This window comes from Burkholderia sp. Bp9099 (assembly GCF_003857805.1).
Classification (GTDB): Bacteria; Pseudomonadota; Gammaproteobacteria; order Burkholderiales; family Burkholderiaceae; genus Burkholderia.
The window spans coordinates 1-56,883 of record NZ_QTPU01000028.1; the positions used below are offsets into that span (position 1 = coordinate 1).

The following is a 56,883-nucleotide window of genomic DNA, read 5'->3' on the forward strand; positions in this document are numbered from 1 at the left end:
CAGGCGCTGTCGCAGCTGTCGGAAGCCGCGCAGCAGACGGCCGAATCGCTGCGCCAGTCGTCGCAGGCGATCGACGACCTCACGCTCGTCGCGAACCAGTTGCGCACCAGCGTGTCGCGCTTCAAGGTCGACGCGTGACGCGCGTCGAGTCGCACGGCGCCGCGCACGCGCTGTTCCTGATGTTCGAGCTCGACGGCGAGCGCTACGCGCTCGACGCGGCCGACATCGACGAGGTGTTGCCGCTCGCGACCGCCAAGGCCGTGCCCGGCGCGCCCGAATGGATCGCCGGGCTGCTGATGCGCGGCGGCCAGCCGGTGCCCGTGATCGACGTGCCGATGCTCGCGCTTGGACGGCGCGCACATGCGTTGCGTTCGACGCGGCTGGTGATGGTCCGCTACCGCGCCGGGCAGCTCGACCGCGAGCGCGTGATCGGCCTGATCATCGAGCGCGCGACGCAGACGCTGCGGATCGACCGCACGGCGTTCCGCGCCAGCGGCGTATCGACCGCGCGCACGCGCTGGCTCGGGCGCGTCGCGAACACGCCCGACGGGATCGTGCAGCAGGTCTCGGTGTCCGACCTGATCGACGACGTTGCGCGCCTGTATCTGTTCGACGGCCTGCCGGGCCACGGAGGGGAATCCGCATGAAAGAATCCGATTCGCGATTTCGCGGCTGGCTGCTGCGCGAGACCGGCATCGACCCCGATTCGCTCGGCAACGATTTTCTGAGCCGCGCGCTGACGGAGCGCGTGCAGGCGCTGCAGGGCGACGGCGAGCGGCTGCCGTCGGCGGCGCGGCCGCCCGTCACGCCGGAAGCGCTCGACGCGTACTGGCAGCACCTCAACGCGTCGGCCGACGAACGGCGCGCACTGATCGAGCTGTTCATCGTGCCGGAGACGTGGTTCTTCCGCGATCGCGAGGCGTTCGCGACGCTCGCGCGGCACGCGGCCGAGCGGCTCGCCGCGACGCCCGGGCGCGTGATCCGCGTGCTGAGCGCGCCGTGCTCGACCGGCGAGGAGCCGTATTCGGCGGCGATGGCGCTGCTCGACGCCGGGCTCGAGCCGGCCAGCTTCACGATCGACGCGCTCGACCTGAGCCCGCGCGCGATCGAACAGGCGCGGCTCGGCTGCTACGGGCGCAATGCGTTTCGCGGCACGGCGACCGAGTTCCGCGGCCGCTACTTCACGCCGGTCGCCGACGGCTGGCTGCTCGACGAGCGCGTGCGCGCGTGCGTGCAGTTTCGCCAGGCGAACCTGGTCGAACCGGGCACCGATACGGGCATCCGCTACGATTTCGTGTTCTGCCGCAACGTGCTGATCTATTTCGACCGCGACGCGCAGGACCGGGTGATCGGTTCGCTCGAAAGCGCGCTCGCCGACGACGGCATGTTGTTCGTCGGGCCGGCCGAAACGGGCGTCGCGATGCGGCACGGGATGCGTTCGGCCCGCGTGCCGCTCGCGTTCGCGTTTCATCGCGGGCGCGATGGCGCCGCGGCGGACGGGTACGCGGCCCGCCATGCGGCGCCGATACCCGCGATTGCGCCGTACCGGCGCGCCGAGCGTTTCGCCGTGGCGCCGCCGGCTGCGACGCGCCCGCTGCTGGCCGTCGTCCCGCCGGCGTGGAGCGATGCCGCGCCGTCGCGCGCTGCCTTTGAACCGGCCGGGCGACCGACGGCGTTCGGGCCGCGGGCCGACGCGCGCGTCGATCCGCTGGGCGATGCGGCGAACGTGGCCGACACGCCCGCGCCCGCGCCGGCGGCCGCCGACGGCGCCGCGCCGACGCTCGAGGAAGCGCAGGCGCTGGCCAATGCGGGCGCATTCGACGAGGCCGAGCGCGTGCTCGCGCAGTTCTCCGCGCACGCCGGGCCGCACGCCGACGCGTTCTACCTGAACGGGCTGATCGCGGATGCGCGCGGGCGGGTCGCGGAAGCGGGCGATTTCTACCGGAAGGCGCTGTATCTGCGGCCGACGCACCACGAAGCGCTGACGCATCTCGCGACCTTGCTGGACGTCGGCGGCGACGGCGCCGGCGCGCAATGGCTGCTCGAGCGTGCGCGGCGCTCGGCCGGATAATGAGAGTACGGGTTGGGAGCCGACATCGGGATGACCGAGGAACGAATGAACCGCGACGCCGTTGCCACTGACGACACGACGATCGGCGTCGACGATTGCTGGAACCGGATCGGCACGCACGGCGACCGCTCGTGCGAGCGGCTGGCCGATTGCCTGCGCTGCCTGAACTGCCCGGTCTACGCGTATCACGCGGCGAAACTGCTCGAACGCCCGCTCGGCGCCACCGAGCTGGCCGACGCGACGCAGCGGATCAGCGCGTTCGACGCGACCCGCGCGCACGGCGACGACGATACGCATCAGGCGGCACTGGCGTTTCGCGTCGCCGACGAATGGCTCGCGCTGCCGATCGGCGTGCTGCGCGAGATCGCCGGCACGCGTCCGATCCATTCGCTGCCGCATCGTCGCCATTCGGCCGTGCGCGGCGTGGTCAACATTCGCGGCACGCTGCGCATCGCGATCTCGATCGGCGCGCTGCTCGGCCTCGACGCGGGCAAGGGCCGCGAGGGTGGCGCGGACGGCCGTTTCACGCGGCTGCTGGTCGCCGCGCACCAGGGCGAGCCGGTGGTGTTCCCGGTCGACGAAGTCGAGGGCGTGCTGCGCTTCGGCGCATCCGAATGGGTGCCCGTGCCGGCGACGGTCGGGCGCGCGAGCGCCGGCCTGTCGCGCGGCGTGCTGTCGTGGCGCGGCAAGTCGATCGGCTTGCTCGACGACGATCGGCTGTTCGACGCCGTGACACGGAGCATGCGATGAGCGGCGATGACGATCTGAGCCAACTGTCGCTGCTCGAGCTGTATCGCGAGGAGACGCGCACGCAGACCCAGGCGCTGTCCGAGCGCCTGCTCGCGCTCGAGTCGGGCGAGCCCGACTCCGTCGCGCTCGAGGCGTGCATGCGCGCCGCACATTCGCTGAAGGGCGCCGCGCGCATCGTCGGCGTGCCGCTCGGCGTCGACATCGCGGGGCGCATGGAAGAATGCTTCGTCGCGGCGCAGGCCGGCACGATCGCGCTGACGGCCACGCATGTCGACGTGCTGCTGGCCGGCGTCGACCTGCTGGTTCGCGTCGCCGATCCGCAGGCGCAGCCCGTGTCGCCGGCGGAGATCGAGGCGTTCGCGCTGGCGCTGACGGGCGCCGACGGCGCGCACGCGATGCCGGCACCGGCTTTCGCGCCGCCGCCGGCGGCCGCGGCGCCGTCCGTCGTGCCGTCTCGCGAGCACGACGGCGCCGCGAACGAGCCCGTGGGGGCCGGCGCCGCGGTGCCGCCGCTCGCGCTGCCGGCGGCCGTGCCCGATCCGGTCCAGGCCGGCCGCGCGGCCGGCGCGGGCGCGATGCGCCGCGTGCGGGCCGATACGCTGAACCGGCTGCTGAGCCTGTCCGGCGAGTCGCTCGTCGAATCGCGCTGGCTCAAGCCGTTCGCGGAGTCGATGCTGCGCGTGAAGCGCGCGCAGCGCGACGCGGCCCGTTCGCTCGATCTGTTGTACGAACAGTTTGCCGACGATCTCGACGCGGGCGTGCTCGCATCGGTGAACGAAGTGCGGCACATGCTCAACGACCTGCAGCGTTCGCTCGCCGAGCGCATGGACGAATTCGACCGCTTCGAGCGGCGCAGCACGCATATCGCCGAACAGCTGTACGACGAGGCGCTGCAGTGCCGGATGCGGCCGTTCGGCGATGCGACGCGCGCGTATCCGCGGATCGTCCGCGATCTCGCGCGCTCGCTCGGCAAGCAGGTGCGCTTCTCGATCGTCGGCGAAGGCACGCAGGTCGACCGCGACATTCTCGACCTGCTCGACGCGCCGCTCGGCCACCTGCTGCGCAACGCGATCGACCACGGTGTCGAAGCGCCCGACGCGCGCCTCGCGCGCGGCAAGCCGGCCGAGGCGAGCGTGACGCTCGAAGCGCGGCATAGCGCCGGCTCGCTGCTCGTCAGCGTGATCGACGACGGGCCGGGCGTCGACATGGATGCGTTGCGCGCGGCGGTGGTGCGCCAGCGCCTGACCGACGACGAGACGGCCGCGCGGCTGTCCGATCCCGAACTGCTCGAATTCCTGCTGCTGCCGGGCTTCTCGATGCGCGATGCGGTGACCGACGTGTCGGGGCGCGGCGTCGGCCTCGACGCGGTGCAGGAGATGGTGCGCGGCGTGCGCGGCGCGGTGCGCATCTTCAACGAGCCCGGCGCGGGCATGCGCTTCGTGCTGCAGTTGCCGCTCACGCTGTCGGTGATCCGCAGCCTGCTGGTCGAGGTCGGCGGCGAGCCGTACGCGTTCCCGCTCGCGCACGTGCGCCGCACGCTCGAACTGTCGCACGACGACATCGACGTGCTCGAAGGCCAGCCGCATTTTCCGTTCGACGGCCGGCGCGCGGGCCTCGTCGCCGCGCACCAGCTGCTCGATGCCGGCGAGCCCGGCGTCGCGCGCGCGAGCACGGCGGTCGTGGTCGTCGGCGGCGAGCCCGAGCTCTACGGTGTCGCCGTAGACCGCTTCCTCGGCGAACGGATGCTCGTCGTGCAGCCGCTCGACAGCCGCCTGCACAAGATCCAGAACATCGCGGCCGGTGCGTTGCTCGAGAACGGCGACCCGGTGCTGATCGTCGATGTCGAGGACCTGATCCGCTCCGTCGACAAGCTCGTGCGCGGCGGACAGCTCGCGAAACTCACGCGCGACCGGCAGCTCGCGCTCGCCGACCGGCGCCGCCGCCTGCTCGTCGTCGACGATTCGCTGACGGTGCGCGAGCTCGAGCGCAAGCTGCTGGAAAAGCGCGGCTACGACGTGACCATCGCGGTCGACGGGATGGACGGCTGGAATGCGGTGCGCAGCGACGCGTTCGACCTGGTCGTCACCGACGTCGACATGCCGCGCATGGACGGGATCGAACTCGTCACGCTGATCAAGGGCGATCCGACGCTCAAGCGCGTGCCGGTGATGATCGTGTCGTACAAGGATCGCGACGAGGATCGCCGGCGCGGGCTCGATGCCGGTGCCGACTACTACCTCGCGAAGAGCAGTTTCCACGACGAGGCGCTGCTCGACGCGGTGCACGACCTGATCGGAGACGCACGCGGATGAACATCGGCATCGTCAACGATCTGCCGCTTGCCGTCGAGGCGCTGCGCCGCGTGATCGCGCTGCGCACGGATCACCGCGTGCTGTGGGTGGCGACCGATGGCGACGAGGCAGTGGATTTCTGCGTCGCGCATCCGCCCGACCTCGTGCTGATGGATCTCGTGATGCCGAAGCTCGACGGCGTGGCCGCGACCCGGCAGATCATGGCGCGCGCGCCGTGCGCGATCCTGATCGTGACCGCGAGCGTCAGCGCGAACACGTCGTCGGTCTACGAGGCGATGGGGGCCGGCGCGCTCGACGCGGTCGACACGCCGACGCTCGCGCTCGGCCTGCCGTCGGATGCGGCGCCGCAGCCGCTGCTCGCGAAGATCGACCAGATCGGCCGGCTGCTCGAAAGCCGGACCACGACGCTCGTGCCGCCCGGGCCGGCACCCGCGCGCGGCCAGCCGACGCTGATCGCGATCGGCGCGTCGGCGGGCGGGCCGACCGCGCTCACCGCACTGTTGCGCGCGCTGCCGGCCGATTTTCCGGCTGCGCTCGTGATCGTCCAGCACGTCGACCAGGCGTTCGCGGTCGGCATGGCGGAGTGGCTCGACGGCTATACGCGGCTGCCCGTGCGCGTCGCGCGGCAGGGCAGCGTGCCGCAGGCGGGCGAGGTGCTGCTCGCGGCGACCAACGATCACCTGTACATCTCGCCGCGCGGCGTGCTCGGCTATACGCGGCATCCGGCCGAGACGCCGTACCGGCCGTCGATCGACGTGTTCTTCAACAGCGTCGCCGACGGCTGGGAGGGCGACGCGCTCGGCGTGCTGCTGACCGGGATGGGGCGCGATGGCGCGCTCGGGCTGAAGGCGATGCGCGCGAAGGGGTGCTACACGATCGCGCAGGACGCGGCGACGAGCGCCGTCTACGGGATGCCGAAGGCGGCCGCGGCGATCGGCGCGGCGTCGGCGATCCTGCCGCTCGACCGGATCGCGCCGCAACTGATTTCACGCGTGACGCGCATGCCGCTCGACTGACGGCGCGCCGCGGCCCCGGCGGGGCCGCATTGCGCGCGCCGTGCGGCGTCGCGTACAATTGCCGCCTGCGGAGATGGCATGCCTCCCTGCGGTCGATCCCGGCGCGTCGCGCGCGGTTCGGCCCTCAACCGCCGGTTTGCCCGGCTGATGATGCCTGCGTGTTCCTGGGTCGTCAGGAGGTCGCAGGCCGTCCATGCGGTATTCTGCCGCCCAGGTTTTGATGTCCCGTCGAATCTGGAAATCATGTTTTTCTCGACTTCTGCCGATTTTTTCGCGACCGTGCGCTACGTGTGCCGCTGGCTCGCGCTCTCTGCGTTGCTCGGCGCGCTGGCCGGCACGGCTTCCGCGTTGTTCCTGATCGCGCTCGACTGGGCGACCGGCACGCGCGTCGCGCATCCCTGGCTGCTGTGGGGGCTGCCGGCCGCCGGTTTGGCGACCGGCTGGGTCTACCACCGGTTCGGCCAGTCGGTCGCGCGCGGCAACAACCTGCTGATCGACGAGATTCACGACCCGAAGGCGCTGGTGCCGAAGCGGATGGCGCCGCTCGTGCTCGTCGCGACCGTCGTCACGCACCTGTTCGGCGGGTCGGCCGGCCGCGAGGGCACGGCCGTGCAGATGGGCGGCGCGCTCGCCGATCGCGTCACGCACCTGTTCCGGCTCGATCGCGAGCATCGGCGCGTGCTGCTGATGGGCGGCATCGCTGCCGGGTTCGCGTCGGTGTTCGGTACGCCGCTCGCGGGCGCCGTGTTCGGGCTCGAGGTGCTCGCGATCGGGCGCGTACGGTACGACGCGCTGCTGACCTGCGTCGCGTCGGCGATCGTCGCGGATGTCGTGTGCCGCGCGTGGGGTGTGCATCACACCGCTTATGCGATTCCGTTCGTGCCGGCCGTGTCGGCGACGAGGCTGGCCGCGACGGTCGTCGCGGGTGTCGCGTTCGGCGTCGTCGGCCGGCTGTTCGCGTTCGCGACGCATGCGCTGACCGCGTGGTTTCGCCGCCTGATCCGCCATGCGCCGCTGCAGCCGGTGCTCGGCGGCCTGCTGGTCGCGGTGGCCGCCACCGTGCTGAACGTGCCGCAGTACCTCGGGCTCGGGATTCCGACGATCGAAGCCGCGTTTCACGGGCCGCTGCCGGCTTACGATTTCGCGGGCAAGTTCGCGTTCACCGTCGTCACGCTCGCGTCGGGGTTCAAGGGCGGCGAAGTGACGCCGCTGTTCTACATCGGCGCGACGCTGGGCAACGCGCTCGGACAGGTGCTGGCGCTGCCGGTGCCCGTGCTGGCGGGGCTCGGTTTCGTCGCGGTGTTCGCGGGCGCGGCCAACACGCCGATCGCGTCGACGATCATGGCGATCGAACTGTTCGGCGCGGATGTCGGCGTGTATGCGATCGTCGCCTGCGTGGTCGCCTATCTGTTTTCCGGACACGCGGGGATTTATCGCGCGCAGCGGGTGGCGGTAGGGAAGGGGGCGCAGGTGGAGGTGGAGTAAGGCGGCGAGCTGGGCGGCCGGCCGCATCGCGACGGAAGCCGACGCCCGGTGATCCCGGGCATCAGCGGGAACGGCGGCGCTCTTCGCCGTTACGCCTTCGGCAGCTTCGCGACGTTCCGCGCGAGCAGTTCCTCGATATCGATGCCCTTCTCCGCGAGCAACGTCGTGACGACGCCGGTCAATTCCCCGAGGGTTTCCTTGACCGATTCGCGGATCGTATCCACGACGACCTGCGTGCTGCGCTCGATCTCGATATTGACCTTGTCGCCGACGCCCTTCGCATCGAAGGTGGTCGCGCGTCGCGTTTCGGGAATCAGCCAGACGTCGAACCAGCCTTCGTCGCGATTGACGTCCGACACGGTGAGGCTGCAGCCGTTGATCGCGATATAGCCTTTCGCAAACACGTAGCGCCTGAAATCGGCCGGCACGCCGATGCGGATCATCCGGTTGTGTTCGGACGACGCGATGTTCGCGATCGTTCCCATGAAGTCGACGTGTCCGGACAGCGGATGTCCGCCGATTTCAGCGCCGTCCTTCGCGGCCCGCTCGACGTTGATCCGGGCGCCGGTCGTGAGGTCGGCGAGCGTGGTGATGCGCAGGCTCGGCAACATCACGTCGAAGTCGATCAGCTCGGGCGAGTGGATGGTCGTCACGGTCAGGCAGACGCCGTCGACCGAGACGCTCGCGCCGATCTCGATGTCGGTGGTGAACCGCTCGGGGAATTCGATGCTGAACGTTCTCAGTTCGCCGTGATCCTTGATGGCCTTGATGACGCCAACACCCTGAACAATGCCTGTAAACATGATCCGCCTTTCGTCGCAAATTGCCTGGCCGGTATGATAAGTGATCCCGGCTCGCCTCGTTCGCAAGGGGTTTGCCGGGCAGCGCACGGCGGCTCGCGTGGCGCCATCGAATGGAATCGACGACGCACGCAACGGCCGCGTGAATTCCTCACGATCGCATCGACGTCCCGCATGACGCAACCGGCCGCGGCGGCGGTGCGCCGCGCATCCGGTTGCAATCGGGGCGCCTTCAGGCTTGCGCCGGCTCCCCAAGCGGCCCGGCATGACCGTCCGCCGTGCGCCGCGGCGGATCGATCAGGCCCTTGGCGAGTTCCAGCGCCTGCCGCTCGAACAGCCGGCGATACGTCCCGCCGTCGATGCGGATCAGCGCGTCGTGGCTGCCTTCCTCGATCACCTTGCCGCGCTCGAGCACGATCAGACGGTCGAGCGCGCGCACCGTCGACAGCCGGTGCGCGACGACGAGCGTCGTGCGCCCGACCATCAGCCGCTCCATCGCCTGCTGGATCAGCACCTCGCTTTCGCTGTCGAGGCTCGACGTCGCTTCGTCGAGGATCAGGATCGGCGCATCGGCGAGGAACGCACGCGCGATCGCGACGCGCTGGCGTTCGCCGCCCGACAGCTTGATCCCGCGCTCGCCGACGAGCGTGTCATAGCCGTCCGGCAGCGCGACGATGAAGTCGTGCGCGCTGGCAAGACGCGCGGCGCGCTCGATCTCCGCACGGCTCGCGTCGGGGCGCGCATACGCGATGTTCTCCGCGAGCGTGCGGTGGAACAGCACGGGTTCCTGCTGGACGATCGCGATCTGGCTGCGCAGCGAATCCTGCCGCACTTGCGCGATGTCCTGGCCGTCGATCGTGATGCGGCCGCCCGACACGTCGTACAGGCGCTGGATCAGCTTGATGAACGTCGTCTTGCCCGACCCGGAATGGCCGACGAGGCCCACGCGTTCGCCGGGCGCGATGCGCATCGAGAAGTCGTCGTACAGCGGCACCGGATGGTTGCCGTAGCGGAACGTCACATGCTCGAAGCGGATCTCGCCTTGCCCGATCCGGATCGCGGGCGCGCCGGGCCGATCGTCGATGCCGAGCGGCTGGCGCTCGAGCGCGACGAGCTCTTCCATGTCGTTGACCGAGCGTTGCAGGTTGCGGATGTGCATGCCGACGTCGCGCAGGTAGCCCTGCAGCATGAAGAACATCGTCAGCGAGAACGCGATGTCGCCGACGCTCGCTTCGTCGTTCGCCCAGAGCCGCAGCGCGACGCCGATCATCGCGGCCTGCATCGCGACGAGCATCGCGCCCTGCAGCCCCCCGTTGAACGTGCCGCGCACCCACGTGCGGCGCGTGCGCTGGCGCCACTTGCCGATCACGCGATCGAGCCGCGCTTCCTCGCGCGTTTCCGCGCCGAACGCCTTGACGACCGCGTTGCAGCTCACGGCGTCGGCGAGCGCGCCGCCCATGCGCGTGTCCCACAGGTTGCCGAGCCGCGCGGCCGGCGCGACGATGCCGAGCGACACCGCGACCGTTACCGAGATGTACAGCAGCGAACCCGCACCGACGACGAGCCCCATCACCGGCCAGTGCGTGCCGAGCAGCACGGTCGCGCCGACGAGCATCGTGACCGACGGCAGCAGCGCGATCAGCACCGTGTCGTTCAGCAGGTCGAGTGCCCAGATCCCGCGCGTGATCTTGCGCACGGTCGACCCCGCGAAGCTGTTCGCGTGCCAGTCGGTCGAGAAACGCTGCACGCGATGGAACGACGCCGCGGCGATCTCGCTCATCATCTTCAGCGTGAGCGTGATGATGTTCAGGTAGACGCCCTGCCGCAGCAGCGTCGCGCCGATGCCGAGCGCGGCCAGCGTGCCGAACGCGGTGACGGCCGCATGCCACGCGGCGGCGCGGTCGGTCGGGCCGCTCGACAGCGCATCGACGAGGCGCCCGGCGAACAGCGGCGTGAGCACGTCGGCAAGCGCGCCGAGCAGCGCCAGCGTCGTGATCGTCGCGATGCGCACCGGCTGCTTGCGCCAGTAGCGGAACGTGAAGCCGAAGACGGCCTGGAATGCCTGGCCGCCCAGATGGGTGGTTTTTCTGGTCATGTATCGTTGCCCGGCGCATCGCGCGACGGGACTTTCCGGTTCGGAGAACGTCGAAAACGCGACAGCCGGACCGCGCGCACGACGCGGGCGAAACGAAACGGGCTGTCGGGAAATTGCGCAGGCGGGCGGGTTAGCGGAGCACCCGGAAGCCGGCGCGGACGACGGGCTGGATCAGCCGCGCCGTGGGACCACGTTCGGGAAGGTTGCTGGCATTCGGAACATCTGCACCTCCCTGAAGTGAACGGTTGAAAGGACGCCGAAAAAGACGTGAAGGAATTTTATCAGCAGAGCCGGACGCGCTGCAACGTCTGACGAATGCGGCGTTGCAGCAGCGATGCGGTTAGTATTCGGGGTTTTGGCCCTCTTTCGTGCGCGTTCCGCGGTGCGGTGCCGCACGGGGCGGCGGGCGGCATCGATTACACTCTGCCGTTGCGCGCCGGCCGCTGCGGCCCCGCCGATTCACCCCGATACACTCCTGAGGAAACGATGAGCGACGTTCAGCAAGGCATCCTGGCTCCGATCGACACGGCGGCCCGATACCTCACTTTCACGATTTCGAACAACGTCAATGTGGCCGCGGCGCTCGCGGCATTGCGCGAGCTCGTCGACGGGCGCGACGCGGTCGCAGGCTTCGGGCAGGCGCTGGCCGCGCATCTCGGCCGCCCGGTTCCGGGGCTCACCGAATACCCGGCGTTCGCGGTGAACGACCGTACGCTGCCGATCACGCCGGCCGACGTCTGGGTCTGGCTGCGCGGCGACGATCGCGGCGCACTCGTGCTGCGCGCGCGGGCGATCGAGCGGGCGCTCGCGCCGGCGTTCGTGCTGCAGGACGCGGTCGACGGGTTCCGCTATTCGACCGATCGCGACCTGTCGGGTTACGAGGACGGCACCGAGAACCCGACCGGCGACGACGCGCTGGCCGCGGCGGTCGTCACGGGGCAGGGCGCGGGGCTCGACGGTTCGAGCTTCGTCGCGGTTCAGCAATGGCTGCACGACTTCGACCAGATGGAGCGCATTGCGTCGGGCGACATGGATCACATCATCGGCCGCCGCCGCTCGGACAACGAGGAACTCGACGACGCGCCCGAGTTCGCGCACGTGAAGCGCACCGCGCAGGAGAGCTTCGAGCCGGAGGCATTCATGCTGCGCCGTTCGTCGCCGTGGTCCGATGCGCGCCGCGCGGGGCTCTACTTCGTCGCGTTCGGCCGTTCGTTCCGCGCGTTCGACGTGCAGATGCGCCGGATGAGCGGCGCGGACGACGGCATCGTCGACGGCCTGTTCCGCTTCACGCGACCGCTGACGGGCGCGTATTTCTGGTGCCCGCCGGTGAAGGACGGCAAGCTGGACCTGTCCGCGCTCGGACTCTGAGCGCCGGACGACATCCGCAAACGGGCGGGCCGCGCATCGCGCGCGGCCCGCCCGTTTTGCTTGTGACGCGGCGATCGCGTGCGGCGCGGTACGCCGCCCGTCAGTTCAGCGTCGTTTCGATGCGCGTGCCGCGCTTGATGAACAGCGTCACCGGCGTCTTCTCGCAGATTTCCGCGAGCCGCTGGCGCTGCGCATCGCCGAGCGGGCCGTCGAGCGTCACGACGCGGCGCACGTATTGCTGCCCTTCACGATCGGCATGCAGTTCGGTGCGCACGTCGATGCGCGCGGCCGGCCACGTCTTGCGCTGCATGTACATGCGCAGCGTCGCGGCCGTGCATTGTGCGAGGCCGGCCAGCACGAACTCGAACGGCGCCGGCCCGAGGCCCTGTCCGCCTTCGCGCGGCGCTTCGTCGCCGGTCAGCGCGTGCGCGCCGGCCTGCAGCTGGACGACGTAGTCGGGCGCGTCGGCGGCGAGGGTGGCGGCAGCGTGGATGAGCGGCATGGCAAGTCTCCGGTAAGCGGGTAAGAGGCGGCCGCGACGATGCGCGGCGTGCGAGCCGTCAGCATACCGTCTCGAGGAAAAACGCGGGCGCCACGCGCGTCGACGGGGCTCGCCGGGATCAGCCGGCGACGCCGGCACTCCGGCGCACGAGCGTGGCGACGCGTTCGCGCACCCACTGGTGCGCGCGGTCGGTCTCGCGCGACTCGTGCCAGTACGCGAGCAGCGGAAACGGCTTGAGCCGCAGCGGCAGCGGCTGCACTGCGATCGGCAGCATCGCCGCCATGCGCAGCGCATACGTGCGCGGCAGCGTCAGCAGCAGGTCGCCCGCCGCGGCGATCTGGCATGCGGCGAAGTAATGCTGGCAGACGAGCTGGATGTGACGGAAGCGCCCGTCGTTGCCGAGCAGCACGTCGAGCGATTGCGGTTCGCCGAGCGACGACACCGCGACATGCCGCGCGGCGAAATAGTCGCCGCGCCGCAGCGGACCGCCGGTCAACGGATGATCGTGCCGCATCGCGACGACGAGCGAATCGTCGAGCAGGTGCTCGGTCACGATGCGCGGGCCGGTCTGCACGCGTCGATCGACAGCCAGATCGAGATTGCCCGACGCGAGTTCGCGTTCGATGTCGTGCACCGCGACGCGGCGGCTCACGAATCGCAGGCCCGGCGCTGCGCCGGCGAATGCGGCGACGATCTGCGGCAGCGCGATCGATTCGAGCACGTCGCGAATGCCGACCGCGATGCTCAGGTCGAGCGTCGCCGGGTCGAATGCCGCCGGGTCGCGCGCGGCGCGCTGCAGGCCGGCGAGGTGAAGCTGCACGTCCGCGATGATCGCGCGCGTGCGCTCGGTCGGCACGACGCGGTTGCCCTGGCGCACGAACAGCGGGTCGTCGAAATGCGCGCGCAGCCGGTTGAGCGCATGCGTGACGGCCGGCTGCGTCAGGTGCAGCGCACGGGCGGCCGCGCCGATGCCGCCGTGCACGTAGACCGCATCGAGCACGCGGAACAGGTTCAGGTCGAGACGATGGTCGGCGGGCACGGACGAAGGCGGCGTGGTGGGCGGTGGGGCGATTCTAATGGATGCGCGAACAACGGAACGCGGGTGCGCGTTGTACAGGCGACCGATGCCGTCCGATGCATGCCGATGACGATCGTCCCGCTACGCGAGCGTGCGTGGAGCCGATGCGCGATACGAGGCAGGCGTCACGATGCGAGTCCGCCCGTCGGCACGCGCATTTCCGCGCGGCCAGATCATCGGTCGGCGACAGCCTGTAGAAATCCGCCATCATGCTGTCCCGGTCGGCCATTTCGTGACAAAGAGACGACCCGTTCGGCTAGTTCGGCTAAGATGCCGTCGCTTCATATTTCGAGATAGCCGTCCCTGTCGCACGTGTTCAAACCAAATATAAGCCTGACAGTTCGACGGCAATTAAAAGAAGTCGAAACAGTCCGGGGGCTTGGCCAGTGGAAGCAGCAGATCAGAGGTGGGTCGTAATCTATTTGAGTACGGGGTTTTCCTTGGCCGAGGCCGCGCGTCTGAGCGAGGCCTTCAACCTGGCGAATCGCCTGAACGCGTTCAATGCGGATTACCAGCTGAAGTACGTATCCGAAAAGGGGGGCTTGCTGCAGTCGTCGTCCGGTGTGCAGATCGCCGCCGATTCGCTCGGCGACGAGCATGGCCATCGTGCACACGCGTTCTTTCATCTTCATGGTGAGCGCGCGTCGATCAACTGGAACGATGCGTTGCGGCGCCGCCTGAGCGACATCCGCCGCCATGCGCGCTGGATCGTCGATGCGATGGGCCTGTCGACGCTCGCCGCGTCGCAGCGGCAGACGGAAGCCGATCGCGCGCGAACCGATCGCGCCCGCGGTGCGGCGGCCACGATCGAACTGCAGGCCGGCGAGGCCGACGTGTTCGCGACCGTGCTCGACATGTTCCGCGCCGATCTCGGCGACAGCGCCGCACAGGAGATCGCCAGCAACCTGATGCAGCCGGTCGAGCAGCGCTATGCGCAGTCGATGTGGGCGTTTCGCGAACTGAGCGCGAGCCCGTCGATCCGGATGTCGGTGCAGCGGCTGCGCGCGCAGAGCGCGAACCGCATTTCGGTTGCGGAAGTCGCGCAGACGGTCGCGATGAGCGAGCGCAATTTCCTGCGGCGCTTCAAGAAGGAAATCGGCGTGACGCCGACCGAGTTCGTGCAGCACGTGCGGCTCGAGCGCGCCTGCCACATGCTGGTCCACACGACGCTGCCGGCCGACAAGGTCGCGCGGCGCACGGGCTTCGGCAGCGGCGAGCGTCTGGCCAAGCTGTTTCGCCAGCGCCTGCTGGTGTCGCCGACCGAATTTCGCGTCGCCGAGCGCGAGCGGATCCTGACGAACGGTGCCGGGACGCCGCACCCGCAGGCCGATCGGCAGCCCGCGCCGCGGCTCGCGACTGCCGACGGCGAGCGGGCGAGCCGGGGTGTGCGCGGCGATGCGCGGGAGAAAGCGGGGCGGATGAACGTAAAATCACCGTGTCGCGATCACGATCCCCGGTTTCCATGCCCCTGCTTCCCACTACCGCCACAGCCCCCTTCTGCCCGTCGGAAGTAAAGGGCAGCATCACGATCGACGCCGGCGCGTCGCGCTGGATGAAGCTCAAGCGCTTCTTCGGCCCGGGCCTGCTGGTCGCGATCGGCTATATGGATCCCGGCAACTGGGCCACCGACATCCAGGCCGGCTCGCAATTCGGCTATTCGCTGCTGTGGGTCGTCGCGTTCTCGAGCCTCGCCGCGATCTTCCTGCAGATGCTCGCCGCGCGGCTCGGCCTCGTCGCGGGCAAGGATCTCGCGCAGGCCAGCTACGACCGCTATGGCACCTTCGGCCGCATCGTGCAGTGGGTGACCGCCGAGGTGTCGATCATCGCGTGCGACATCGCCGAAGTGCTCGGCTGCGCGCTCGCGTTCAAGCTGCTGCTCGGCGTGCCGCTCGCGTGGGGGATCGTGCTGACCGCGCTCGATACGGTGATCGTGCTCGGGTTGCAAGGCAAGGGCGTCCGGCAGATCGAGGCGATCGTGCTCGGATTGATCGCGACGATGGCGTTCTGCTTCGTCGCGCAGGTCGCGATCACGCCGCCCGACTGGCATGCGGTCGCGAAGGGGCTCGTGCCGGGCAATCCGGGCCCTGACCGCAAGGACGCGATCGTGCTCGCGCTCGGCATCGTCGGCGCGACGATCATGCCGCACAACCTGTATCTGCATTCGTCGGTCGTGCAGACGCGCCATGTCGTCGGCGGCGCGCGCGGCCTGATCCGCGACACGCTCGCGCTGGTGCGCATCGACACCTGCGTGTCGCTGTTCGTCGCGATGCTCGTCAATGCGGCGATCCTGGTCGTCGCGGGCGCGGCGTTCCATGCGACCGGCCAGCACGACGTGACCGACATCGAACAGGCGTACCGGCTGATCACGCCGATCGCGGGCGGCGCGGCCGCGCTGCTGTTCGGCATCGCGCTGCTCGCGTCGGGGCAAAGCTCGACGCTGACCGGCACGATCGCCGGCCAGGTGATCATGGACGGCTTCCTGCATACGAAAATCCCGTGCTACCAGCGCCGGCTGATCACGCGCGGGCTCGCACTGGTGCCCGCGCTGATCGGCGTGCTGTGGCTCGGCGAAAACTCGGTCGGGCAACTGCTCGTCTGGAGCCAGGTGCTGCTGAGCCTGCAGCTGCCGTTCGCGATGTGGCCGCTGATCCGGTCGGTCAGCGATCGCAACACGATGGGCGAGCATGCGATCGGTCGCGGGATGCAGGCCGCCGCCTGGGTACTGTTCGCCGTCATAACCGGCACGAACCTGCTGCTGATCACGGGTGTCGCGGGCTGATACAGCTTGTCACAGGCTGAAACAGGCGCGTGGCGCGCCTGCGTTAAACTGCGCCTTTTGCCAGCCGTTCGACGTCCGTCATGTGGAGTGAAATCAGCAACATCGGCGATGCCGCGCTGACCTTGCCGGTCGCGCTGACCTGCGCCGTCTGGCTCGCGCTGTCCAACTGGCGGCTCGCGGTGCGCTGGATCGTGCTGCTCGCGGCCGGCATGAGCCTGGTCGGGGCGACCAAGATTCTCTATGCGGGCTGCGGTGTCGAGATCCCGCAGTTCGATTTTCGCGTGATCAGCGGCCATACGATGCTGTCGACGTCCGTGTGGACCGTCGCGCTGTCGATGCTGTGGCAGGCATTCCGTCCGGGCAAGGAGCCGGGCGTGGCGGCCGGTCTCGTCGTCGGCGCGCTGACGGGCGTCGCGCGCGTGTTCGACCATTCGCACACGGTCCCGGAAGTCGTCGTCGGCTGGCTGCTCGGCGCGCTGGTCGCGCTGGTGTTCCTGCGCGCCTACCGGCGGGCGCACAAGCGCGCGTTCTCGCCGCGCATCGCGGCCGTCTGCCTGCTCCTCGTGTCCGGCATCGCGTACGGGCATCGCGCACCGTTCCAGCAGATGATCGACACGCATTCCCCGCAGTTCTGCGCGTTCATGCGCACGTCCGGCGACGGGTTCTGACGGCTGTTCGTTGCCGCGCGTCGGTGCGCCGGTGCCGGATGCGGTCGTCGCCGCGGCGATGGCCCCCCGAGTCCCGTCCCATTCCTTCTTGGTTATTGTCAAAAGCCGTTTCCCGGTCGTTATCGAGCCGACATCGGCGATGATCGGCCGTGCCGTGCCGTGCCGTGCCCGTCCGTCCGTCCCGTCGCCCGCGGATCCGAAGGTCATGAGTCATGTCTATGACCGGGCATTACGAAGATTCATTTCATCGATTGGCGGCAATCGCGTACGCTGGCGTTCATTCGAGCGGGGCCGGCAGCGGCCGGCCGCCGGATTCGTCCGGCGCGGTGCGGCCGGCTCGCTATACTCGCGCATACCGCGCGGCCGTCGGCCGGCGCACGGCAACCGCCGTCGCGGCACCGGTCCGCCGCGACGACTCATGACAGGAGCAGGTCCCATGACAATCGTTTCCACGCGCCTCGCAGGCAAGTGCGCGTACATCACGGGCGCCGCCGGCGGCCTCGGCCGCGCGATCGCGCGCCGGATGGTCGAGCAGGGCGCGCGCGTGTTTCTGACCGACGTTGCCGACGCGGCGGTGCTCGATGCATTCGCCGACGAACTCAACGCGGGCCACGCGACGCCGGTCGCGTTTGCCGCGACGCAGGACGTCCGCGACGAAGCGCGCTGGCAAGCGCTGCTCGCGCAGGCGGTCGATGCGATGGGCGGGCTGTCGGTGCTCGTCAACAACGCGGGTGTCGGCTCGATCGGCTCGCCCGCGCAGATCGAACTGGACGAATGGCGGCGCGTGATGGCGGTCAACGTCGAGAGCATCGTGCTCGGCTGCAAGCATGCGCTGTCGTATCTGGCCGAGAGCCATCCCGCATCGATCATCAACATCTCGTCGGTGGCCGCGTTCAAGGTCGAGCCGGATTTCACCGCGTACAACGCGTCGAAGGCTGCGGTCGCGTCGCTGACGAAGTCGGTCGCGATCGACTGCGCGCGCCGCGAGCTCGACGTGCGCTGCAACTCGATTCACCCGGCGTTCATTCGCACGGGGATCGTCGAGCCGCTGTTCCAGTCGCTCGGCGAACGCGATGCGACGCGCAAGCTCGCACGCGGCATTCCACTGCGCCGGCTCGGCGAACCGGACGACGTCGCGCATGCGGCCGTCTATCTGGCATCCGACGAAAGCCGCTTCGTGACGGCCGCCGAACTCGTGATCGACGGCGGCATGTGCGCGGTCTGACGCGCATCGATAAACACAACCGGAGGAGCACATCGTGTCGACACCCGTGAACCGCCAGCTGCTGCTGAAGACACGCCCGGAAGGGCGGGTCGGCCGCGAACATTTTTCGCTCGTCGAAACGCCGGTGCCGGCGCTCGCCGACGGCGAAGTGCTCGTGCGCGTGCTGTATCTGTCGATGGATCCGACCAACCGCGTGTGGATGAGCGACGTGCCGCAATACCTGCCGCCCGTCGCGATCGGCGAAGTGATGCGTGCGCTCGGCATCGGGCGCGTGGTCGCGTCGCGCCACGCGGGGTTCGCGCAAGGCGATCTCGTGCAGGGGTTGCTCGGCTGGCAGGACTATGCGCGGGTGCCGGCCGACCAGGCCGCGCAACTCGTGAAGCTGCCCGCGCAGTCGGGCCTGCCGCTGCCGACGCTGCTCGGCGCGTGCGGGATGAGCGGCCTGACCGCGTACTACGGGCTGACCGACATCGCGCCGGTGCAGCCCGGCGAGACGCTCGTCGTGTCGGCGGCGGCCGGATCGGTCGGCTCGATCGCCGGCCAGATCGGCAAGATCCACGGCGCGCGCGTGGTGGGCATCGCGGGTGGCGCGGACAAGTGCCGCTACCTGACCGAGACGCTCGGCTTCGACGCGGCCGTCGACTACAAGGCCGACGATTTCCGTGAGCAGTTGAAGGCGGCGACGCCGGACGGCGTGCACGTGAACTTCGAGAACGTCGGCGGCGAGGTGATGCGCGCGGTGCTGTCGCGGATGGTGATCGGCGGGCGCGTCGCGCTGTGCGGCGTGATCTCGAACTACAACAGCGGCCGCGCGGCGGACGACGTCGGCGTGCTGATCTCGAAGCGGATCACGATGCGCGGCTTCCTGATCCTCGACTACCGCAAGAGCCGCGAAGCGGTGCAGACGCTCGCGGGATGGCTGCGCGACGGCCGGCTCAAGGCCGAGGAAACCGTCGCCGACGGGCTCGAAAACGCCCCCGACGTGCTGAACCGCCTGTTCGACGGCGACCATCGCGGCAAGCTCGTGCTGCGCGTCGATCCGGACGCATGAGCCGTCGCGCTCGCGCGCATTGAGTCCGAATATTCCGGTATCAGTTTAGGACTTGTCTCATTTATTGTTCCGGCCGCTCTCCCTAAAGTAATTGCCGGCAAACGGCGGCGTGACCTGCGCGTCACGCCGCCGTTTTCATTTGCGCGGCGAGAAGCGGGAAGGGAGGCGGAACATGCAGATGAAGACAACATGGGCAGCACCGACGGCGGCGCGCGATCGAACGAAGCGGCGCATCGGTGTCCGGGCGCGGATGGCGGCAGCGGGGATCGGTATCGCGCTCGCAGTGTCGAGCGCCGGTGCGGCCGGGCACGCGGGCGCGGCTGGCATCGTGCACTTCACCGGCGCGCTCGTCGATCGGTACGACGTGACATTCGACACGCCGTCGCTCGGGGCGTCGGGCAGCGCGAGCGCGGCGGCACTCCGCTTCGATGCGCATGGCCGGCGCTTGCCCGGTGCGCATCTGGCGCTCGTGGGGCCGGACGGCCAGCCGCTTTCGCAGCCTGCGGGCGCGGCGGTTCGCGCAACCTGGCGCGATGCGCGCGACGATCGAGCCGTGCCGCTGGAAGCGGGGCGCGCGCATCGTGCCGGGCCGTATGGCGGGGTGCTGACGATCGCGGGGCCGGACATGGAAACGGGCGCCGTGGCGCCCGTCGTGATCAGGATTCGTCATCCGTGACGCGCGGCGTCACTCCCCCTGTTCGGCGCGCGCGTAGATGTCCCAGCTCGCCATGAACAGCGCGGCGACGAGCGGCCCGATCACGAAGCCGTTGATGCCGAACAGCGCCATCCCGCCGAGCGTCGAGATCAGCACGACCCAGTCGGGCATCTTCGTGTCCTTGCCGACGAGGATCGGGCGCAGCAGGTTGTCGACGAGGCCGATCACGCCGACGCAGAACGCGACGAGGATCACGCATTTCCAGATCGCGCCGATCGCGAGGAAGTAGAGCGCGGCGGGCACCCACACGAGGCTCGCGCCGATCGCCGGCAGGAGCGACAGGAACGCCATCAGCGCGCCCCACAGCACGACGCCCTCGATCCCGAGGATCCAGAAGATCAGGCCGCCGAGCGCGCCCTGCACGAGCGCGACCGCGATGTTGCCCTTCACGGTTGCGCGCACAACCGTCGTGAACTTCGCGAGCAGCAGGTTCTTGTGCTCTTCGTCGAGCGGCATCGCGCGGCGCACGCGGCGGCCGATCTCGCCGCCGTCGCGCAGCAGGAAGAACACCATGTACAGCATCACGCCGAAGCTGACGACGAACTGGAACGTGTTCTGGCCGATGCTGAGCGCCTGGGTCGCCGCGAACTGGCTGATCTGCGCGGCGCCGTCGGTCAGCTTCTTCTGGATGCCGGGGATGTTGGTCAGCCCGTATTTCTGCAGCAGGTTCTGGATCGACGTCGGCAGCGCATGAATGATGTCATGGAAGTACTGCGAATAATTCGGCTGCGCGCTCTTCAGTTCCTGGTACACGTACGCGATTTCCTGCACGAGCGTCGCCATGACGAACACGAGCGGCAGGATCACGATCAGGATGATCAGCGACATCGTCACGAGCGCGGCCAGGTTGCGCCGCTTGCCGAAGCGCGCGGCGAGCCAGCGCTGCACTGGCTGGAACAGGATCGCGAGAATGGTGCCCCAGAAGACGGCGCCGGAGAACGGCGCGAGTATCCAGCACAGTCCGACGGTGACCGCGAACAGCAGGAAATAGAAGAATTTTTGGTGATCGTGTCCGCTATCCATGGATGGTTCGCGCAGATTGATGCCTGGTTTGATTGAATTTCGTTGCCTCGGGCGCGATCGGCTCGCGAACGTCACGGATGTCGCGGCGCAGCGCGGCAGGGCGGCCTGATCGGCAGTATGCCCGCAAAGGTGCCGCCATCATACCCGCCGCGCGCGGCGCACGAGAAAACGCCGCGGCCGGGGCCGCGGCGTTGCCGGGAAGCGAACCGGCCCGGGGGCCGTGCCGCATCGTCAGATGTGGAGCCGGGTGACCTTGGTGCCGCTGACCGACAGATCGCCCATCAGGCCCGCGTTGGTCAGCACCAGCACCTCGACCGGTGCGGTGGCCGTGTTGGAGTCGATCGCGCCGTTCGCGCCCATCTTCACGACCGCGACGGAGGCGTCGGCGCCGGCCGACCAGCCTTCGGACTTGCGGAACGAGTCGAGCGCATCCTGCGTCATGAACAGGAACACGATCGCCTTCGATTGCGCACCGGCCTGCAGGCCGACCGACAGCGACGACGTGTTGTAGTAGCCGACGGTGCTGCCGCCGACGCGCAGCGCGCCGTTGCCGGACTGGCCGCCAACGATGAGGCCGGCCTGCAGCACGTTCGGGAACACGAGCACGCCGCGCGATTTCGCGACGAGTTCACGCGAGCCCGGCACCGTCGAATAGAGGCGCGACAACGTCGCGTTCACGCTCGCGTCGATCGACTCGCGTTTCGACGCGCTGGCCGATGCGTTGTCGGGTTTGTTGGGGGTGGTGGTGCAGCCGGCAAGTGCGAGACTGCCGAGCATGACGGCGGCGGCGGCTTTCAGGGCGAGGGACTTCTGCATGGCGTTTCTCCTTCGTTGTCGGGGTGAGGAAGGACGGGGTGATCGCCCCGTTCAACGGCGGGAAAGGAGCAGGCCGGCGACGAACGCGAGGCCCGCGACGACACCTGCGGTCTGCCATGGATTGTCGTGCACGGCTTGCGATACGCGTTCGGCCGAATCGCGCAGCCGCGCGACCGCGGTGCCCGACGCGTAGTCGAGCGTGCTGCGCGCTTCGTCGAGCCGCGCCTGCACGCGCTTGCGCAACGCGGCGATATCGCCGTCGCCGTCGTTCTTCAGCAGGTCTTCCAGTTCATCGACCAGCCCGCGCAGATCGTCGGACACGTCCGCATGCAGGTCGCGAGCCGCCGAGCGCGTCGTGCGTCCCACGCGCCGGCCGGTGCGACGGATGTCGGACAGGCCGCGGTCCAGCTTGTGTTCGATCGAGTCGGTGAGCGCCATGGTGTTTATCCTCCTTCGATTTGATTTGCAGGCTAATTTGAAGATAAGACGAATCCCAGCAACCAATGTGATTCACATCAGCCAATTGAGTTTCGAGACAAATTTTCAATTCGCCGGCAAATTTCCCGGAAAGCCCCGCGCAATGGGGCGGGGCGGCGGTTGAAAAAATTTCGCGCTTTGGGGCGAAGCGACCAGCAAGCCGTTGGCGCGACGTGAAAGTCCGGTAAATATGGCGTCGCCCGATGCGCCAGGTAAATAGTGCCGTTGCACGCATCATGCTGATGCAATTGCACTAATCGCCCGTCTCTTGATGGAGCACGGTTTGTGCCCGCGATGGCTCAGGTGGCGCCTTCGTCCGGCGCGAGGTCGATGACGACGGGGTCGTGATCCGACGCGCGATAGGCATCGGGTGCGTAATAGGCCGCCCGTTGCGCCGCGGTTTTGTAATCGGGCACGGATTGCAGTGCGACCGGTTCGTCGGCATTGATGTGCCACGCATGCACGGCCTTCACGCGCGCGGCGAGCGGCGACGTGGCGAGTGCATGGTCGAGGTTGCCCGCTTCGCCGCGGTATACGTAGCTGTAGCCGGCGTTGCCGGCGAAGCGGGCGACGAGGTTCGTGTAGCCGCGCGATTCGAGCGCACGCAGCGGGTCTTCCTTCGCGTAGCTGTTGAGGTCGCCGATCAGCAGCACGCCGTCGGCCGGGGCGCCGGTCGGCGACGTGGCGAGCCACGCGGCGATGCGTTCGGCCGCACGCGTGCGCGTCGCGTTCCAGCAGCCCTGACCGTCCGACTGGTCGAGATCCGGGCCGCTCGCCCGCGGGCAGTTCTTCGATTTCAGGTGATTGACCGCGACCGTGAATGCGCGGGTGCCGCCGATGCGTCGGAACGTCTGCGCGAACGGCGGGCGATTCCGGCTATCGAGCGCGACGGTCGCGGCGCGCCCGACGGGTTCGATCGTCCGGCTGTCGTACAGCAACGCGACCGCGATCGCATCGCGGCCGAGTCGCGCCGTGCCGGGGTCGACCGCGCGCCAGCCGTCGCCGAGCCGCGCCGCGAGACGCTGCACGGCGCTCGTGGGGCCGTGGCCGTTGTTCGCGATTTCCATCAGGCCGATCACGTCGGCGCGCAGTGCGTGCAGTGCGGCGACGATCTTCGCTTCCTGGCGGGCGAAGACGGCGGGCGTCTTCGCGCCGCGATTGGCCGGATCGTCGAAGCCGCCGCCGCTTCCGTCGCCGTTGAAATAGTTGAAGACGTTGAACGACGCGATCCGCACGCCGGCCTGCGGATGCCGCGGAGGGGCATCGGTCCGCGGATTCGATGCGGCGTCGAAGACCGGCGCCGACGCCGGCACGGGCTGCACTCGCCACGTGCCGTAGCGCTGCTCGAGCACACCTTCGACGCCGCGCACCGTGTAGCCCGCGCGCAGCGTGTTGGCGGCGCCCAGCGCAGGCGGCGGATAGCGGGCGGTCGCGGGGTTCACGCGGCTCGAGCCGTCGTCGAGCACGATGCGGTTGCGGGCATTGGCCGCCGCCTGCGCGGCGGCGTCGGCCGGCGGCACCACGTGCGTCGGCATGTACAGGCGACCGTGGCTGAGCACGATGCTGCCGTAGCGGCCGAGGTCGTAGGTATCGCTGACGGTCAGCGTTTGCGGAAAGCGCACGCGCATGCCTTCATGCGCGGCGAATACTGACTCGCTGTCGACCGGCAGCACGAGCGCGGCCGGCGTGACGGTCTGCCCGCGCGCACAGACGGCCACGCGGCCCGACAGAGCCAGTTGCGTGCGGCCGTACTTCTGCTCGATCCTGCCGGTGACGTGCACGCGTTCGCCCGGGCGGACACGCGCGTGCGGCGCGTAGACGAACAGGCCTTCCGGGACGCCCGGCCGGTGGCGCCGCTGCGCATCCGCCTGCTGGACGAAGAATCCGCCGAAGCCGTCGGCGCCGCCGAATGCCGCGGTGACGATCGCTTCGATCGACGCGGTGCGCCCGGCCAGCGGCGACCGGCCGCCGGAATGCCGGAGGTCGGCGATCGCCGTCGTGGGGCCGCCGCAGCCCGCGCTGACCGGAGGCGCGGTGGCGGCGGCGGTGGCGGCCGGCGCTGAAAGGGCAAATGCGGCAAACGAGGCAAACGAGGCAAACGAGGCAAACGAGGCAAACGAGGCAAACGGGGCGAGCGATGCGGCGAGCGCGAGCGCGAGCGGCGGCGGCAGGCGTGACATGGAGTGCTCCACAGGAAGAAAATTCGAAGGTTCGGGCAAGCATCTTGACGGCAAAATCGCGTGCTGCGATCGAATTGGCCATCAGGCCAGTGTCGAACGGCCAACGATGACGGCAGGGCCGCCCGCGGCTGTTACGCTTCGCATCTGACGTGTCATTCCGGCCTGCGATCCGAACGCTTCTTGCGCACGGCCCCCCACTGGAGAGTTCCATGTCCTACATGCTGTTGATTGTCGAACCGACCGGCCAGCGCGCCGAACGCACGCTCGAGGAGGGGCAGGCGCTGTACGCGCGGATGGTCGATTTCGCTCAGACGCTGAAGGCGCGCGGCGTGCTGCGCGGCGTCGAGTCGCTCGAGCGCTCGGAGCGCGCGACGCGTGTGCAGGTGCGCGACGGCGAGACGCGCCTCGTCGACGGCCCGTTCGCCGAGGCGAAGGAAATGGTCGGCGGGTTCTTCATCGTCGACGTCGACACGCGCGAGGAAGCGATCGCGATCGCGCGCCAGTGCCCGGCCGCGCAATGGTGCACGGTCGAAGTGCGCGCGGTCGGCCCGTGCTTCCTGTGACGGCCACGGCTCGGTGTTAACCCGGATTCGTCGCGCCGTACGTCGATCCGGCAGTCTGCCGCCCGTCGTAGGGATAAGGCGCCGACGAACGGACGCCCCTTTCCACCGATGACAAGGAGTGAACGATGCGATTCATGATCATGATCCGGGCGAACGCCGTCAGCGAATCCGATGCATTGCCGGACAACCGGCTGGTCGAGGCGATGACGGTCTATCACGAGGAGCTGGCCAAGGCCGGCGTGCTGCTCGATGCGAACGGCCTGCGGCCGAGCGCGCGCGGCTGGCGCGTGCGCTACTCAGGTGGCAAGGGCACGGTGGTCGACGGCCCGTTCGCGGAGACGAAGGAACTGATTGCCGGCTATACGCTGATCCAGGTGCGCTCGCGCGACGAGGCGCTCGAATGGACGCGCCGGTTTCCCGCGCCGTTCGGTGCGGAGATGGACTGCGAGATCGAGGTGCGGCCGCTGTTCGAACTCGACGACCTGACGCCCAGCGAGGCGGTCGAGCGGTTCCGCGAACTCAATGTCGGGCACGGCCACGCCTGACTCCACCCCAAGCCAATCTCACCGGAGCACCCGTCATGCACAAGATGGTTTTCATCAACCTGCCCGTGGCCGACCTGCCGCGCTCGAAGACGTTCTACCAGGCACTCGGTTTCGAAGTCGTACCGGCCTATACCAACGATCAGGCTGCCTGCATCAAGATCAGCGACACGATTTTCGCGATGCTGCTCGTGCGGCCGTTTTTCCAGACCTTCACCGGCAAGACCATCGTCGATCCGGCGACGCAGGTGCAGGCGCTGTCGTGCCTGTCGTGCGACAGCCGCGCCGAGGTCGACGCGATCGTCGCGAAGGCGCTCGCGGCCGGCGGGTCCGCGCCGCAAGCGCCGCGCGAGTATCCGAACATGTACGGCCACGGGTTCGACGATCCGGACGGCCACGCATGGGAGCTGATGGCCATGCCGCTCGATGTGTCCGCCCAGGGGCAAGCGTCGTGACGCGTGAGGCGACTCACCGTGCGATCGAAGCGGTCTGGCGGATCGAGGCGCCCAAGATCATCGCGCGCGCCGCGCGCGTGGTGCGCGACGTCGGCGTGGCCGAGGAACTGGCGCAGGACACGCTCGTCGCGGCGCTCGAGCACTGGCCCGTCGACGGCGTGCCCGACAATCCGGCCGCGTGGCTGATGACGGCCGTGAAGCGGCGCGCGCTCGACCGGGTGCGGCAGGAGTCGCTGCATGCGGCGAAGCGCGACCAGCTCGGCCATGAAATGGACGCGCTCGAGGCGCACGTCGTCCCCGACATCGCGGAGGCGCTCGCCGACGCGCGCGACGACGATATCGGCGACGACCTGCTGCGGCTGATCTTCACGTCGTGCCATCCGGTGCTGTCGACCGATGCGCGCGTCGCGCTGACGTTGCGGCTGCTCGGCGGGCTGACCACGAGCGAGATCGCGCGTGCGTTCCTGTCGCCCGAGCCGACGATCGCGCAGCGCATCGTGCGCGCGAAGCGCACGCTCGCGGCGGCGCGCGTGCCGTTCGAGGTGCCGGCCGCCGACGCGCGGCCCGCGCGGCTCGCGTCGGTGCTCGAAGTGATCTATCTCGTGTTCAACGAAGGCCATGCGGCGACCGCGGGCGACGACTGGACGCGCCCGGCGCTGTGCGACGAGGCGCTGCGTCTCGGCCGCGTGCTCGCCGGGCTCGTGCCGGACGAAAGCGAAGTGCTCGGGCTCGTCGCGCTGATGGAACTGCAGGCGTCGCGCATGCATGCGCGGACCGATGCGCAGGGGCGGCCCGTGCTGCTGCTCGACCAGGACCGCAGCCGCTGGGATCCGCTGCTGATCCGGCGCGGCCTCGCGGCGCTCGAGCGGGCGACGAAGCTCGGCGGCGTGCGAGGCCCGTATGCGCTGCAGGCCGCGCTGGCGGCGTGTCATGCACGCGCGCGGCACGCGTCGGATACGGACTGGGCGCAGATCGTCGCGCTGTACGACGCGCTCGCCGAAGTCGCGCCGTCACCGGTCGTCGAGCTGAACCGCGCGGTGGCGGTGGGGATGGCGTTCGGGCCGGCCGCGGCGCTGGAAATCGTCGACGTGCTGCGCGACGATCCGGCGCTCGCACGCTATCACTGGTTGCCGAGCGTGCGTGGCGACCTGCTCGCGAAGCTCGGCCGCGCTGACGAGGCGAAGGTCGAGTTCCGCCGCGCGGCGGAATTGACCCGCAACGAGCGCGAAAGGGAATTGCTGTTGAAGCGCGCGACGGATGCGTGACGCAGACGGGCGACGCCGGTGTGCGTACACCGCGCGTCGCATCGGACGCCAGCGCCCCGCCTCCACCCGTCCCTCATTCCCGCTCCCCGCTATCGGACGGATTGAAAAAGCCTATTGGGGGATGCGAACGCCAGCGCCTAGATTAAAAGGCACGAAGCGTGCGTGTCCGGCGCACGCATCGTTCCCCATATCCATCATCGGCCCGGCTTCGCACGCGGCCGCGCCGACTCGAACGGAGGCGCACATGGCTCAACTCAAGGGCAGCAAGACCGAAGAGAATCTGAAGGCCGCATTCGCGGGCGAATCGCAAGCGAACCGGCGTTATCTGTATTTCGCTTCGAAGGCCGACGTCGAAGGCCAGAACGACGTCGCCGCGCTGTTCCGCTCGACTGCCGAAGGCGAAACGGGCCATGCGCACGGTCACCTCGAATACCTCGAAGCAGTCGGCGATCCGGCGACGGGTCTGCCGTTCGGCTCGTCGCGGCTGAACCTCGAATCGGCGATCGCCGGCGAGACGCACGAGTACACCGACATGTATCCGGGCATGGCGAAGACGGCGCGCGAAGAAGGCTTCGACGAAATCGCGAACTGGTTCGAGACGCTCGCGAAGGCCGAACGCAGCCACGCGAACCGCTATACGAAAGCGCTGGACGCACTCGTCGACTGACGCGGGCGTCGCCCCGAGGCCGCACGGCCCGGCCGGGCAGGTCCCGCGGCCGGCCGTGCGTTGATCGCCGCCCGCGCCGCGCGGGCGGCGCGTTCGCGCGCATGCGCGCCACGCTGGAGCGCCTCATGCCCCACAAGGAAGGCAGTCTCGAAGCCCCGACCCGGCATCCGCTCGACTGGCAGTCCGAAGCGTTCTACGACCAGGCCGCGATCGATGCGGAAATGACGCGCGTGTTCGACATCTGCGCCGGTTGCCGGCGCTGCGTGTCGCTGTGCGGCGCGTTTCCCGCGCTGTTCGATCTCGTCGACGACACGCCGACGGGCGACATCGAGGAAGTGCCGAAGGACGCGTTCGGCAAGGTCGTCGACCAGTGCTACCTGTGCGACCTCTGCTACATGACGAAATGCCCGTACGTGCCGCCGCATGCATGGAACGTCGACTTCCCGCACCTGATGCTGCGCGGCAAGGCCGCGCGCTACAAGCGCGGCGAGGCGCCGCTGCGCGACAAGGTGCTGTCGAACACCGACGCGCTTGGCCATTTCGCGGGCATTCCGATCGTCACGCAGACGGTGAACGCGGTCAATCGCACGCAGCCCGCGCGCCACGCGCTCGAAGCGGCGCTCGGCGTCGATCGCAACGCATGGCTGCCGGAGTTCGCGCCGCGCAAGTTCCGGCGCGCGGCGAAGCGCTCGGACGGCCCGCCGGTTCGCGACGGCGAACGCACGCCCGGCAAGGTCGCGATCTACGCGACGTGCTACGTGAACTTCAACGAGCCGGGCATCGGCCACGACCTGCTCGCGATCCTCGCGCACAACGAGATCCCGTACGAGCTCGTCACGCGCGAAGCGTGCTGCGGGATGCCGCTGCTCGAGCAGGGCAATCTCGCGGGCGTCGCCGCGAAGAAGGCCGTGAACATGCCGGTGCTGGAGCGCTATGCGCGCGAAGGCTATGCGCTGATCGGCGCGATCCCGAGCTGCGTGCTGATGTACAAGAGCGAACTGCCGCTGATGTTCCCCGGCGACGAAGCCGTGCGCGCGGTGGCCGATGCATTCTGGGATCCGTTCGAGTACGTGATCGCGCGGCATCGCGACGGGTTGCTGAAGACCGATTTCAAGCAGGGCCTCGGCACCGTGTCGTATCACGTGCCGTGCCACGCGCGCGTGCAGAACATCGGCCGCAAGACGGCCGACACGCTGTCGCTCGTGCCGGATACGCGCGTGAACGTCGTCGAGCGCTGTTCCGGGCACGCGGGCACGTTCGGCGTGAAGAAGGCCTTCCATGCGGACGCGATGCGGATCGGCGCGCCGGTGTTCAAGGCGATGGCCGAGCCGAAGCCGGATTTCGTGTCGTCGGACTGCGCGCTCGCCGGCCATCACATCGTGCAGGGCATCGACGAGAAAGGGTTGCCGGCCGCGCCGCTCGCGCATCCGCTGACGCTGCTGCGCCGCGCGTACGGCATCTGAACCGGCCGCTTCACGACGACATCGACGCTATCCGAGGACATCCCATGACGCTCACCCGCGACTCGCTGCTGACGCTCGAAGCGTACGCGAAGATCCGCAAGACCGAACATGCGCGGCTCGTCGCGCACAAGCGCCGCCGCGCGGTGGCGCTCGGCAACCATCTGCGCCTCCTGTTCGAGGACGAGACCACGATCCGCTACCAGATCCAGGAAATGCTGCACATCGAGAGGATCTTCGACGAGGCCGGCATCGAAGGCGAACTGGAAGCCTATCTGCCGCTCGTGCCCGACGGCACCAACCTGAAGGCGACGCTGCAGATCGAATACGAGCACGAAGCCGAGCGGCGCGCGGCGCTCGCGCGGCTGATCGGCGTCGAGGATCGCGTGTACCTGCGGGTCGACGGGCACCCTGACGTCTATGCGATCGCCGACGAGGATCTCGACCGCGACAACGCGGAGAAGACCTCGGCCGTGCATTTCGTGCGCTTCGAACTGAGCGGGCCGATGCGCGCGGCGCTCAAGGACGGCGCGACGCTGTCGATCGGCTGCGATCACCCGGCCTATACGGTGTCGCCGCAACGCATCGCGGCGGACGTGGCCGCGTCGCTGGCCGGCGATCTGCGCTGACGCGCGGCCGGGCGCCGCGCTCCATATCGCGCGGATCGCACGTCGTCCGGCCGCGAAACGCGGCGCCCGACCGTCGCGCCCGCCGCTGTCGCCTGCCCATTACCGCCGAAGATGTAACAGGCCCGTCCACGCTTGCATGCCGGGAAACAATGTGCATCGCCTGTCCGATCGCTTTCATTACTCGCCGAGAAACAATAAGAAGATTGTGCACGGAGAAATTTCGGTTCAAGGCAATTTGAATGATTTACCGATCCGTGAATATCTTGTTACGAAATTTTCCCTGATTTACCGATTTTGGCCGGGCATTCGCGGGGTGGTTGCCGGCAAGGGTCGGAACATGGCGGATCGCTTGCCGGGCGGGGTGCGGCCGCACCCCGCAGAGCCCCGCCAGACGGGGCTTCCCAGCGTTGCGCATAACGATCGCGTAAAAAAATTCAACGGTAAATGGATTGCGCATCCATGGCAGGTTGTTTCAGTGCGTAACATTAAGTCATTGTCATATTGAGATAAACCCTGAGGATGGTATGCTTCGTGCACAAAAATTCCCACATTGGAGTGAGACCGTGATTTGTGCGCCATTGCCGGGAATGGCGGCACCGTGAAAGTGCGGTGTCGCGCCGGCATGCACAACAAGCGGATAACCATAATGTGCAACCGGGCCGCCCCGTGACGCGATGCGTGACGGCGGCGCCGACAATCGCAGCCCCGGCCTGGCTGTGTGGAGAAACAACTATGTTCTTCGATGAGCTTAACGATGAAGAGTGGTTTCGTCTTTCAACGCTGATCGCCGACGAGCCGATTCGGCTGAACCGTCGAGGCCGTCCACGCGCGGAACCGCGCGTCGTCGCCAACGCGGTCCTCTGGATCCTGACGACCGGTGAAGCGTGGTCCAAACTGCCCGGGCGCTATCCGTCCGGGCCGACGTGCCGCCGCCGCTACGAGGAGTGGCTCGCGAACGGCACGTTGCTGCAGATGATCGACGTGCTGACCCAGTTCAGCGGGCGCACGTTCGCGTATGTGCCGCCGCCGCCGGCGCCGGTCGCGCCGGCATGCCGTGCGGAGCCGGCGCCCGACAACGATCGTCTGCGCGGCGTGTTCTGGCAGAACCCCGAGTCGTGGCAACTGCCGGTCGCGCACGCAAACGTTTGGGATGGCGAGGGCGCGACGCTGTCCGCGATGCCGAACGACGCCGCGCACGCGTCGTCCGGAGCGTCGTTCGCGGTCCCGGGCGCGCAGCCCGCGGGGCTGCGCCACGGGCGTCCGTCCGCCGCGAGCTTTGCCGCGGCCGAGCCGCAAGTCGATGAATACCGCGGCTATACGATCTGCGGCAGCGCGCAGCCGGTGCAGAACCTGATGTATCGCGCGTGGGCCGAGATCATGCAGGACGATCGGCGCGTCGAGCGCTCGGGCCTGATCGGCCCGCGCTTCACCGATGCGGAGGAAGCCGAGCAGTACGCGCTCGACTGGGCGCGTCAGTGGATCGATCGCCACGGTGCGAGCGACGAACCGGTGCGTGCGCCGCAAAGCGAGGTGCTGGCCGGCCTGTCCGCGCTGGCGCGGGCCGAGTCGGACATCAAGCGCTTCATCGCCGAGCGTCGCGCGGGCGCGCTGTCCGAGAGCCGCAACGACTCGGTGCAGTCGGACCGCCGCGAATACGCGTACCGTGTAGGTTGATCGTCGTCCGCACGAAAAGAAAACGCGCGGGCCGTCGTGTGTCACGGCGCCCGCGCGTTGTTTTTTGTCGCTTCCATTGCCCGTGATGCCGGGCGCACCGCCGCGACGGCGCGCCCGGCAGGCATTGCGTCACTGGCGTCCGTAGGTATCGTCGAAGCGGACGATGTCGTCCTCGCCGAGGTACGCGCCCGACTGCACTTCGATCAGCTCGAGCGGCATCTTGCCGGGGTTCTCGAGACGGTGCGACACGCCGAGCGGGATGTACGTCGATTCGTTCTCGGACAGCAGGAAGGTTTCGTCGCCGCGCGTGATGCGCGCGGTGCCGCGCACGACGATCCAGTGCTCGGCGCGGTGGTGGTGCATCTGCAGCGACAGTCGCGCGCCCGGCTTCACGACGATGCGTTTGACCTGGAAGCGCTCGCCCGTGTCGACCGAGTCGTAGTGCCCCCACGGGCGATGGACCTTGCGGTGATCGGTCGCTTCCGCGCCGCGTTCGGCCTTGATGCGCCCGACGATTTTCTTCACGTCCTGCACGCAGGACTTGTCGGCGACGAGCACGGCGTCGGGCGTTTCGACGACGACGAGATTCTGCGTGCCGACACATGCGACGAGCCGGCTTTCCGAATGCGCGAAGGTCGATTCGGCATTCTCGAACAGCACGTGGCCGCGGCCGACGTTCTCGGCATCGTCCTTCGGCAGGATCTGCCAGATCGCGTCCCACGAACCGACGTCCGACCAGCCTGCGTCGAGCGGCACGACGACGCTTTCGCACAGCTGCGGCAGGTTCACGAGCCGCTCCATCACCGCGTAGTCGATCGAGTTCGACGGCGAGGACGCGAACGCGTCGCGGTCGACGCGGAAGAAGTCGCCGTCGTCCTTGCCGCGTGCGACGGCCTGCTCGCAGGACGCGAGGATCTCGGGTTCGAGCTGGCGGATCGCGTTCAGCCACACCGATGCGCGCACGATGAAGATCCCGCTGTTCCACCAGTATTCGCCCGAGGCGACGTACTGCTGCGCGAGTTCGAGATGCGGCTTCTCGACGAAGCGGTCGAGACGGCGCACGTCGAGGTTGCCGGTGCCGGCATCGCCGAGCGGCGCGCCGACGCGGATGTAGCCGTAGCCCGTTTCGGCGCGGCCCGGCACGATGCCCATCGTCGCGATCTTGCCCTGGGCCGCGCAGTGCACGCCGGCCGCGACGGCCGCATGAAAGCGCGGCTGGTCGGCCACCGCGTGGTCGGCCGGCATCACGGTCATCACGGCATCGCCGCCGCCGGCGACGATCCGCAGCGCCGCGAGCGTCAGCGCGGGCGCGGTGTCGCGGCCGAGCGGCTCGAGCATGATCGACGCACGCTTGCCGGTCAGGCGCAGTTGCTCGGCGGTCGTGAAGCGGTGATCCTCGCCGCACACGATCAGCACGTCGTCGTTCAGCGGATGACCGGTCGCGAGGCCGTCGAGCCGCAGCGCGGTGGATTGCAGCAGCGAATGATCGCCGAGCAGGCCGATCAGCTGCTTCGGATAGTGTTCGCGCGACATCGGCCACAGACGCGTGCCCGAACCGCCGGCAAGGATCACCGGCTGCACCGCGACGCGCAGGCTGGCGTCGCTGGCGGCGGAAGAAGAAGGGCGCGTATCGGCTGCCACGGCCGGAGCATTCATGATGACACTCTCCTCGATTGAAGTCAGTGCCTGTTTGTAGCATGAAGTAAATCGACAATAAAACCGGACGCTTTGCAAGATATTCGTCGCACACGGATCCGGGAAAATTTTCCGCGATAGCATCCGCTGCAAATAAAAAAATAAAAAATAATTCGGGTGAGCGCGCTGGAGCCCTTTCCCGTAAAGGGATGCCGGGAACCGTAAAGTTTCCGAAAAAATCCCGATTCACGATCGATTCGGGAAAACGTGCCGAATTAATTCGAGAATGTCGCGGCAAGAATTTCCGATTATTTTTCGAAATACTTGTGCGCTTGAGAAGGGATTTTCTTACCGCTTCAATAGCGTCATGCAACGTTTGAATCGAAGGTGCGGCACGGGCTGCACGAGGAGCTGTTCGGCAAACGCCTGTTCAAAGAGGAAGCGGACATGTTGAGCGTGCTGGCGAGAGTCATCGATATCGCGATGGTCGTGTTGGGGGCGTTGATCGCCGCCGCGCTGCACGGCGGCAGCATCTGGCTCAACGACCTGCAGCGCACGACGGTGCTGTTCGACTGCCTGCTGGTGGTCGTGTTCTTTCCGGCCATCGGCATCTACCAGTCGTGGCGCGGCAAGCGTCTCGTCGGGCTGGTGGGGCGCGTGGCGTTCGCGTGGCTGGTGGTCGAGCTCGCGGGCATCCTGATGAGCTTCAGCTTTCACCAGTCGGGCGACCTGTCGCGGCTGTGGCTGGGTTACTGGGCAGTCGTGACGATGGCGCTGCTTGCCGGCTCGAAGGCCTGCGTGCACGTCGTGCTGCGACAACTGCGCCGCGGCGGCTACAACCTGAAGGCGGTCGCGATCGTCGGCGGCACGCCGGCGGCGCGGCGGCTGATCGCGCAGATGCGCTCGCGGCCGGAAGCGGGCTTCAACCCGGTGTGCGTATACGACGAAAGCGAAGCGCCGGGCGAAGTCGCGCTCGACGACGTGCGCATCGAGCGGCAGTTCGAATCGCTGGTGTGGCTGGTGCGCAGCCGCGCGATCAGCGAGCTGTGGCTCACGCTGCCGATCACGGAGGAGCGCCGGATTCACCAGATCGTGACGGTGTTCCGCCACGACTTCGTGAATATCCGTTTCATCCCGGACGTGCGCACGCTGTCGTTCTTCAACCAGGAAGTGGTCGAGGTGCTCGGCGTGCCGGCGATCAACCTCGCGGCGTCGCCGATCACCGACGTGCGGATCCTGCCGAAGTTCGTGTTCGACCGGCTGTTCGCGCTGGCGGCGCTCACGGCGCTCGCGCCGGTGATGGTGCTGATCGCGTGCCTGATCAAGCTCACGTCGCGCGGGCCGGTGTTCTTCCGCCAGAAGCGCAAGGGCATCGACGGGCACGAGTTCGAGATCTACAAGTTCCGCTCGATGAAAGTGCATCACGAAGTCGCGGGACAGGTCACGCAGGCGACCAAGAACGACACGCGCGTGACGCCGGTCGGGCGGTTCCTGCGCCGCACGAGCCTCGACGAACTGCCGCAGTTCATCAACGTGCTGAAGGGCGAGATGTCGGTCGTCGGCCCGCGGCCCCATGCGCTCGCGCACGACGACATCTACAAGGATCTGGTGAAGGGCTACATGTTCCGCTACCGGATCAAGCCGGGCATCACCGGCTGGGCACAGATCAACGGCTTTCGCGGCGAGACCGACCAGATCGAGAAGATGATGGGACGCGTGAAGCTCGATCTGTACTACATGCAGAACTGGTCGTTCTGGCTCGACATCAAGATCGTCGTGCTGACGCTCTGGAAAGGCTTCACCGGCAGCAACGCTTACTGACGCGCAACGCGCGCGGACACCCCGGTTTCACGAATTTCGAATCATTGGTCACGAGGTCCGACACATCATGAATCTGACTATCATCGGCAGCGGTTACGTAGGTCTTGTCACCGGCGCCTGTCTCGCCGACATCGGGCACGACGTGTTCTGCCTCGACGTCGATCAGGCGAAGATCGACGTCCTGAACAACGGCGGCGTGCCGATCCACGAGCCGGGCCTCAAGGAAGTCATCGCGCGCAATCGCGCGGCCGGCCGCCTGCGCTTCTCGACCGACATCGAGGCCGCGGTCGCGCACGGCGACGTGCAGTTCATCGCGGTCGGCACGCCGCCCGACGAGGACGGCTCGGCCGACCTGCAGTACGTGCTCGCGGCGGCGCGCAACATCGGCCGCTATATGAAAGGCTTCAAGGTGATCGTCGACAAGTCGACGGTGCCGGTCGGCACGGCCGAGCGCGTGCGTGCGGCGGTCGCCGAGGAACTCGCGAAGCGCGGCGGCGACGCGCCGATGTTCTCGGTCGTGTCGAATCCGGAATTCCTGAAGGAAGGCGCGGCGGTCGACGATTTCACGCGGCCGGACCGCATCGTGATCGGCTGCGACGACGACGTGCCGGGCGAACGCGCGCGCGAGCTGATGAAGAAGCTCTACGCGCCGTTCAACCGCAACCACGAACGCACGCTGTACATGGACGTGCGCTCGGCCGAATTCACGAAATACGCGGCCAACGCAATGCTCGCGACGCGCATCTCGTTCATGAACGAGCTCGCGAACCTGGCCGACCGCTTCGGCGCCGACATCGAGGCCGTACGCCGCGGGATCGGCTCCGATCCGCGCATCGGCTATCACTTCCTGTACGCGGGCTGCGGCTATGGTGGCTCGTGCTTCCCGAAGGACGTCGAGGCGCTGATCCGCACCGCCGACGAGCACGGCCAGGCGCTGCAGATCCTGAAGGCCGTGTCGTCGGTGAACGCGACGCAAAAGCGCGTGCTGGCCGACAAGATCGTCGCGCGCTTCGGCGAGGACCTGACCGGTCGCACGTTCGCGATCTGGGGTCTCGCGTTCAAGCCGAACACCGACGACATGCGCGAAGCGCCGAGCCGCGAGCTGATCGCCGAGTTGCTGTCGCGCGGCGCGCGCATCGCCGCGTACGACCCGGTCGCGCAGCAGGAAGCGCGCCGCGTGCTCGCGCTCGATCTCGCGGATCACCCGAGCTGGCTCGAGCGCCTCAGCTTCGTCGACGACGAGGCGCAGGCCGCACGCGACGCCGATGCGCTCGTGATCGTCACCGAATGGAAGGCATTCAAGAGCCCGGATTTCGTCGCGCTCGGCCGCCTGTGGAAGTCGCCGGTCATTTTCGACGGCCGCAACCTGTACGAGCCGGAGACGATGAGCGAGCAGGGCATCGAATACCACCCGATCGGCCGCCCCGGCTCGCGCCAGGCCGTCGCCGCGCGCGTGCCGGGCGCCGCGCGCGCGAACGCGTAACCGGCGCGTTGCCGTTACCCGTCGTTACCCGTTACCGAATCGAGACGCCATGTTCCGCAACATCCTGATCGTCTGTCACGCGAACGTCTGCCGCAGCCCGGCGGCGGAACTGCTGTTCAAGTCGCACGCGGCGTCGCGTGGCGGCCCGCGCGTGACGTTCCACTCCGCCGGCGTGCGTGCCAACGACGGCGACGGCATCGATCCGGTGATGCGCCAACTTCTCGCCGAGCGCGGCGTCGATGCGACGACGCACCGTTCGCGGCGGCTGTCGCGCCGGATCGTGCGCGACGCCGACCTGATTCTCGTCAGCGAGCGCGAACAGATCAAGGCCGTCGAGGCGGTCGATCCGTTCGCGCGCGGCAAGGTCCACCTGCTGGGCAAGTGGGAGGACGCCGAGATCGCGGATCCGCATGGCGGCCCCGAGGCCGACTATCGCGAGAGCTACTCATTGATCGAACGTCTGGTTCAAGGATGGCTGCAAAAACTATGCTGAAACGTCCCATGCGCCCGCTGGCGCTCGCCGTCGCGATGACGACATTCCTGTCGGCCTGCGCGAGCGCGCCCGGCAACTATCTCGACTCGTCGAACCTGAAGGACGAAGGCCGGCAAGGGCAGGCCGAAACCTATCCGGTTCATTACATCGACGCGAAGCTGGTGATGGATCAGCTGCAGAAGCAGCAGGTCGAGCATCCGCTGCCGCCGGGCCGATACACCGATCCGTCGGAGTACGTGTACCGCGTCGGTCCGCAGGACATCCTCGGCGTCACGGTGTGGGATCACCCCGAGCTGACGACGCCGCAGGGCCAGTCGTTCTCGAGCGGCGGCAACACGACGCAGTCGGTCGCGGGCGCGCTGCAGCAGCCGTATACGACTGCGCTGCCGGGCCAGGCCGATCCGTACGGCCAGACGGTCGCCGCCGACGGCACGATCTTCTTCCCGTTCGTCGGCCGCATCCGCGTGGCGGGCAAGACGGTCGCGCAGATCCGCGAGCAGATGGCATCGACCCTCGCGCGCTACGTGAAGAATCCGCAGCTCGACGTGCGCGTGCTGTCGTTCCGCAGCCAGAAGGTGCAGGTGACGGGCGAGGTGAAGCAGCCGGGCCCGCTCGCGGTGAGCGACGTGCCGCTGACGCTCGTCGACGCGATCTCGCGCTCGGGCGGTTCGACCAACGAGGCCGACCTGCAGCGCGTGCGCCTGACGCGCGACGGCAAGCTCTACACGCTCGACGCGAACGGCGTGCTCGATCGCGGCGAAGTGAAGCAGAACGTGATGCTGCAGCCGGGCGACATCGTCAACGTGCCGGACCGCAGCGACAGCCGCGTGTTCATCATGGGCGAGGTCAAGACGCCGGTCACCGTGCCGATGCTCAAGGGCAAGCTGACCATCGCCGACGCGCTGACGGCCGGCGGCGGCATCCTCGACACCGACGCGAACCCGCGCAAGATCTACGTGATGCGCGGGATGCGCGACAACCCGACGAAGCCGGAAGTGTTCCGCCTCGACATGACGCAGCCGGATGCGCTGATGCTGTCGAGCCGCTTCCCGCTCCAGCCGCTCGACGTCGTCTACGTCAGCACGGCCGGCTCGGTGCAGTTCAACCGCGTGCTGCAGCAGGTGTTGCCGACGATCCAGACGATCTTCTACATGCGGCAAATCACGCGCTGATAGCCCGCCGGGGCGGCGCCTGCCCCCCGGCACCACTCAAGCGGGAACGAATGGTGAACACGCAAGCGAAACACTCCTACGCGGATCTGACCGCGAAAACCGAGGAAGAGGACGTCGTCCTCGGCCAGCTGCTCCAGGTGCTCATGGACGACATCTGGCTGCTGCTCGGCATCGCGGTGACCGTCATCGCGATGGCCGGCCTGTACTGCTACATCGCGAAGCCGGTCTATCAGGCCGACGTGCACGTGCGGGTCGAGGGCAACGACAACACGTCGCAGGCGCTCACCCAGACGCAGACGGGCGCGATGATCAACAGCGGTCCGCAGCAGGCGCCGACCGAAGCGGAAATCGAGATCATCAAGAGCCGCGGCGTCGTCGCGCCGGTCGTCGAGCAGTTCAAGCTGAACTTCTCGGTCGCGCCGAAGACGCTGCCGGTGCTCGGCAGCCTGGCCGCGCGCGTCGCGACGCCGGGCGAACCGGCGCGTGCGTGGTTCGGCCTGCGCTCGTACGCATGGGGCGGCGAAGTCGCCGACATCGACACGATCAACGTCGTGCCCGCGCTCGAAGGCAAGAAGCTGACGCTGACGGCCGGCCCGAACGGCACCTACACGCTGGTCGACCAGAACGGCAACCGTCTTCTGTCGGGCCGTGTCGGCGAATCGGAGCAGGCAGGCGGCGTGACGCTGCTCGTGCAGAAGCTCGTCGCGCGTCCGGGCACGCAATTCACGGTGGTCCGCTACAACGATCTCGATGCGATCACCGGCTTCCAGTCGGGCATCCAGGTGTCCGAGCAGGGCAAGCAGACGGGCGTCGTCCAGATCTCGCTCGAAGGCAAGGACCCGGATCAGACCGCCGCGATCGCGAACGCGCTCGCGCAGTCGTACCTGAACCAGCACGTGATCGCGAAGCAGGCCGAAGCGACCAAGATGCTCGACTTCCTGAAGGGCGAGGAACCGCGCCTGAAGTCCGACCTCGAGCGCGCGGAAGCCGCACTGACGCAGTACCAGCGCACGTCCGGCTCGATCAACGCGAGCGACGAGGCGAAGGTCTACCTCGAAGGCAGCGTGCAGTATGAGCAGCAGATCGCCGCGCAGCGCCTGCAGCTCGCGTCGCTCGCGCAGCGCTTCACCGATTCGCACCCGATGGTGATCGCCGCGAAGCAGCAGCTCGCGGAACTGCAGGGCGAGAAGGACAAGTTCAGCAACCGCTTCCGCAGCCTGCCGGCCACCGAAGTGAAGGCCGTCCAGCTCCAGCGTGACGCGAAGGTGGCCGAGGACATCTACGTGCTGCTGCTGAACCGCGTGCAGGAGCTGTCGGTGCAGAAGGCCGGCACGGGCGGCAACATCCACCTCGTCGATTCGGCGCTGCGCCCGGGCGATCCGGTCAAGCCGAAGAAGGTGCTGATCCTGTCGGCGGCGGTGTTCCTCGGGCTGATCCTCGGCACCGGCATCGTGTTCCTGCGTCGCAACCTGTTCCAGGGCATCGAGGATCCGGACCGCGTCGAGCGCACGTTCAACCTGCCGCTGTACGGGCTGGTGCCGCAAAGCGCCGAGCAGGTGAAGCTCGACGCCATGGCCGAGAAGGGCGGCGGCCGCGCGCGGCCGATCCTCGCGAGCCTGCGTCCGAAGGACCTGAGCGTTGAAAGCATGCGCAGCCTGCGCACCGCGATGCAGTTCGCGATGATGGACGCGAAGAACCGCGTGGTCGTGCTGACCGGCCCGACGCCGGGCATCGGCAAGAGCTTCCTGACGGTCAACCTCGCGGTGCTGCTCGCGCATTCCGGCAAGCGTGTGCTGCTGGTCGACGCCGACATGCGCCGCGGCATGCTCGACCGCTACTTCGGCCTTACCGCGCAGCCGGGCCTGTCCGAGCTGCTGAGCGACCAGTCGTCGCTCGAGGACGCGATCCGCGAGACGCCGGTGCAGGGCCTGTCGTTCATCTCGGCCGGCACGCGCCCGCCGAACCCGTCGGAACTGCTGATGTCGGCCCGTCTGCCGCAATACCTGGAAGGGCTCGGCAAGCGCTACGACGTCGTGCTGATCGACTCGCCGCCGGTGCTGGCGGTGACCGACGCGACCATCATCGGCCGTATGGCCGGCGCGACCTTCCTGGTGCTGCGCTCGGGCATGCATACCGAAGGCGAGATCGCCGACGCGATCAAGCGCCTGCGCACCGCGGGCGTCGATCTGGAAGGCGGGATCTTCAACGGCGTGCCGCCGAAGGCACGCGGCTACGGCCGCGGTTATGCGGCCGTCCACGAATACCTGAGCGCCTGACCGCATTGCACGAAACCGGGCCGGCGCGAGCCGCATCGGCCCGGCCGACTGGAGAACTTTCGATGAAAATTTCCGTGCTCGTTCCGACCTACCGGCGTCCCGCCGACCTCGCGCGCTGCCTGCTGGCGCTGCAGCGCCAGGCGCGGCTGCCCGACGAGGTGATCGTCGTCGCGCGCCCGGAGGACGATGCCACGCACGAGCGCCTCGCCGATCCGTCGGTCGGCGGCGCGCTGCCGTTGCGGATCGTGCCGGTCGACGTGCCGGGGCAGGTCGCCGCGCTGAACAAGGGGCTCGACTCGGCGCACGGCGACATCGTCGCGATCACCGACGACGACGCGGCGCCGCACGCCGACTGGCTCGCGCGCATTGAGGCCGTGTTCCTCGCCGACCCGCGCGTCGGCGCGGTGGGCGGCCGCGACTGGGTGCACGAGAAGGGTCGCGTGCTCGACGAATCGCGCGAACTAGTCGGCCAGCTCACACTGTCCGGCAAGATCGTCGGCAACCATCACCTGGGCGTCGGCGGCGCGCGCGAAGTCGACATGCTCAAGGGCGCGAACATGAGCTACCGCCGCGCTGCGATCGAGCGGCTGCGCTTCGACACGCGGCTGCGCGGCGCCGGTGCGCAGGTGCACAACGACATGGGTTTCAGCATGCACGTGCAGCGCGACGGCTGGAAGCTCGTCTACGACCCGGCGATCGCGGTCGACCATTTTCCGGCCGAGCGTTTCGACGACGACCGGCGAGACGCCGCGTCGCTGAATGCGATCAGCAACGGCGCGTACAACCTGCACCTGATCCTGCGCGAGCATCTGCCGCCGCTGCGGCGCGAGATCGCGTGGTGGTGGTGGACGCTGGTCGGCACGCGCGTCTACCCGGGTTTCGCGCACGTGCTGCTGTCGCTGCACACCGCGCGGCGCGACCGCGTGCGCGACCACTGGCGCGCGGTGCGCCGCGGCGCGCGCGAGGCGCGCCGCGCGAATCTTGCCCCCCACCGTGCGGCGATGCCGCCGGTGACGTCTTGAACGGGCCGCGCGCACGATGCACGGCCACCCGCGAAGGGCATGAAATGGTCCGACTCCCGCGCTCATTTGATTCGCCTGGAGGGGCGCAGCCTCTCCAGCTCCCTGAAGCTTGCCCGTCGGTGCATCCGACGGCCTGGCGGAGGCTGACATGACTTCGACGAAGGTTCACGTTCACCTGTTTTACGGCGCCGATCCGCGTACCTATCGGCAAGGCGAGAATATCGGCTGCCTGTACGGCTATCACCACGCGGAATCCGACGAATTCCGGCTGACCTATTCGCAGGACCGCCGCGAGAACCGCGTCGCGAGCCTCGCGCGCCGTGCGCTGAAGGCGGCGCTCGGCTTCGACGTCGTGCACGCATGGCGCAATCGCGCCGCGCTGCTGAGCACGGACGTGATCTGGACGCACACTGAGCAGGAGCACCTCGCCGCCGCGCTGGTCCTGAAGCTCGCCGGCGCGCAGGGCAAGCGCCCGCTGCTGCTCGCGCAGAGCGTGTGGCTGTTCGACAAGTGGAACACCTTCGGCGGCCCGCGCCGCTGGCTGTACCGCAAGCTGCTCGCGCGCGCCGACGCGCTGACGACGCTCGCCCGCGACAACGCCGAGCTGTGCCGCCGCTATCTCGGGCGCGAGGCCGAGTTCGTCTACTACGGGCTGAACACGCAGGACTTCCCGCCGGCCGAACCGCAGCAATGGAAGCCGAACCGGCCGCTGCGGATCGCCGCGATCGGCAACGACCGCGACCGCGACTGGCGCACGTTCCTCGCCGCGTTCGGCGGCGACGAGCGCTACGACGTGCGGCTCGCGACGCGCCGCCGTGTGCCGCGCGAGTGGCATGCGCCGAACGTGAAGATCGGCTCGGCATCGGGCCTCGCGAAGCAGCACGAGCTGTACGCATGGGCCGACGTGATCGTCGTGCCGCTGCGGCCGAACTTCCATGCGTCGGGCATCACCGTGATGCTCGAGGCGGCGGCGGTCGGCAAGCCGATGATCGTGTCCGACGTGGGCGGCCTCAGCGACTACTTCCCGCACGACACGGCCGCCTACGTGCCGGCGTTCGACGCAGCGGCGATGCGCCAGGCCGCCGATCGCTTCGTGGCCGATCCGGCCGCCGCGCTCGAATGCGCGCGTGCCGCGGCCGCGTGCCTGCGCGAGCGCGACCTGACCACGCAGGCGTTCGCCGAGCAGCACGTGCGGATCACGCGCGACCTGCTGTGCCGGCGTCGCACGCCGGCGGCCGCCGGTCTCGCGATGCCGCTCGCGGATTCGCGCCCGTCGTCGCGGTGAGAGCGGATCGATGAGTACGATTGCCGCCGAACGCGCACCGTCGCGCAGCCGCAGCCGGTTACCCGAACCGAAGCACTGGGTCGGGCAGGCCGGGCTGTGGACGTTGACCGCCGCGCTGATCGCCATTCACCAGGGCAAGGTGCTGACGCTCGCGTTTCCGGTGCTGGCGATCGCGGTCGGCATCTGGCTGTATTTCAAGAGCCCGGCGCGCTACGTCGGCTTCATGTGGTGGGTGTGGTTCCTGAGCCCCGAAGTGCGGCGTCTCGCCGACTGGTCGAAGGGCGCGTTCACGCCGACGAGCCTGATCCAGGTCGCGCCGCTCGCGGTGACGATGATCGCCGGCTTGGGGCTGCTCAGGCATTACCGCGTGCTTGCCCAGCGGCGCGGGATTCCCGTGCTGCTGATGTTGTTCGGGCTGACGTACGCGTACCTCGTCGGGATCGTGTCGAGCGGCGTGATGGCCGCGACCTACGACCTCGCGAACTGGGTGTACCCGGTGCTGATCGGCTTTCACATCATGGTCAACGCGCGCGACTATCCCGAGTACCGCGACGTGCTGCTGTCCACGTTCATGTGGGGCATGCTCGTGATGGGCGTGTACGGGGTCGTGCAGTACTTCGTGATGCCGCAGTGGGACGTGCTGTGGATGATCGGCTCGGACATGGGTTCGCAGGGCGAGCCGGTGCCGTACGGCGTGCGGGTATTCAGCACGATGAACTCGTCGGGGCCGTTCGCGTTCGCGATCATGGGCGCGCTGGTGTTCGTGTTCGCGGCGCCGCAGAAGGTCCGCTGGTTCGCGGGCGCCGCCGGCTTCGTGTCGTTCGCGCTGTGTCTCGTGCGCTCGACCTGGGGCGGCTGGGTGATCGCGCTTGCGATCCAGCTCGTGCAGTCGAGCAATCGCGTGCGGATGCGGATCCTGATCAGCGGGGTCGTGCTGGTCGGGCTGTGCGTGCCGCTCCTGACCGTCGGGCCGGTGGCCGACCGGCTCGGCGCGCGCCTGCAGTCGATCACGAACCTGAAGGACGACCGCAGCTACGACGACCGCAACAAGTTCTACGCAACCTTCGCGCAAACGGCGTTCACCGACGTCGCCGGCGAAGGGATGGGCGCGACCGGCGCGTCCACCAAGCTGTCGAGCGACAGCGGCGAGCTCGGCAAGTACGGCAGCTTCGACAGCGGCGTGATGAACGTGCCGTTCGTGCTCGGCTGGCCCGGCACGCTGCTGTACCTGTCGGGTGTCGTGATGCTGCTCGCCCGCACGCTGCGCGCGGCGTTCAAGCTGCGCAAGGACAAGTTCGTCGGCGCATGCCTGAGCCTGTGCCTGTCGGTGTTCGCGATGCTCGTGTTCACGAACTCGCTGATCGGCACGGGCGGCCTGCTGCTGTTCACGGCCATTTTTTCCATACTATCCGCGGCGCACTGGCAAAAGGCACAGCGCCTGCTGGCCGCCGCGCGTTCACGGGGAGGCGACCATTGAGAATCGCGATCGTCACGCACGTCGTGCGACATAACGACGGGCAGGGCCGCGTCAATTACGAAATCGCGCGCGCGGCGCTGGCAGAACACTACGAGGTCACGCTGGTCGCGTCGCACGTCGCGCCCGAGCTGCTGGCCGACCCGCGCGTGCGCTGGGTGCCGGTCAAGGTCGGCGGTTTCTGGCCGTCGAATCTCGTCAAGCAGCAGGTGTTCGCGCTCAAGAGCGCGGCCTGGCTGCGCGCGCATCGCGGCGAATACGACGTGCTGCACGTGAACGGCTTCATCTCGTGGATCAAGGCCGACGTGAACACCGCGCACTTCGTGCACGGCGGCTGGTTCAAGAGCCCGTACTACCCGTTCGGCCCGACGAAGGGGCTGTGGTCGGCGTACCAGTACGTCTATACGCGCGTGAATACGGCGCTCGAGCGCTGGGCGTACAAGCGTTCGCGCGCGATCACGGCCGTGTCGCAGAAGGTGGCCGACGAGATCGCCGGGCTCGGCATCGACAGCCGCAAGATCAGCGTGATCTACAACGGCGTCGACGGCAGCGCGTTCGCGGGCGCGCAGGCCGATCGCGCGGCGTTCAAGCTGCCGGACGACGCGTTCCTGCTGCTGTTCGTCGGCGACCTGCGCACGCCGCGCAAGAACCTCGGCACCGTGCTGAAGGCGCTGACGAAACTGCCGGCGAACGTCCATCTCGCGGTGGCCGGCTATCTGCCCGGCAGCCCGTATCCGGACGAGGCGCGCGCGCTCGGCATCGCGTCGCGCGTGCATTTCCTCGGGCTCGTGAAGAACATGCCGACGCTGATGCGCTCGGTCGACGCGTATGTGTTTCCGTCGCGCTACGAAGCGATGAGCCTGTCGCTGCTGGAAGCGATGGCGGCCGGGCTGCCGGTCGTCACCGCGCGCACCGCCGGCGGCGCGGAGATCATCACGCGCGATTGCGGGATCGTGCTGGAAGACCCGGACGATCCGGCCGCGCTCGCGCAGGCGATCGGCGCGCTCGCGGCGTCGCGCGACACCTGTCGCGCGATGGGCGACGCGGCCCGCGAACTGATGACCCGTTTCGGCTGGGCCCACATGGGCGCCCAGTACGTCGCGCTTTACCGGCGCATCGGCCAACCCACGCAGCCGTCCGCCTTCGAGCGGGTCGAGCATGCAATCACGCAGGAGCAACCGTGACGTCTCAATCTTCCCGGCCGATCAAATCGTTGCAAATCGGCATGCACTGGTTCCCCGAACGCGCGGGCGGCCTCGACCGGATGTACTACTCGCTCGTCGGCGCGCTGCCGGGCGCGGGCGTCGCGGTGCGCGGGCTCGTCGCCGGCTCGCCGAAGGTCGCCGACGACACGGGCGGTGCGATCCAGGGCTTCGGACCTGCGTCGCAGCCGCTCGCGCGCCGCATGCTCGCCGCGCGCCGCGCGCTGCGCGACGAGATCCGCAGCGAGCGGCCGGACGTGATTTCGTCGCACTTCGCGCTGTACACGTTCCCGGGGCTCGACGTCACGCGCGGGATTCCGCAGGTGTCGCACTTCCAGGGGCCGTGGGCCGACGAAAGCCAGGTCGAGGGCGCCGCATCGCTCGGGCAGCGCGCGAAGCGCTATCTCGAACAGGCCGTCTATACGCGCTCGTCGCGCCTGATCGTGCTGTCGCAGGCATTCGGCCAGATCCTGACGAACCGCTACGGGATCGATCCGTCGCGTGTGCGCGTGATTCCCGGCTGCGTCGATACCGCGCAGTTCGACACGCCGCTCACGCCGGCCGAGGCGCGGCAGAAGCTGCAACTGCCGCAGGACCGGCCGATCGTGCTGGCCGTGCGCCGGCTCGTGCGGCGCATGGGGCTGGAGGACCTGATCGACGCGATCGGCCTCGTCAAGCAACGTCACCCGGACGTGCTGCTGCTGATCGCCGGCAAGGGCAAGATCGGCGAGGAGCTGCAGCAGCGCATCGACGAAGCCGGGCTGCAGGACAACGTGAAGCTGCTCGGTTTCGTGCCCGACAACCATCTCGCGGCCCTGTACCGCGCGGCGACGGTCAGCGTCGTGCCGACCGTCGCGCTCGAAGGCTTCGGGCTGATCACCGTCGAATCGCTCGCGTCCGGCACGCCGGTGCTGGTCACGCCGGTCGGCGGGCTGCCGGAGGCGGTCGCCGGGCTGTCCAACGACCTCGTGCTGCCGTCGACGGGCGCGGACGCGATCGCGGAAGGGCTCGGCGGCGCGCTGTCGGGCGCGATCGCGTTGCCGGACGAAGCGGCGTGCAAGCGCTACGCGCGCGACCATTTCGACAACGCGGTGATCGCGCGACGCGTCGCCGGCGTGTACGAAGAGGCGATCCAGGCGGCGGGGTAAGCGAACGCGACGCATCGTCGCGACGGTCGAGCCGGCATACACGTCCGGTTCGCAGGCCGGCCGCCCGATCCGGGCGAGCCGGCTTTTGTCGTTCGAAGCCGGGCATGCGGCGGCTCGCGCGCCGGGCTCGACACGCGTCGTTCAGGCACACCCGAGCGTCACGGCCCATGCGCCGAACGCGGCCACGCTGACCGCCGCGCCGAGCCCGCAGACACCGATCCATCCCGCGTGCGCATACGTCATCGTCGACGCGATCGCGCCGAGTCCGCTACCGATCGAATAGAACAGCATGTAGCAGCCGACGAGGCGCGCATGCGCATCGGGCCGCGCGCCGAGGATCATGCTCTGGTTCACGACATGGACGGCCTGCCCGCCGACGTCGAGCAGCACGATGCCGACGACCAGCAGCGCGATCGACGTATCGGTGAACGCGAGCGGCAGCCACGAGCATGCGAGCAGTGCGAGCGCGGCGCCGGTCGTCGCTTCGCCGAGCCCGCGATCCGCGAGCCGGCCCGCGCGCGCGGCGGCCGCCGCACCCAGTGCGCCGACGAGCCCGAATGCGCCGATCTGCGTATGCGACATCGCGTGCGGCGGCGCGCTCAGCGGCAGCACGAGCGCGCTCCAGAAGATGCTGAACGCCGCGAACATCAGCAGCGCGATCGCCCCGCGCACACGCAGCACGCGCTCGTTGCGCAGCAGCGTGACCATCGAACCGAGCAGCGCTGCGTAGCCGATGCGCTCGCGCGGCGCGTCCGCATCGGGCAACAGCCGCGCCAGCGCGATCAGCATCGCGATCGCAAGTGCGCCCGACACCAGGTAGACCGCACGCCAGCCGGCGATATCCGTGACGACACCCGCCAGCGAACGTGCGGCCAGCAGACCGATCACGACGCCGCCCTGTGCCGCGCCGACCACACGGCCGCGCTCGCCGGCCCCCGCAAGCGCGGCCGAGCAGGCGATCAGCCCTTGCGTCATCGCGGTGCCGAGCAGCCCGACCGCGACCATGCCCGCCAGCAACGCGACGCGCGTCGACGCGGCGGCCACGCCGATGCAGGCCGCCGTCAGCAGCAGAAGCTGGACGGCGAGCAGGCGTTTGCGGTTCAGCAGGTCGCCGAGCGGCACGACGAACAGCAACGCGAGCGCGCAGCCGAGCTGCGTCGCCGTGATGACGCCGCCGACCGTCGCCTGCGATACGCGGAAATCGCGGGCGATCGAATCGAGCAGCGGCTGCGCGTAGTACACGTTTGCGACGCTTGCCGCGCAGCAGACGGCCAGCAGCGCGACGAGCGCCGTGGATACGCGCGCGCGATCGGCCGGGCGCGCGGCACGCGATGTCGCGCTGGACGCGACGGTTCCCGAACGACAAGACGATTCCATGGGCTGCCTCGCACTCGCTTAAGTAGTTGCAATTTGAAACCAGTGTGAGTGTAGGAAAAGTAGTTTTAAAATGCAACTTGTGGGGCGGCGGGCAACGGGTCCGCGCACCGACGTGCCGGGCGCGTGCGAAGGCAACCGGCGCGACAGCGGAGAACAACATGGCCAGGCAGAAAAGTCTTGCGGATTCGCCGTGCCCGGTGGCACGGGCGACCGATATCGTCGGCGATCGCTGGGCGTTGCTGATCGTGCGCGACGCGTTCGACGGCGTGCGCCGGTTCGGCGATTTCCGCGCGAGCCTCGGCGTCGCGAGCAATATCCTGTCGGACCGGCTCAGGATGCTGGTGGACGCGGGCGTATTCGACGTCGTGCCCGCGTCGGACGGCAGCGCGTATCAGGAGTACGCGTTGACGAAGAAGGGCGAGGGGCTGTTTCCGGTGATCGTGATGCTGCGGCAGTGGGGCGAGGCGAACCTGTTCGCGCGCGGCGAGCCGCATTCTGTCCTGGTCGAGCGCAAGACGGGCCGCGCGATCCGCAAGCTCGCGCTGCGGCACGACGATGGTCGGCCGTTGAAGGCGGCGGATACGGTCGTGCGGAAAGTGGGCGACGAGCGGGGGTGATACGGGCGTGATGATCCGGACGTGATGACCCCGGACGCCGTGCGACGCAAGGACCGTGTCTTTACCGTTGCGCGGCGTCGCCGCATCGGTCGCGCGCCCGGTGGCGGCCGAGAGTCCCGTTCAAGCGGCTGCAGACCCCGCCCGATGCGCACCGCTTTCATGCGCGCCACGATGTCGCGCGCGATGACAACGCCTGTCGAAAACCATCCGGCCATGACGCAGGGGCGCAATCGGCGCAATCGCGTTCGCTATTGCAGGAAAACGGGTGGCGTCCGGCCGCTCAGTGCCGTTCGCCGCGCCAGCGCCCCGGCGCGACGCCGAAGCGTTTCGTGAACGCGTGCGTGAAGGTGCTCTGGTCGGCGAAGCCGACCATGCCGGCGATGTCGACGAGCGGATGGCGGCCGTCGGCGAGCAGCACGACGGCGGCGTCGAGCCGCAGCCGCTGCAGGTAGCGATGCGGGGTTTCGCCGAACGCGTCGACGAACAGTTGGTGAAACCGGCGCATCCCGTAGCCGCAGTGCGCGGCGAGATCGGCGATGCGCAGCGGCTCCGCGAGCCGCGCGCGCAGCCAGCGGTCGATGCGCGCGAAATCCAGGCCCGCCGCGGGCGCGGCGAGGCTGGCGTCGCCGAGCAGCGCGTCGCACAGACGCGCGGCGGCCTGCCACTGGAAGCGATGCGCGTGCCGCGTGTCGCCGGCCGGGCCGTCGAGCTGCGCGGCCGCTGTCGCGACCTGCGCGACGAGCGACGTCAGCGCCGGGTCGATCGACACGGCACGCGCGCTGTCGAACAGCCGCTGCGGCACCGCGAGCGACGCGGCGGGCAGGTCGAGCACGAGCTGGCGATTGTCGCCGAGGCCCGCGTAATCGTGGCGCGAGCCGGCCGGAATCAGCCAGGCCGCGTGCCGGTCGATGCGCTGGCCGACGCCGTCCACCGCCATCACCATCGCGCCGTCGACGCCGAGCACGACCTGGTGAAAGTCGTGCACGTCGGACGCTTCGCACGTGTCGTAACGGCGCAGCGCGATGGCGGGAGACGGGATGCGTTCCATCGGAAGGACGTCGGCCGGCGGCGTCGTCAGACGGCGAGCAGTTCGACTTCGAACACGAGCGTCGCGTTCGGCGGGATCACGCCGCCTGCACCGCGCGGGCCGTAGCCGAGTTGCGGCGGGATCGTCAGGCGACGCACGCCGCCGACCTTCATGCCCTGCACGCCTTCGTCCCAGCCCTTGATGACCATGCCGCCGCCGAGCACGAACGCGAACGGGTCGTTGCGGTCCTTGCTCGAGTCGAATTTCTGACCGTCGGTCAGCCAGCCCGTGTAATGGACGCTGACGGTCTGGCCGGCTTGCGCTTCCGCGCCGGTGCCTTCGGTCAGCTCTTCGATCTTGAGGCCCGATGCGGTCGTGGTGACAGACATGACTTCTCCTGAAAGGGGTTGGGTAAAACCGCTATTGTAGGCGAGCGCGCAGGGGGCCGCCGCAGGCGGCGAGGGCACGGCCGCGTGCCTGTCGCGCGCCGGTCGCGGCGGTGCTGACGCATCTCGCGCGACACGCGAATGGAACGCATGTTTGAATCGTTCGCGGACCGGCTCGAAGGGGTTGCGCCGCGCGAACGTCGCGCGCGTATGAATCGGCGCTATCCGGCCGCTCGGCGTCGCGTCGAAAAAACGTCGCGCGACGCCGCAAACGCCCGTCGCACGGGGCTTGCGCGCCGAATGCGATTCGCGCGCGCGTCGCCCGCCTGCCGGTTGCGCACGGATGCGCGCGTTCGAATCGCGACCCGCCCGAACGCCACCCGAACGCCGCTTTTGTCGCGTTGCCGAACGTGCCCTGTTTGGAAGCGCGCATCTACCGCGCGGCTTGCGCGCGGCGTTCGCCGGCGCCTATCTTTACAGCTATCGATGTCAAGATCCGGGCGTTGCGCGATGCGCTGCCCGGGCCGCGCCGGTACGGTCGCAATGGCCGCAACGGCCGGCTGGGCCGCCCGGAAACAAGGAGAACGACGAACATGAAGTCAGCCGCTTCTGCCACCGCGGCCGAGGTGATGCCGGTGCGCCGCGACCTGCGCTTCGACCTGCCGGTCGAACGCGCGAAGGACTGGCACGGGCTCGGCCCGCACGTGACGCACTTCTTCAACGCGCTGTCGCTGCTGTTTCCCGCCGGCGAACGATTCTTCATGGATTCCGTGCGCCACTATCGCGACCGGATCGACGATCCGGTGCTGAAGCGGCAGGTGCTCGGCTTCATCGGGCAGGAGGCGATGCATACGCGCGAGCACGTCGAATACAACGAGCTGATGCAGGCGAACCGCCTGCCCGCGCGCAAGCTCGACAAGCGCATCTGGACCGTGCTCGGTTACATGAAGCGCAAGCTGCCGCATTCGGTGCAGCTCGCGCATACGGTCGCCGCCGAGCACTACACGGCCATGCTCGCCGACTGGCTGCTGCGCGATCCGACGCGCCTCGAAGGCTCGGTCGACGGCTACCGTCAGATGTGGGTGTGGCACGCGCTCGAGGAAACCGAACACAAGGCCGTGTCGTTCGACGTCTGGAACGTCGCGATGAAGCCGGGCCTGCGCCGTTATCTGATCCGCATCGGCGTCTATCTGCTGACGACGCTGACGTTCTGGCCGACTGTGTTCCTGCTGCACGCGACGCTGTTGTCGCGCGATCGCGACATCGAGCATCGCGTGCGCGGCATGCTGCGCATGCTCGCGTTCCTGTACGGGCCGCGTCGTGGGCTGTTTCCGCGGATCGCGGGCGAGTGGCTGAGCTTTTTCCGGCCCGGCTTCCACCCGTGGGATCGTGACAACCGCCATCACCTCGCGCGGGTCGACGCGCTCGTCGCCGCGTACGGCGAACACGACGGCGCGTCGGCCGGCCGTGGTCGCGCCAACGCGCTCGCGCCGCTCGCATCGGGACGCTGAGCCGCTCGCCGCGCTGCCCGGCGCGTGTTGCATTCCTGCATCATCCCCGTTTTATCCGACGATTGACCGGCATCAAGCGGAAACGGTTGCGGGTACCGGGCCGGTGCGGCCGACCGGGCGTGCCGGCCCGTGACGCCGGTCCGATCCCGTGTGCCCGGCCTCGCGTGCCGTCCCCGCGCGCCAGCACCGGCGCGGCGTCGGGTGTTCGCGATTGGTCCGGCCTCGCTTCGCGCCCGCCGCGCCACCGGGATAACACCCATCTAGCCGCGCGTCGGCGGCGTCGATATACCGTTCATGAAAGGGTTCGCCCGGCACGCGATTATTCCCCGGGGGGATTTTATTCGGACGAAAATGCGGCCAATATGTCGGTTCGATCGACGTCCGTCGGACGCGGCGGCGAGCCAGCGCACGATACCAACGCCAAGCGGGGAACAACGATGGTTGCAAGGTCACCCGACGCAAGCGGGACGGCGGCGTCCGAGACGCCGCTCGTATCCGTCACCGCTCCCGAGGCCGGACGCAAGCTGTTCGTGATCATGCGTTCGCCGGACGAGCCGTTGCTGGCGCAACTGCGCGGGCTCGGCTGGGATATCTCGGTCGCGAAGACGGCCGGCGCCGCGCAGAACATGACGTCCGGCGTGAACGTCGCCGCCGGGCTCATCGATTTCTCGGGCTTCACGTCGCGCGACTATCCCGCGCTGAAGGCGTGCCTGAGCCAGCCGGCGATCGGCTGGATTTCCATCGCGCAGGCCGGCATCACGATCGGCGCTGCCGTGCGCGAACTGATCCGCAGCTATTGTTTCGATTACGTGACGCTGCCGCTGCCGTACGAATGGATTTCGCACGTGCTCGGCCACGCGCGCGGGATGGCCGCGCTCGATCGCGTCGACGGCGCCGCATACGCGGCATCGATCGGCGAGCACGGGATGATCGGCAACTGCGAAGCGATGCAGCAGCTGTTCAGCACGATCCGCAAGGTCGCGAAAACCGACGCGAGCGTGTTCATCTCCGGGGAGTCGGGCACCGGCAAGGAGCTGACGGCGCTCGCGATCCACGAGCGCTCGGCACGCGGCAAGGGGCCGTTCGTCGCGATCAACTGCGGCGCGATCCCGCATCACCTGCTGCAGTCGGAACTGTTCGGCTACGAGCGCGGCGCGTTCACCGGCGCGAACCAGCGGCGCGCGGGCCGGATCGAATCGGCGAACGGCGGCACGCTGTTTCTCGACGAAATCGGCGACATGCCGGTCGAAAGCCAGGCGAGCCTGCTGCGTTTCCTGCAGGAAGGGAAGATCGAGCGGCTCGGCGGCCAGGAATCGATTCCGGTCGACGTGCGGATCATCTCGGCGACGCACGTGGACCTCGACGGCGCGGTCGAAGCCGGCCGCTTCCGCGCGGACCTCTATCACCGGCTCTGCGTGCTGCGCATTCACGAGCCGCCGCTGCGCGCGCGGGGCAAGGACATCGACATCCTCGCGCATTACGTGCTGCAGAAATTCAAGGGCGACAGCGGCCGCAAGATCAGCGGCTTCACGTCGGCCGCGCTCGACGCGATGCGCCGCTACGAGTGGCCCGGCAACGTGCGCGAGCTGATCAACCGGGTGCGCCGCGCGATCGTGATGGCCGAGAGCCGGCTGCTGACGCCGCACGATCTCGGGCTCGAGGTTCCGGGTGAAACGGAGCCCGTGACCCTCGAGCAGGCGCGTTCGCTCGCCGAGCGCGTCGCGATCGAGAACGCGCTGCTGCGCAACGATCACCGGATCAACAAGGCCGCCGCCGAACTCGGCATCTCGCGCGTGACGCTGTACCGGATGATGATCGAGCACGGACTCAACGACCACGACAACACCGGCGACAACGGCGGGAAGGACGGCTCGCCGCCCGACGACGCCGACCACCAGCGAGTCGGCTGAAGGCGGCCCGGAAGCGTCCGCGGCCGGTCCCTGCGCGGGCGTCCGGCGGCATGTAAAGGGCGTGAAACGTTTCCTGCCGACGGCTGTGCAAAAAGCCCCGGCAAACGCGGGCGGCGACGCGCGGCCCGCGCCGGGAAAATTTTCCGGCTCGTCCGCGCGCCTTGTCCGGCAAGGCGTTGCCGCCACGCGACCGAGGCCGCTCGCGCCCGGCATGTTTCAGTTTCGCAACGTCCGGCATGTCCCGCCCGTCCGGGCCGCACACTGGTCCGATGAAAGGCTTGTGCCGCCGGCCCCGAACGAAGCTGGCGCGCTCCTTGCACAGGTTGGGGGGCGAGAGTCGACGACGCGACGTCCGGCCGGTTCGGCAGCGAACCATTCGAGAACCGGCTAGGACGCAGTCCGCGGGGATGACGGCCGGACGGGCAGCATGGCCCCGTTCCGGGCGGCATGGGCCGTCGTCGTCGGATCGTCGGAGCACCGGCGGTGTCCGGTTGCCGGCACAAGCAACGACTCGAATACGGGGTAGAAAAATGAACGATCTCAACACGCCGCGGCCGGCAGGCCGCGATCGCAGTGATTCGACCCATCGCCGGTCGACCGCGCACCTTGCTGCCGGCCGGCACGCGTCGACAGGCCACCTCTCCGCGCCCGGTGCGAGGCGGATCCGGCTGATACCCGGTCATCCGCGCCGGGCCGGTGCTTTCCCGCTCGCCAATCCGGTCCGCATGGGGATGTGCACGCGGGCGCCGATACCCCGGCGCCCGGTCTTCGCTTATTGACGACGTCGAGCGCCTGCGGTCGCCAGCGCAGGCGATCCGTTTGCCATGCGAATGATGTGCGGCATCCGGTTGCGCGATACGGACGATGAAACCGGTGCGACGGCAGACGTCAGGGAGGCGTCACCGTCCGGCGAGCAGGGGAGGGGCGGTCGGGCCGCGCGCGACGGGCATCGCACCCGTGCGCGCGCGGCGCCGCTTCAGCCGCCGTAGATGTCGAAGTCGAAGTACTTCGACGCGAGCCGCTTGTAGGTGCCGTCCTTGACCATGTCGAGGATCGCGCGATCGATCTTCGCCTTCAGGTCGGCGTCTTCCTTGCGCAGCCCGATACCGGCGCCGATGCCGAGCACCTTCTCGTCGACGAGTTCGGGCCCGACGAACTGGTAGCCCGCTCCGCGCGGCGACTTCAGGAACCCGATCGCGGCCTGCACCTCGTCCTGCAGCGCGGCGTCGAGGCGGCCCGACGTCAGGTCCGCATACACGCCGTCCTGGTTCTGGTACGACACGACGTTCGCACCCTGCTTCGCCCAGTACGCCTTCGCATACGCTTCCTGCGTCGTGCCCTGTTCGACGCCGATCGACTTGCCCTTCAGCGATTCGGCCGTCGGCAGCAGCGGCGAGCCCTTCTTCACGACGAGCCGCGTCGGCTGGTTGTAGATCTTCGTCGTGAAGCCGATCTGTTCCGCACGCTGCGGCGTGATCGACATCGACGACAGCACCGCGTCGAACTTCTTCGCCTTCAGCGCCGGGATCATCCCGTCGAAATCGTTCTCGAGCCACACGCACTTCGCTTTCAGCCGTGCGCAGATCTCGTTGCCGAGGTCGATGTCGAAGCCGACGAGCTTGCCGTCGGGCGCCTTCGATTCGAACGGCGCGTAGCTGGCGTCGGTGCCGAAGCGCAGCGTGGTCCAGTCCTTCGCGACGGCGGGGCCTGCCGATACCGCGAGCAGGGCGATCGAAACGGCGGCAATCAGTCTCTTCATGGTGGTTCCTTGGCGTGGTCTATCCGGTTCTGGGCGACACGGTTGCTGCGGGGACGCACCGCGTCCCGGTGCGCTGTCCGCACGGACATTAACGCAGAAAATAAAATCGCAGTCCAGAATGGACAAAAAATATCGATCCTTCGGGAGGAATGCCGGCACGCCGGGGGATGACCCTTGCAAAAATACGAAAATGGACTAATCTTGTTAGTAAATTCGTTTCGAGACTAACGATCATGTCACAGCCCGCCTTCGATCCGCATTCCGCCCCGCGGCAGGCTTCGGTCGCGCAGATGTCGGCGGCCGGCTTGCGCGCGTTCTTCAACATCGCGCGCGACTGGGAACTGACGATCGACGAACAGATCGTCCTGCTCGGCTCGCCCGGCCGCTCGACGTTCTTCAAGTGGAAGGCCTCGCCCGAATCGGCGCGCCTGCCGCGCGATACGCTCGAGCGGCTATCGCTGCTGCTCGGCATCTACAAGGCGCTGCAGATCCTGCTGCCGCAGCCGGCCGCGGCCGACACCTGGGTCAAGCGGCCGAACGACGCCGCGCCGTTCGGCGGCAAGCGCGCGCTCGACCGGATGCTCGCCGGCAACGTCGGCGACCTGGTCGCCGTCCGGCAATATCTCGACGCGATGCGGGGTGGCTGGGCGTGACGATGCCGATCGAAGCAGTACAGCACTGGCCCATGACCGTCGTCGACTGGGCACCTGCCTATCGCGTGATTCCCACTCGTTTTCCAGCCATCAACCTGTTCGACCGCGTCGCGTCCGCCGAGGATTTCGATGCGCTCTATGCGCTCGAATCGCTGACCAACGATCGCATTCGCAACGAAGTCGGCACGCTCGAACTCGTGCCGCCGGCGGAGCGTCGCTACGGCCCGGGCTGGGGGCCGATCATGGCCGCGTTCACGCATCTGAATCCGCAGGGCAGCCGCTTTTCGGACGGCAGCTACGGCGTGTTCTACTGCGGGCGGTCGCGCGATACGGCGATCGCCGAAACGCGCTATCACAGCGGGCTGTTCCTGGCCGCGACGAAGGAGGCGCCGATGCGTCAGCAGATGCGGCTCTACACGGTGTATGCGCAGGGCGACGTCGCCGACGTGCGCACGTGGCCGCAGCGCAGCCCGGCGCTGCTCGATCCGCTCGATTACGGCGCGGGGCAGGCACTCGGCCGCGCGGTGCGCAACGCGGGCGGCGCGGGGATCGTCTATCCGTCGGTGCGCGACCCGCGCGGCGAGTGCCTCGCGGCGTTTCGCACGACGCTGCTGCGCGATTGTCATCACGCTGCGTATCTCGAATACAACTGGAACGGATCCGCGATCGATGCGGTGTTCGAGCTGAACCAGGTGGGTTAGCGCAGTGCTCGCGCACGCAAACGCGCGCGCGTGAGCGTGAGTCCGCCGAGGGTTGCCGGCCCGCGGCCTGCGCAGGCCCGTTATCGGCGTAAACGTGGGCCTAAGGCAGCGGCAGGTCGCCCGCATGACGCGCGCGCGCGTCGGCCTGCGTCAGCGACCACGTGTCGCCCGTGCGCGGCTCGACGATCGTCAGGCGTCCCGACGGTGCGAACGCGCCGGTGTCGATGAACCATTGCGCGCCGATGCGCTGCGGCGCACGCACCGG

The 56,883-nt window shown here is 68.5% G+C and carries 51 protein-coding genes and 1 riboswitch (1 of these 52 only partly in view); of the genes, 37 read left to right on the forward strand and 14 right to left on the reverse strand.

The window, feature by feature from the left end; genetic code table 11:
- The first annotated feature begins 134 nt into the window (after positions 1-134).
- The 6 genes from DIE17_RS28280 (at position 135) to DIE17_RS28305 (ending at position 7,634) form a co-directional block, all read left to right on the forward strand.
- A complete protein-coding gene (locus tag DIE17_RS28280) occupies positions 135-647 on the forward strand; it encodes a chemotaxis protein CheW (RefSeq protein WP_124486486.1) in 513 nt (170 codons plus the stop codon).
- Positions 644-2,071, forward strand: a complete 1,428-nt coding sequence (locus DIE17_RS28285; RefSeq protein WP_124667584.1) for a protein-glutamate O-methyltransferase CheR — start codon at positions 644-646, stop codon at positions 2,069-2,071. The genes DIE17_RS28280 and DIE17_RS28285 overlap by 4 nt, the downstream gene beginning before the upstream one ends.
- Positions 2,072-2,116: 45 nt before the next feature.
- The gene (locus tag DIE17_RS28290; RefSeq protein ID WP_124667585.1) at positions 2,117-2,821 is read left to right on the forward strand and encodes a chemotaxis protein CheW; all 705 of its coding nucleotides are present in this window, start codon (positions 2,117-2,119) and stop codon (positions 2,819-2,821) included.
- Positions 2,818-5,133, forward strand: a complete 2,316-nt coding sequence (locus DIE17_RS28295) for a hybrid sensor histidine kinase/response regulator (protein ID WP_124667583.1) — start codon at positions 2,818-2,820, stop codon at positions 5,131-5,133. The genes DIE17_RS28290 and DIE17_RS28295 overlap by 4 nt, the downstream gene beginning before the upstream one ends.
- Positions 5,130-6,149: a chemotaxis response regulator protein-glutamate methylesterase gene (locus DIE17_RS28300; protein ID WP_044846626.1), complete on the forward strand. Its 1,020-nt coding sequence runs from the start codon at positions 5,130-5,132 to the stop codon at positions 6,147-6,149. Before DIE17_RS28295 ends, DIE17_RS28300 begins: the two co-directional genes overlap by 4 nt.
- Positions 6,150-6,209: 60 nt before the next feature.
- A riboswitch (Fluoride riboswitch) is annotated at positions 6,210-6,313 on the forward strand.
- Between the two features lie 79 nt (positions 6,314-6,392).
- A complete protein-coding gene (locus DIE17_RS28305; protein WP_124667582.1) occupies positions 6,393-7,634 on the forward strand; it encodes a voltage-gated chloride channel family protein in 1,242 nt (413 codons plus the stop codon).
- Positions 7,635-7,723: 89 nt separating this feature from the next.
- On the opposite strand, the gene DIE17_RS28310 is transcribed toward DIE17_RS28305, so the two are convergent.
- A complete protein-coding gene (locus tag DIE17_RS28310) occupies positions 7,724-8,437 on the reverse strand; it encodes a riboflavin synthase subunit alpha (protein ID WP_124486482.1) in 714 nt (237 codons plus the stop codon).
- A gap of 229 nt (positions 8,438-8,666) precedes the next feature.
- Positions 8,667-10,529 carry an ABC transporter ATP-binding protein gene (locus tag DIE17_RS28315; protein ID WP_124646457.1) on the reverse strand — a complete coding sequence of 621 codons (1,863 nt, stop codon included), beginning with the start codon at positions 10,527-10,529 and terminating at the stop codon, positions 8,667-8,669.
- Between the two features lie 486 nt (positions 10,530-11,015).
- On the opposite strand from DIE17_RS28315, the gene DIE17_RS28325 reads away from it, so the two are divergent.
- Positions 11,016-11,897: a Dyp-type peroxidase gene (locus DIE17_RS28325; protein ID WP_124486480.1), complete on the forward strand. Its 882-nt coding sequence runs from the start codon at positions 11,016-11,018 to the stop codon at positions 11,895-11,897.
- A 100-nt stretch (positions 11,898-11,997) separates the two neighbouring features.
- On the opposite strand, the gene DIE17_RS28330 is transcribed toward DIE17_RS28325, so the two are convergent.
- Together DIE17_RS28330 and DIE17_RS28335 are read right to left on the reverse strand one after the other, a co-directional pair.
- Complete coding sequence (locus tag DIE17_RS28330) at positions 11,998-12,399, reverse strand: OsmC family protein (RefSeq protein WP_124646458.1); 402 nt, start codon at positions 12,397-12,399, stop codon at positions 11,998-12,000.
- Between the two features lie 118 nt (positions 12,400-12,517).
- Positions 12,518-13,438 (reverse strand): LysR family transcriptional regulator, encoded by a 921-nt coding sequence (locus DIE17_RS28335; RefSeq protein ID WP_124646459.1) that lies wholly within the window; start codon positions 13,436-13,438, stop codon positions 12,518-12,520.
- Positions 13,439-13,917: 479 nt separating this feature from the next.
- Here DIE17_RS28335 and DIE17_RS28340 point away from each other — a divergent pair, with 479 nt between their 5' ends.
- The 6 genes from DIE17_RS28340 to DIE17_RS28370 all read left to right on the forward strand — a co-directional run bounded on the left by DIE17_RS28340 (position 13,918) and on the right by DIE17_RS28370 (position 19,876).
- The gene (locus DIE17_RS28340) at positions 13,918-14,991 is read left to right on the forward strand and encodes a helix-turn-helix domain-containing protein (RefSeq protein WP_124486478.1); all 1,074 of its coding nucleotides are present in this window, start codon (positions 13,918-13,920) and stop codon (positions 14,989-14,991) included.
- Positions 14,940-16,256: an Nramp family divalent metal transporter gene (locus DIE17_RS28345; protein WP_124667581.1), complete on the forward strand. Its 1,317-nt coding sequence runs from the start codon at positions 14,940-14,942 to the stop codon at positions 16,254-16,256. The genes DIE17_RS28340 and DIE17_RS28345 overlap by 52 nt, the downstream gene beginning before the upstream one ends.
- 80 nt (positions 16,257-16,336) lie before the next feature.
- Positions 16,337-16,924 (forward strand): phosphatase PAP2 family protein, encoded by a 588-nt coding sequence (locus DIE17_RS28350; protein ID WP_124522618.1) that lies wholly within the window; start codon positions 16,337-16,339, stop codon positions 16,922-16,924.
- A 436-nt stretch (positions 16,925-17,360) separates the two neighbouring features.
- Positions 17,361-18,149, forward strand: a complete 789-nt coding sequence (locus DIE17_RS28360) for an SDR family oxidoreductase (protein ID WP_124486474.1) — start codon at positions 17,361-17,363, stop codon at positions 18,147-18,149.
- A gap of 34 nt (positions 18,150-18,183) precedes the next feature.
- Complete coding sequence (locus tag DIE17_RS28365) at positions 18,184-19,200, forward strand: NADP-dependent oxidoreductase (protein WP_044846614.1); 1,017 nt, start codon at positions 18,184-18,186, stop codon at positions 19,198-19,200.
- A 172-nt stretch (positions 19,201-19,372) separates the two neighbouring features.
- A complete protein-coding gene (locus tag DIE17_RS28370) occupies positions 19,373-19,876 on the forward strand; it encodes a thioesterase (protein WP_124646461.1) in 504 nt (167 codons plus the stop codon).
- 9 nt (positions 19,877-19,885) lie between these two features.
- Here the strand turns inward: DIE17_RS28370 and DIE17_RS28375 are convergent, their stop codons facing one another.
- The 4 genes from DIE17_RS28375 to DIE17_RS28390 all read right to left on the reverse strand — a co-directional run bounded on the left by DIE17_RS28375 (position 19,886) and on the right by DIE17_RS28390 (position 24,411).
- Positions 19,886-20,938 carry an AI-2E family transporter gene (locus DIE17_RS28375; protein ID WP_044846613.1) on the reverse strand — a complete coding sequence of 351 codons (1,053 nt, stop codon included), beginning with the start codon at positions 20,936-20,938 and terminating at the stop codon, positions 19,886-19,888.
- 231 nt (positions 20,939-21,169) lie between these two features.
- A complete protein-coding gene (locus DIE17_RS28380) occupies positions 21,170-21,754 on the reverse strand; it encodes a YSC84-related protein (RefSeq protein ID WP_124486471.1) in 585 nt (194 codons plus the stop codon).
- A 51-nt stretch (positions 21,755-21,805) separates the two neighbouring features.
- Positions 21,806-22,192, reverse strand: a complete 387-nt coding sequence (locus DIE17_RS28385; RefSeq protein ID WP_044846611.1) for a YqjD family protein — start codon at positions 22,190-22,192, stop codon at positions 21,806-21,808.
- 338 nt (positions 22,193-22,530) lie between these two features.
- Complete coding sequence (locus tag DIE17_RS28390) at positions 22,531-24,411, reverse strand: ExeM/NucH family extracellular endonuclease (RefSeq protein WP_124646462.1); 1,881 nt, start codon at positions 24,409-24,411, stop codon at positions 22,531-22,533.
- 209 nt (positions 24,412-24,620) lie between these two features.
- Between DIE17_RS28390 and DIE17_RS28395 the strand changes: the two genes are divergently transcribed.
- From DIE17_RS28395 to DIE17_RS28435, 9 genes are all read left to right on the forward strand, one after another.
- A complete protein-coding gene (locus tag DIE17_RS28395) occupies positions 24,621-24,974 on the forward strand; it encodes a YciI family protein (RefSeq protein ID WP_044846610.1) in 354 nt (117 codons plus the stop codon).
- Between the two features lie 125 nt (positions 24,975-25,099).
- On the forward strand, positions 25,100-25,519 hold the full coding sequence (locus tag DIE17_RS28400; RefSeq protein ID WP_044846609.1) for a YciI family protein: 420 nt from the start codon (positions 25,100-25,102) through the stop codon (positions 25,517-25,519).
- A 35-nt stretch (positions 25,520-25,554) separates the two neighbouring features.
- Positions 25,555-25,971 (forward strand): VOC family protein, encoded by a 417-nt coding sequence (locus DIE17_RS28405; protein WP_124486469.1) that lies wholly within the window; start codon positions 25,555-25,557, stop codon positions 25,969-25,971.
- On the forward strand, positions 25,968-27,236 hold the full coding sequence (locus tag DIE17_RS28410) for an RNA polymerase sigma factor (protein WP_124522626.1): 1,269 nt from the start codon (positions 25,968-25,970) through the stop codon (positions 27,234-27,236). The genes DIE17_RS28405 and DIE17_RS28410 overlap by 4 nt, the downstream gene beginning before the upstream one ends.
- Positions 27,237-27,480: 244 nt before the next feature.
- Entirely contained in the window at positions 27,481-27,903 is a 423-nt protein-coding gene (locus DIE17_RS28415; RefSeq protein WP_040140994.1) for a rubrerythrin family protein, read from the forward strand.
- 125 nt (positions 27,904-28,028) lie between these two features.
- Positions 28,029-29,366, forward strand: coding sequence for a heterodisulfide reductase-related iron-sulfur binding cluster (locus DIE17_RS28420; RefSeq protein ID WP_124646463.1), 1,338 nt, complete (start codon positions 28,029-28,031; stop codon positions 29,364-29,366).
- Positions 29,367-29,410: 44 nt separating this feature from the next.
- Positions 29,411-29,992 carry a DUF3501 family protein gene (locus tag DIE17_RS28425; RefSeq protein ID WP_124921409.1) on the forward strand — a complete coding sequence of 194 codons (582 nt, stop codon included), beginning with the start codon at positions 29,411-29,413 and terminating at the stop codon, positions 29,990-29,992.
- 151 nt (positions 29,993-30,143) lie between these two features.
- Positions 30,144-30,497: a hypothetical protein gene (locus DIE17_RS28430; protein WP_185640889.1), complete on the forward strand. Its 354-nt coding sequence runs from the start codon at positions 30,144-30,146 to the stop codon at positions 30,495-30,497.
- Positions 30,498-30,724: 227 nt separating this feature from the next.
- Positions 30,725-31,666 carry a transposase gene (locus tag DIE17_RS28435; protein ID WP_124486465.1) on the forward strand — a complete coding sequence of 314 codons (942 nt, stop codon included), beginning with the start codon at positions 30,725-30,727 and terminating at the stop codon, positions 31,664-31,666.
- 129 nt (positions 31,667-31,795) lie between these two features.
- Here the strand turns inward: DIE17_RS28435 and DIE17_RS28440 are convergent, their stop codons facing one another.
- Positions 31,796-33,322: a mannose-1-phosphate guanylyltransferase/mannose-6-phosphate isomerase gene (locus tag DIE17_RS28440; protein ID WP_124646464.1), complete on the reverse strand. Its 1,527-nt coding sequence runs from the start codon at positions 33,320-33,322 to the stop codon at positions 31,796-31,798.
- Between the two features lie 426 nt (positions 33,323-33,748).
- On the opposite strand from DIE17_RS28440, the gene DIE17_RS28445 reads away from it, so the two are divergent.
- The 10 genes from DIE17_RS28445 (at position 33,749) to DIE17_RS28490 (ending at position 46,677) form a co-directional block, all read left to right on the forward strand.
- Positions 33,749-35,122, forward strand: coding sequence for an undecaprenyl-phosphate glucose phosphotransferase (locus DIE17_RS28445; RefSeq protein ID WP_124486463.1), 1,374 nt, complete (start codon positions 33,749-33,751; stop codon positions 35,120-35,122).
- A 67-nt stretch (positions 35,123-35,189) separates the two neighbouring features.
- Positions 35,190-36,605, forward strand: coding sequence for a UDP-glucose/GDP-mannose dehydrogenase family protein (locus DIE17_RS28450; protein WP_124486462.1), 1,416 nt, complete (start codon positions 35,190-35,192; stop codon positions 36,603-36,605).
- A 49-nt stretch (positions 36,606-36,654) separates the two neighbouring features.
- The gene (locus DIE17_RS28455) at positions 36,655-37,098 is read left to right on the forward strand and encodes a low molecular weight protein-tyrosine-phosphatase (protein ID WP_124486461.1); all 444 of its coding nucleotides are present in this window, start codon (positions 36,655-36,657) and stop codon (positions 37,096-37,098) included.
- On the forward strand, positions 37,092-38,270 hold the full coding sequence (locus DIE17_RS28460) for a polysaccharide biosynthesis/export family protein (protein WP_044846601.1): 1,179 nt from the start codon (positions 37,092-37,094) through the stop codon (positions 38,268-38,270). The genes DIE17_RS28455 and DIE17_RS28460 overlap by 7 nt, the downstream gene beginning before the upstream one ends.
- Positions 38,271-38,320: 50 nt before the next feature.
- On the forward strand, positions 38,321-40,546 hold the full coding sequence (locus tag DIE17_RS28465; RefSeq protein ID WP_044846600.1) for a polysaccharide biosynthesis tyrosine autokinase: 2,226 nt from the start codon (positions 38,321-38,323) through the stop codon (positions 40,544-40,546).
- Between the two features lie 62 nt (positions 40,547-40,608).
- Positions 40,609-41,568 carry a glycosyltransferase family 2 protein gene (locus tag DIE17_RS28470; RefSeq protein ID WP_044846599.1) on the forward strand — a complete coding sequence of 320 codons (960 nt, stop codon included), beginning with the start codon at positions 40,609-40,611 and terminating at the stop codon, positions 41,566-41,568.
- A 148-nt stretch (positions 41,569-41,716) separates the two neighbouring features.
- Entirely contained in the window at positions 41,717-42,853 is a 1,137-nt protein-coding gene (locus tag DIE17_RS28475) for a glycosyltransferase family 4 protein (protein ID WP_124921410.1), read from the forward strand.
- Between the two features lie 10 nt (positions 42,854-42,863).
- Positions 42,864-44,330, forward strand: a complete 1,467-nt coding sequence (locus DIE17_RS28480) for an O-antigen ligase family protein (RefSeq protein WP_044846597.1) — start codon at positions 42,864-42,866, stop codon at positions 44,328-44,330.
- Complete coding sequence (locus tag DIE17_RS28485; protein ID WP_124921411.1) at positions 44,327-45,511, forward strand: glycosyltransferase family 4 protein; 1,185 nt, start codon at positions 44,327-44,329, stop codon at positions 45,509-45,511. The genes DIE17_RS28480 and DIE17_RS28485 overlap by 4 nt, the downstream gene beginning before the upstream one ends.
- 41 nt (positions 45,512-45,552) lie before the next feature.
- Complete coding sequence (locus DIE17_RS28490) at positions 45,553-46,677, forward strand: glycosyltransferase family 4 protein (protein ID WP_124921412.1); 1,125 nt, start codon at positions 45,553-45,555, stop codon at positions 46,675-46,677.
- A 141-nt stretch (positions 46,678-46,818) separates the two neighbouring features.
- On the opposite strand, the gene DIE17_RS28495 is transcribed toward DIE17_RS28490, so the two are convergent.
- A complete protein-coding gene (locus DIE17_RS28495) occupies positions 46,819-48,054 on the reverse strand; it encodes an MFS transporter (RefSeq protein ID WP_124921413.1) in 1,236 nt (411 codons plus the stop codon).
- A gap of 158 nt (positions 48,055-48,212) precedes the next feature.
- On the opposite strand from DIE17_RS28495, the gene DIE17_RS28500 reads away from it, so the two are divergent.
- Complete coding sequence (locus DIE17_RS28500; RefSeq protein ID WP_124571626.1) at positions 48,213-48,671, forward strand: helix-turn-helix domain-containing protein; 459 nt, start codon at positions 48,213-48,215, stop codon at positions 48,669-48,671.
- 280 nt (positions 48,672-48,951) lie between these two features.
- Here DIE17_RS28500 and DIE17_RS28505 read toward each other — a convergent pair whose 3' ends face one another.
- Positions 48,952-49,719 carry an AraC family transcriptional regulator gene (locus DIE17_RS28505; RefSeq protein WP_124522640.1) on the reverse strand — a complete coding sequence of 256 codons (768 nt, stop codon included), beginning with the start codon at positions 49,717-49,719 and terminating at the stop codon, positions 48,952-48,954.
- Between the two features lie 26 nt (positions 49,720-49,745).
- Positions 49,746-50,087 carry an FKBP-type peptidyl-prolyl cis-trans isomerase gene (locus tag DIE17_RS28510; RefSeq protein WP_044846591.1) on the reverse strand — a complete coding sequence of 114 codons (342 nt, stop codon included), beginning with the start codon at positions 50,085-50,087 and terminating at the stop codon, positions 49,746-49,748.
- A gap of 590 nt (positions 50,088-50,677) precedes the next feature.
- Here DIE17_RS28510 and DIE17_RS28515 point away from each other — a divergent pair.
- Both DIE17_RS28515 and DIE17_RS28525 read left to right on the forward strand, forming a co-directional pair.
- Positions 50,678-51,595, forward strand: coding sequence for a metal-dependent hydrolase (locus DIE17_RS28515; RefSeq protein ID WP_124522642.1), 918 nt, complete (start codon positions 50,678-50,680; stop codon positions 51,593-51,595).
- Positions 51,596-52,032: 437 nt separating this feature from the next.
- The gene (locus DIE17_RS28525; protein WP_124486452.1) at positions 52,033-53,505 is read left to right on the forward strand and encodes a sigma-54 dependent transcriptional regulator; all 1,473 of its coding nucleotides are present in this window, start codon (positions 52,033-52,035) and stop codon (positions 53,503-53,505) included.
- 976 nt (positions 53,506-54,481) lie between these two features.
- Here DIE17_RS28525 and DIE17_RS28535 read toward each other — a convergent pair.
- Positions 54,482-55,264, reverse strand: a complete 783-nt coding sequence (locus DIE17_RS28535) for an ABC transporter substrate-binding protein (RefSeq protein WP_044846588.1) — start codon at positions 55,262-55,264, stop codon at positions 54,482-54,484.
- Between the two features lie 233 nt (positions 55,265-55,497).
- Between DIE17_RS28535 and DIE17_RS28540 the strand changes: the two genes are divergently transcribed.
- Together DIE17_RS28540 and DIE17_RS28545 are read left to right on the forward strand one after the other, a co-directional pair.
- On the forward strand, positions 55,498-55,917 hold the full coding sequence (locus DIE17_RS28540) for an MbcA/ParS/Xre antitoxin family protein (protein WP_044846587.1): 420 nt from the start codon (positions 55,498-55,500) through the stop codon (positions 55,915-55,917).
- Positions 55,918-55,919: 2 nt separating this feature from the next.
- Positions 55,920-56,618: an RES family NAD+ phosphorylase gene (locus DIE17_RS28545; RefSeq protein ID WP_124522644.1), complete on the forward strand. Its 699-nt coding sequence runs from the start codon at positions 55,920-55,922 to the stop codon at positions 56,616-56,618.
- A 100-nt stretch (positions 56,619-56,718) separates the two neighbouring features.
- Here DIE17_RS28545 and DIE17_RS28550 read toward each other — a convergent pair whose 3' ends face one another.
- On the reverse strand, positions 56,719-56,883 hold the end of the coding sequence (locus tag DIE17_RS28550) for a metallophosphoesterase (protein ID WP_124522646.1). It continues 561 nt past the right edge of the window; the window shows 165 of its 726 coding nt (coding positions 562-726); its start codon lies off the right edge, out of view — the gene reads right to left on this strand; the stop codon is at positions 56,719-56,721.

Coding starts and splice junctions, on each gene's coding strand:
- DIE17_RS28285 (WP_124667584.1), top strand. CDS start 644: ATGAAAGAATCCGATTCGCGATTTCGCGGCTGGCTGCTGCGCGAGACC.
- DIE17_RS28290 (WP_124667585.1), top strand. CDS start 2,117: ATGAACCGCGACGCCGTTGCCACTGACGACACGACGATCGGCGTCGAC.
- DIE17_RS28295 (WP_124667583.1), top strand. CDS start 2,818: ATGAGCGGCGATGACGATCTGAGCCAACTGTCGCTGCTCGAGCTGTAT.
- DIE17_RS28300 (WP_044846626.1), top strand. CDS start 5,130: ATGAACATCGGCATCGTCAACGATCTGCCGCTTGCCGTCGAGGCGCTG.
- DIE17_RS28305 (WP_124667582.1), top strand. CDS start 6,393: ATGTTTTTCTCGACTTCTGCCGATTTTTTCGCGACCGTGCGCTACGTG.
- DIE17_RS28310 (WP_124486482.1), bottom strand. CDS start 8,437: ATGTTTACAGGCATTGTTCAGGGTGTTGGCGTCATCAAGGCCATCAAG.
- DIE17_RS28315 (WP_124646457.1), bottom strand. CDS start 10,529: ATGACCAGAAAAACCACCCATCTGGGCGGCCAGGCATTCCAGGCCGTC.
- DIE17_RS28325 (WP_124486480.1), top strand. CDS start 11,016: ATGAGCGACGTTCAGCAAGGCATCCTGGCTCCGATCGACACGGCGGCC.
- DIE17_RS28330 (WP_124646458.1), bottom strand. CDS start 12,399: ATGCCGCTCATCCACGCTGCCGCCACCCTCGCCGCCGACGCGCCCGAC.
- DIE17_RS28345 (WP_124667581.1), top strand. CDS start 14,940: ATGCCCCTGCTTCCCACTACCGCCACAGCCCCCTTCTGCCCGTCGGAA.
- DIE17_RS28350 (WP_124522618.1), top strand. CDS start 16,337: ATGTGGAGTGAAATCAGCAACATCGGCGATGCCGCGCTGACCTTGCCG.
- DIE17_RS28360 (WP_124486474.1), top strand. CDS start 17,361: ATGACAATCGTTTCCACGCGCCTCGCAGGCAAGTGCGCGTACATCACG.
- DIE17_RS28370 (WP_124646461.1), top strand. CDS start 19,373: ATGCAGATGAAGACAACATGGGCAGCACCGACGGCGGCGCGCGATCGA.
- DIE17_RS28375 (WP_044846613.1), bottom strand. CDS start 20,938: ATGGATAGCGGACACGATCACCAAAAATTCTTCTATTTCCTGCTGTTC.
- DIE17_RS28380 (WP_124486471.1), bottom strand. CDS start 21,754: ATGCAGAAGTCCCTCGCCCTGAAAGCCGCCGCCGCCGTCATGCTCGGC.
- DIE17_RS28385 (WP_044846611.1), bottom strand. CDS start 22,192: ATGGCGCTCACCGACTCGATCGAACACAAGCTGGACCGCGGCCTGTCC.
- DIE17_RS28390 (WP_124646462.1), bottom strand. CDS start 24,411: ATGTCACGCCTGCCGCCGCCGCTCGCGCTCGCGCTCGCCGCATCGCTC.
- DIE17_RS28395 (WP_044846610.1), top strand. CDS start 24,621: ATGTCCTACATGCTGTTGATTGTCGAACCGACCGGCCAGCGCGCCGAA.
- DIE17_RS28400 (WP_044846609.1), top strand. CDS start 25,100: ATGCGATTCATGATCATGATCCGGGCGAACGCCGTCAGCGAATCCGAT.
- DIE17_RS28405 (WP_124486469.1), top strand. CDS start 25,555: ATGCACAAGATGGTTTTCATCAACCTGCCCGTGGCCGACCTGCCGCGC.
- DIE17_RS28415 (WP_040140994.1), top strand. CDS start 27,481: ATGGCTCAACTCAAGGGCAGCAAGACCGAAGAGAATCTGAAGGCCGCA.
- DIE17_RS28420 (WP_124646463.1), top strand. CDS start 28,029: ATGCCCCACAAGGAAGGCAGTCTCGAAGCCCCGACCCGGCATCCGCTC.
- DIE17_RS28425 (WP_124921409.1), top strand. CDS start 29,411: ATGACGCTCACCCGCGACTCGCTGCTGACGCTCGAAGCGTACGCGAAG.
- DIE17_RS28435 (WP_124486465.1), top strand. CDS start 30,725: ATGTTCTTCGATGAGCTTAACGATGAAGAGTGGTTTCGTCTTTCAACG.
- DIE17_RS28440 (WP_124646464.1), bottom strand. CDS start 33,322: ATGAATGCTCCGGCCGTGGCAGCCGATACGCGCCCTTCTTCTTCCGCC.
- DIE17_RS28445 (WP_124486463.1), top strand. CDS start 33,749: ATGTTGAGCGTGCTGGCGAGAGTCATCGATATCGCGATGGTCGTGTTG.
- DIE17_RS28450 (WP_124486462.1), top strand. CDS start 35,190: ATGAATCTGACTATCATCGGCAGCGGTTACGTAGGTCTTGTCACCGGC.
- DIE17_RS28455 (WP_124486461.1), top strand. CDS start 36,655: ATGTTCCGCAACATCCTGATCGTCTGTCACGCGAACGTCTGCCGCAGC.
- DIE17_RS28460 (WP_044846601.1), top strand. CDS start 37,092: ATGCTGAAACGTCCCATGCGCCCGCTGGCGCTCGCCGTCGCGATGACG.
- DIE17_RS28465 (WP_044846600.1), top strand. CDS start 38,321: ATGGTGAACACGCAAGCGAAACACTCCTACGCGGATCTGACCGCGAAA.
- DIE17_RS28470 (WP_044846599.1), top strand. CDS start 40,609: ATGAAAATTTCCGTGCTCGTTCCGACCTACCGGCGTCCCGCCGACCTC.
- DIE17_RS28475 (WP_124921410.1), top strand. CDS start 41,717: ATGACTTCGACGAAGGTTCACGTTCACCTGTTTTACGGCGCCGATCCG.
- DIE17_RS28480 (WP_044846597.1), top strand. CDS start 42,864: ATGAGTACGATTGCCGCCGAACGCGCACCGTCGCGCAGCCGCAGCCGG.
- DIE17_RS28490 (WP_124921412.1), top strand. CDS start 45,553: ATGCACTGGTTCCCCGAACGCGCGGGCGGCCTCGACCGGATGTACTAC.
- DIE17_RS28495 (WP_124921413.1), bottom strand. CDS start 48,054: ATGGAATCGTCTTGTCGTTCGGGAACCGTCGCGTCCAGCGCGACATCG.
- DIE17_RS28500 (WP_124571626.1), top strand. CDS start 48,213: ATGGCCAGGCAGAAAAGTCTTGCGGATTCGCCGTGCCCGGTGGCACGG.
- DIE17_RS28505 (WP_124522640.1), bottom strand. CDS start 49,719: ATGGAACGCATCCCGTCTCCCGCCATCGCGCTGCGCCGTTACGACACG.
- DIE17_RS28510 (WP_044846591.1), bottom strand. CDS start 50,087: ATGTCTGTCACCACGACCGCATCGGGCCTCAAGATCGAAGAGCTGACC.
- DIE17_RS28515 (WP_124522642.1), top strand. CDS start 50,678: ATGAAGTCAGCCGCTTCTGCCACCGCGGCCGAGGTGATGCCGGTGCGC.
- DIE17_RS28525 (WP_124486452.1), top strand. CDS start 52,033: ATGGTTGCAAGGTCACCCGACGCAAGCGGGACGGCGGCGTCCGAGACG.
- DIE17_RS28535 (WP_044846588.1), bottom strand. CDS start 55,264: ATGAAGAGACTGATTGCCGCCGTTTCGATCGCCCTGCTCGCGGTATCG.
- DIE17_RS28540 (WP_044846587.1), top strand. CDS start 55,498: ATGTCACAGCCCGCCTTCGATCCGCATTCCGCCCCGCGGCAGGCTTCG.
- DIE17_RS28545 (WP_124522644.1), top strand. CDS start 55,920: ATGCCGATCGAAGCAGTACAGCACTGGCCCATGACCGTCGTCGACTGG.